Here is a 56,400-nt window from a genome sequence, read left to right as displayed (position 1 = left end):
ACTTTGCCCGCATCAGAAGCTACCTATCCACAGCTCGTAAAAACGGCTGGAACCTCTTGCAATCCATTTCCCAGTCCCTGACAGGTCAACCGTACTTGCCTGAAATGCTTTTTCCTCCCTGACACTCCTGAGTAGTTACAACAATTCTATATTTCTCTTAACAAATATTTACAAAAGATTTTCCTAGAACAGCGATAGAAAGTTGTCATTGCGAGCGAAGCGAAGCAATCTCAAGACTTTACGATAAGATTGCCACGCACCCTTCGGTGCTCGCAATGACATGATTAATAAGTGGGTGCGAAGTCTATCGCTGATCTTGGGATATAAGTGAAGCAACTGGCTCGGTCAGTGCGGAACGCGGGGTTCGGGGACATCTGGAGGCTCCGAGCTAGCTTTGGGAGCGATTCCCCAGCGTACATAAGGTTTTAATCATTTCTCCGGACGGGTCCCCGAATATAATAACCTCGTCAGGAACGGATTTCTCCCGAAAACTCCCAGTCCTCCAAATGTTTATGGCAATTTCCACAGGGATGGCCTTCCATTTTTTCTTTGAAACGGGCATGCGCGGCTCGGACTCTTGGTTTTTCCATTGAATGACATTTCGTACAAAATTCAGAAGGGACCTTGGATTTGAAGGGACCTTTTAATTCTTCTTCCGAAGCGATAAAATGAACCATAATCTGCTCCAATCCCCGAAATTCCGCTTCAATAATGCCGGTAATTCCGGATCCTGAATGGCATTGAATACAGTCACGATGATTTTGCGAGGCTCCCGCCGCAACCCATCCGGCATGAGGACGGTTCATTTCGTGGCAGGAGTTGCAAAATCCGGGTTGATGTTCCAGGTATCTTCCCCCGGGAACGATCATAAAGGCGAACAATCCAATTCCAACAGCTCCTGAAAAAAATAATTTTTTAATCAGTCTTTCTCCTTCATGATCAGGGTAAATAAAAATTCATTAAGGTCATCGCCGCGGTATCAATCGATTGAGGGCCTGGTTGAGAATAGTCAAGCGTCCAGGAGGCATTGTCAAAATCAAACGATCCCGCCAACGTATAGGAGTAATGAATAAGATCATACGATTTGCCTTGATCCAGACTGAATGTTCCGGTTGGAACATTCAAGGGGAGATTGGGAACCGTTAAGGTCGTCGCTGATCCCCGCAGAAAAAACTCCCATTGCTCAAAACCGGCAGTCGTGGATGCTGGAGATATAGAAGGATGGAAGATTAAATGATAAAAACTGGGCGTTCCATTAGACCCAGAGGTTGTAGAGGGAGCGGTCCAGGCAATGGTTTTTTGTAATGGATCAGGGGTAATATTCCCGGCAACGTCCGAAAACGCGAAATGATAGGGTCCCGGTCCTGGATAGTCCGTTAATAGGTAATCCGTTCGATTCAAAACAATATTCGGACCGCCTGGAGGCGATGGCAGCCCAGGAGGACTTTGGGTATTTCCATAACTTGTCGTTCTGACCGAATAGGAAATTCCATAGGTAATGGTTCCGTTAACCGCCACGGTAGTGCTAAACGCATTTAAAGAATAAGGGAAGCTTGTTAAACCAGACTTGTTATCGATATAGCATTTTCCGGTGTCATAAATTCCCCCTTCGTTACCCAACCTTGAAAAACTTCTCGCGTCAAACGCATAACCCTGACTCGCAACGCTTGCGGGAACAGTTATATTTCCTGCCACTGTTATAGAAAAAGCAGGGGTTGTTGAAAACTGGATATCCTGTTGAACAGTTTGATTGATCCCGATTGAAGGTAAAATTCTGGTCATATAAAGGTTCGTGTAAGGGTTGCAATAATTCCCGTTATTTTCAAAAGAATAGAGCGTATAGGGCGATAATCCGTCCGATTCGATTGGGAGAGTATATTGCGTTTGACCGGTTAAAGAATAAAGGACCTGTCCGTCACTCGTAGAAGTCGCCCCGATGATGGAATTAATATTGCCGGGTGTCATGCCGGAAATGTTTCCCGCGATGGTCGAGGTAAAGAGTGGCGAAACAGCTTCAGGATCGTTATAAGAACAATAAACAGGAATGGTCACCCGGGCGCTATTGTAGTTAATGATCGAGACGTTGGCACAATCCTTTCCTGAAAAAACATGAATATCCTGGGGACCGGGAGGAGAGGCGAAACTAAACGCAGCCTGACCGTTGGAGTCTGTCAATTGGCTAACTGTTCCTGAAGAACCAAGGCTAACGGCAAAACCTGCTGCCGGCTGATAAATATCTTTCGCGATCACGGTCACCGTTAGCGTTGAACCCATAGCCAGGCTCCCTCCGTTGAAAGGGGTCGCGGAAACTTCAGGCGAATGGGCGCTTTCCCCAATCATGTTGTGCGCGGTCACATCATAATAATAGGGGGTTCCGTTTTGAACGCCGAGATCGGCAAATTGGGTAAAAACGATGTTGGTCGCGATCCGGACTTTGTTTGCCGGGGAAGTCCCTCTGTACACATTATAATGGTCGGCTGATCCTGACGGGATCCAGGTCAGAAACACCAGACTGTTTCCTCCACTGGCGGTCAAACCAGTCGGCGTGCCGGGAGGAGTGACTGAAGGGGTCGCCGTAATTTCATTGGACCCCGAACTTTCACCCGTGTTGATGGTCGTGGCCGTCACCTGATAATAGTAAGTGGTTCCATTGACCACCTGGGTATCCCTATAAGAAGTTGTGGTTAAAAAACTGACTAAAACCATTTTGGTATTGAGCGGGCCGCTTAAATTCGACTTATAAAGGGCATAGTTTTCTCCGGTTCCAGACCAAAATAAGGAAACCTGGCCATTTCCGGAAAAAGCCTTTAAAACCGGCGGTGAGGTCACGTTTGGAACAGTCGGGGAAAAGTTTTGCAAATGAGGCGCAGGAGAACCGGAAGAACCGGAGGAACCGCAGCCTGCGGACGATCCAAGCAAGATCAGAATGAAGAGCAACCCCAGGGTTTTTCCGGGAAAAAGTTCCACTACTCTCCTCCTGTAAAGGTTGAAAGGATTGTCCCGTTTTGCCCAAGGGCCACGCCCATCTCCGGATTAACAAAAAACAGGTCGTTTAAATTAGAAAGAGTATGCGTCTTTTGAGGGACCCAGGTCGCTCCCCCATCCTGGGTGGCTAAAATGAGGCCTCCGGTTCCTGAAATAAATCCCTTCTTCAAATTAAACATCTGGATGGCAAAAAGGTCCGGCGGAGGATTCAGGCTTGATGGAATATTCTGATTGGTCCAGGTCGTTCCGCCGCTAGTCGTGTGAAGAATCGTCCCCCCGGAACCGACCAGCCAGCCGTTTTGCCGGTCTACAAAAGAGATTCCAGATAAAAAACCGGCGCTTCCACCGGAAGGATAGGAAATAGACCATCCGGGGGTGGATAGCGTGGTCACGGGATCGACGACGGGCTCTCCGCCATTGACGGTATGAAGGGCCATCATATTCTGCCCGACCGCCCAACCTTCGTTGGGATCGACAAAATAAACATTGTAAAGATGATTTAAGGTTCCGCTGTCGAGGCGGGTTAAGGTTGGCCCGGTAAAGGGGGCCTGGGAATAATCAATATTTTGATCCCCATTGGTTGTCTTTAAAATGATCCCGGAATCTCCGACTATCCATCCAAGGTTTTCATTTAAAAAATAGACCTGGTTGAAAGTGAGGATATACCCTCTTTGAACGGTTTCCCAGTTTGCGCCGCCTGTCTTCGTTCTAAGAACGGTTCCTTCAGCCCCCACCGCCCAGCCATTGGATAGACTTGAAAAATGGACCCCCAGCAAAGCCTGAGAGGTTCCGCTGGCTAACGGCGTCCAGGACAAACCCCCGTTGGAAGTTGCCGAAATGTTTCCCCCTTCTCCGACGGCAAACCCAGATCTCGGCCGGTTGACAAAAACGGTTTTTAAGTCCGATAAAGGGGGCGTTCCCGGGACCGCCTGAACGGCCCAGCCTGTTCCGCCGTCCGTCGTATATAAAATCGTCCCTCCCTCTCCAACCACCCAGCCGTAAGAACTTCCTGAAAAATCAATTCCAGATAAATTGTTCCCGGTGCCGGAATTCTGAATCGCCCAGGTAAGACCGCGATCAGTGGTTTTGAGGATTGTCCCGCCGTCTCCCGCGATCCATCCCGTTTCCGGATTCCAGAAATAAATGGTCTTTAGATTGGCTGTACCGCCGCTGTTTTGAACCGTCCAGTGTTCCCCTCCATCTTCGGTTGTTAAAATCGTGCCATTTTCTCCGGCAGCTATTCCATGATTCGAATCGGAAAAGTAAACAGCTGAGAGTAAAGCAGCGGTTCCGCTTGTTTGGGACAACCAGGTCGCCCCCTCATCCAGGGTATGGAGGATCGTGCCATTTTTTCCAACCACCCATCCTTCACGATAAGAGACAAACGATACTCCGTATAAGGGTAATTGAGTCGGCCTGGGTTGAAATTCCCAATGAGCCTGACTTCCAAACCCGAACCCTCCGGAACGCCGGTAATGGAGAATCGTCCCGTTATCTCCCACCGCCCAACCATGATCGATATCCGTAAAGGTGAGCTTATGCAATGAGTCAAAAAGATTGAGGTTAACCTGGCTCCAGTTCTGTCCCCCGTTATTGGTCTGAATGATCGTTCCGTTTAAGCCGACGCCCCAACCCAGATTCTGATCAATAAAAAAGAGGTCTTCAATACTTTGATTCACCGGACTGGATTCTTGACCCCACACCGTTCCATCGCCGGTTCTTAAAATGACACCGTTTGTTCCCGCGGCGTGAACCATCCGGGTTCCGGGGAAAAAGAGACGGTTAAACAGGGGCGTATTAATATTCAAAATACCTTGCCAGGAAATCCCGCCGTTTATTGAGACTAAAGTACGGCCAAATTGCCCCGCGATCCAGCCCTTTGATCCATCCACAAAAAAGAGATCATAAAAATCCGGGTAACCGGTTAATGAAGCCGCCCCATCCCAATTCTTCCCGCCGTTAACGGTGTTTAAAATGGTTCCCGTCTCTCCGACGGCAACCCCGGTATTGATGTCCGTCATTTGAATCGCGAATAAATTTTTTGCGATTTTGTTATTTTGTACTCCCCAGGTTATCCCCCCGTCAAGGGTATGGCGGATAACGCCTCCGTTTCCGGCCACCCAGCCATTTAAAGAATCGAGGAAAAAAAGATTGTTCAGAGTCGATGTCGTTCCGCTCATTTGAGTGGACCATGTCATCCCCCCATCAGCGGTATGAAGAATAATGCCCTGGTCTCCAACAATCCAGCCGTTAGATTGAATAAAAAACACTTTATGTAAATTAACCGTTGGTGAAAGAGGGGGGAGAATCGGCCGAATCCATGTTTTTCCCCCGTCTTTCGTTAAAATAACCGTATTTTGTCCTACTGCCCAGCCGTTGTTGACATCGGTAAAATAGATTCCTTCAAGAGATTCTGTGACCCCCGTCGATTGAATGGCCCAGTTTGCCCCGCCACTGGAACTAAATAAAATCAGCCCTTTTTCTCCAGCGACCCAAAGATGAAGAGGATCGATTAACGAGATCGCGTTTAAATTTAAGGAAAGATCTGAAGATAAGTTAATCCAGTTATCGCCCCCTGTATAGGTTAATAAAATTGTTCCCCTGTCTCCTACGCTCCAGCCTACGTTTTGATCTAAAAATCGAATCGCTCTTAAGGGTTCCCCCGTCGGTTTAGGGTTTTGTACGACCCAGGCTCTCGGTGCGGCAAAAGCTTCATTGGACAATTCCCCTTCTCCTAAACTATTCACACCGCTGACCGCATAGTAGTAGCGGGTCTCGTTTTTTAAGCTGGTATGGAAATAACTCGAATAACGAATTAAAGAAATTTTATGACTGTTTTCCTTTGTGATTCCCGGCTGTAACGACCAATAGAGAGTATACGAGGCCGCATTAGGGTCGCCGGCCCAAAGAATGATATTTTGACCATTGCCATAAAGGGCGACAATAGAGTCGGGCTTAACCGGCTTAAAGAGCGCCTGAACGGCCTGTTGATTTGCCGGAGTTCCTCCTCTTTCGGCACAACCCAAAAGGAAGCCCAGCAAGAGAATCCATATGATCTGTTTTTTAATTCCCATTGAATTATCGCTGGGCTTTCATCCCAACCCCTGTGGTTTTCAATCCTGATACATCAATCGTAATTTTAGAGTTTTTTCCCATTTCTTTGTGTTCTTCATTGGCCTCGCGGGTCGCGCCGCGCAACTCGATCACATGCCGACCCGGAGGGAGATCCCAGAGTGTTCCCGACTCTTTTTTACTGGTCTTGGTAAATTTCCCGTCGACATAAAAATGGACATGATCCCCTCTCGACCCTTTTCCAAAGGTGTAGTGGATTTCCACAGGCCCCGGTTTAACGACCTCTCCTTCTTTTGGAGAGAGAATGCTCACCGAGATCTCATCCTCTGCGCTGACCCAAGTCGATTGAGAGATCAATGTGGCAAACAGGATCGCTAAACTTAGGGTTGTTCTTCTTATGATTTGCATTTTTACCTCCTCCTCTATTCTATTCAGGGGCCTTCGCAACGGAGCTAATGTTTTTAAAAATCCAGTCTCATGTCCGCTGTGAAAACGCTCCCAAAGCCAGCTCGGAGGCTCAATGCCCCCGAACCCCGCGTTCCGCACCAGCTAAGCCGGCTACTTCTCTTTATTCACCATTTAAAAAGCGATCTCGACCCCGCCGAATAAGACGGTCTCTTTGACATCCTCTCCGCCGGGCCCCATTTTCACCTGCTTTAAATCGGAAAATTCCACGATCGGCACAAAAGAAACCCGATTGGTTGAAACGGTATTCCACCGGACTGCCAGCGTATACCGGCTCATGTCATTTGTATCTTCCATCATCATCGAATCCCCCTGATCCAGGTTTTTCACCCGATCGGCACGTCCGATCAGACGCATTTGAAGAGGATTGATTTGATACTGAAGCTCGATAAACCCGCCCTGATACGATGCGTCCTGGGCGGTACCCGCCATGAACGCGTCTTTAAAAAGCTCCTTGTCCTCTTTTCCTCTCAGGTAAACCGCCATAAGCCGAAAATCTCCCAATTCCAAGCTCAGGTCGGCGCCGATTTTAGAAAAAGGTTTATCTTCAAAGCCGGTTCCGGGAATATTCGCCGCACCTGTCGCGGGAGGAACGGGAGGGCTTTGTAAATAGAGCGTCGGCTCTTTTCCGAAGTAGCCGAAAACGCCGATTCGTTGATTTGAAACCGTCTGCGTCAGATGGGCATAGAGGTCTTTGGCTTTGTTATTGTCCGGTTCATTGTTGGTCCCATTGACAACCGAGAGCGCGTATCGAAACCCAAAATCGGTAAATCCCGCGACCTCGACCCCCAGCTGGGGTTCTCCCAGTTTGAAATCGGTTTCATGTCCCATCGGCGTGTAATGATAAATGTCATACGGCGCCAGGGTCAGACTTCGATGCGAGGAAAAAGGGAGATCAAGTTCATCTGCCCCCGCTTTAACGTTTAAGAGGGAGCTTCCAAAGAGATAGTCCGCCCGGACCCACCAAAAGGTTAACTCTCCCAATTGACCCGCTCCCCCGCCGCCGTGACCGCCGCCTCCCCCGGAGAATCCGATATTTCCAAGATTAGGCGTAACCATAAAGTAGTAAGAGAGGTCTTTGACAAAAATTCCTCCGCCGATCAATTCAAACCCGTTCAAGCCGAAAGAGGTCGAGTCGACGGTTTGGGCCCCTGTCGTCGTATTCTGGTTCGATTGAGCCTTATAGCGCAAGCCGAGAGAACCCCGGATTGAAACCGGCCAGAAAGCCGGGTGGATGTCTTCAGGGTCTTCCTTTTTTCCTCTCTCGTCTTCTTTTAAGTCCTGTTCAAGGTAAGAGATCTGAAAACCGGAGTCTCTAAACCTTGCGCCAAAATGATTAAGCTGTGGCATCACCGTGTGGCAGTGATTGCAATCCATGTCATATTTGCGGGCAAAAGCAGGGATCGCCATGACATTTTTTGGCGCCCCCCATTCCCATGCTACCATCAAAACAAAAATTGCCAGGATAAAATTTTTAAGCTTCATGATGCGTCCTCCTCTCTTTTATAGTTTATGTTCATTCATATGGATAACCCTTTAAGGTCTCGTTAGTTTAACGATGTAGGGCGAGTGCGCCGGCAAGGTCACCTCGTAATCCCCCCCCGTATCCGACGCCCCGGTCTGGGTGATTTTCACCGGCCCCGTCACCGCTTCTACCGATGCTCCTAAAAAAGAAACTTTTGAATCGCCGATAGGCGTTTGTACCGAATCAAAAACAAAACCGGAAACCGCCACCTCCAGCGGAGAATAAGGATGCGTTGAAAGATCCAAAATGGAAGCCGCATTCGGATACACATTGATGATTTCCCCCCCTGCGCCACCGCCTTGAGCCCTTAACCAGGCAAGGCCAGAAGGAACGTTTAAAATGATAAATTTTCCGCCGGATGAAGTTGAAAAACGTTTATTCATCGTATTAATCGACCCGTCAGGCTCTAAATACCAGACCGTTCCAAGATCAAGACTTTCCATCGACCGGGCTGAAACAGAAACACCGTCCAGAGGAAGGTTCTCCCCTTTTAAAACAATGACCGAGGAAGAAAAGGTTGAAAGTCCGATCAGGTCGACCATTCCATTTCCATCTACATCACCCAGCGTAAAAGTGTCGATCAAGCCGCCTGAAGGATAATAAAAGGGCGGATTAAAAGTCCCATCCCCTTTCCCTGGAAAAAGAGCGATCTGGCTATTGGCATAGGAAACCACCAGATCGACAAATCCATCTTGATTAAAATCAATGAGCTTGGAAAAAGTCGCTGTGGTGGAATTGGCCGTGTCACAGGCGACGGGATAACAGGAGGGAGAACCAAATCGAATATCGATGAGATTTCCTTTAATATCTTTAATTTTATTATTTCTCAAATAGACTCGCAGGTTTCCCCGCTGCCGGTCGAGAATCGCCGCGTCGATCTTTCCATCCCCGTCAAAGTCACTCATTAAAAGAAGCGGGGGCTGAGTAAGATGTGGAAAAGCATAGGTTTCTATTCCGGGTTGGGGAAGTCCTATTCCCCGGAGAACTAAAATAGAATCTGAGGTGCCCACCAGTACATCCAGGAGTTGATCCTGATCGATGTCGACGACTCCAAGCGAAAGCGGCGGAGCAGACAAGTTTAAAGTCGATTTCAAAGTAAAATTCGTGTTCTTGTCATTATAAATAAAGGAAAGCGCGGGCGGAATCTTTCCTCCAACCCCGATTACCAGATCGACAAACCCATCCCGATCAAAGTCTCCTGAGGCGATGCTTGTCGGTCCCGATCCAACCGGAACCGATTGATGAAAACGAAAAACACCTTTTCGTGAGCCGAGTAAAATGGCAACGCTTCCGGAATTTTGATTCACCACCGCAAGATCAAGCTGTTTATCCTGATTGAGATCAATCTGGAGAATGGCAACAGGCCCGGTTCCCGCAAAACAGGAGACACTTTCCGGCAGGCAGGCAGGATCACTCTTTAACGTTTGACCCAGTCTAAAAGTTCCATCTCCGTTTCCGTAATAAATCAAAATCGAATTCGAAGAAAAATCAATGACGGCGAAATCGAGTAAATCATCTTCATTGAAGAAACCCTGGGCAATTCCATTTCCGCTCCCCGGTGTCAGAGAAAATTGATTAGAAAGTTTAAACTCCGGGGTCACGGTTTTTCCCATGATGATCCCTTGCGACGGGTTGAGGAAAACTCCCAGAGTCCCCGCCAGACTGTTGACGTCGCTCGAAAGGACGCCATGGAGAGTGACATCTTTAGTTTCTTTTAATAAACTCTTGACAAAAAAGTGATAAGAATCGATTAAACCGGCCCCGTGGGACTCAACGGTAAACGTTCCATTTGAAGAAAAGATTCCGGAAAAAGTTCCGGTCGAAATCAAACTGTTCTTTTCTCCCAAAACATTTAACTGAGTCGTGCTCAGGGGTTTATCCGTCATAAAATTAACAGGGGTTCCAGTCACATAAACCGTTGAATTCGCCGCATTATTAACCTCCAGATTTTGAAAGGTGACTCCGCCGGCAAAGGTGATCGCGGGGATATCTCCGGAATCATCCTCTGAGGAAATTGAAATTTGATAAATATCAGGAGGGAGGTTGTAAATCATGTACCGCCCGTCTTTGGTGGATTGATTCAATTGAGACGGAGTTCCGTCTAAAGAAAAATAACGGATGGAGCCTTTCTCAACCCCTGAAAGGTCTTTCAATTTTAAAGAAACCCCTTCAGCGGTTTTTCCGGTTCTTTTGTCTAAAATCACGCCGCTGATCAATCCGTGGGCGGGATTCTGCTGAACACTGGAATCATTCGCGTAAGAGGTCAGCTGACCGGCGGTCAGGCTAAGGAGATTTTTATCTTTCTGATCCCCCTGCGTTAAGCTGATCTGCTGATAAGTATCAATCCTTCCGGCGCCTGAGACTTTGACCCAATAGTTTCCATTGGCGGAAAACGGGACGGTGAATTTGCATTCCGGAGAAGAAGGAACGAGATAAGGAACTTTAACGGTATAGCTTCCGTCGCTCCCTGTGGTGGCCAGTTCTCCGCCGGTTGTTGCGAAGAAAACGCCTAATGCGGAGAGAGAAGCATTCACAACCGGAGTGACTTCATTGGTTTCGGTCACTTTTCCGCTTACATTCACCGGATAGCAGGTGGGGTCTGCCGGTTTTAAGGGATCCGGCGGAGCGATAAATTTTAGAGTCAAATCTTGATACGTGGCGCTATCGGGAAAAATGTAAATTGTTTCTGCCGCGGAGTAATGATTGATCGGGCCGCCGGTCTGTTCTTCGGCGGTGACCCTCACAAAGAGAGGTCCCGGCGGAAGATTAAAAATAATAAAACGCCCATCATTTGACGTGCCCGTCAGGCTGAAATCGGGCTCTCCGGCTTTAAAATAAACAACCTGTCCAACCTTCATTCCGTCAGCCCTGTACCCTTCGATGACCGATCCGGGACGGGCGCTTTGATCCTCCTGCCGTATCCGTCCTGCCAGAATGCCGCTCCCTTGAATCAGGGGGGAGGAAATTCCGCCGGACCATTTCATTTTGTCTGACACGGATAAGATCTTGAAAAAATGGGTCAGGACAGTCGCCCCGTTGGCCAACCCCGCTCTACCGGTCACCATGGATTGATACGTATCCACATATCCCTGTGAGACCAGTCTGACCAGATAGATCCCTTCGGACCGGGAAACAAATTTGGCGCTCCCTGACAGAGGGTCAGTCACAGCCAGCGGAATAAGGGGAGAACTATCCCCCGCCCCTCCTTCGAGAAAAATTTGAACCGCCGAAGCGGGCGGCGCTTCACTGATCTCTCTGATTTCGGCAACCGATTGAATGGGAACGACCAGGACCGGGTCTACCTCCATCGTCATGGCTGAAACGCTGTTTGGAAATGCGATTAACTGGCTGTTTCCTCTCCCCCCCCCCGCGGCTTTTAAGTAAATCTCCCCCGGGGGAACGTTAAAAATGGTAAATCCGCCATTCTCAGTCGTCCCGCTAAATTGAACAAAGTCAGGGATGGCGGCAAAACTGTTATAAAAAAGGTCTCCCACAGGATTTCCCTGCCGGTCTGTCGCTAAAATCAAGACATCTTTAACCGGACTTCCCTCCTTCGTCCGGACAACCCCGCTGATGACGGCGGTCCCTTTGCGAACGGGAATATTTGCCGCAAAGAGAAGATTTCTCGCATCCGTAGCCGAGACGATAAGAAGATTCCCCTCGGGATTCTGAATGGGTGTCCCGCCGGTTTTAAACCCAAAATTATAGGTATCGACAAAGGGAACGTTTCTCAACCCGTTGGATCTCGGACTATGGGGAAAATCGGTCGGGCCGCACGCCGCTAAAAAAACAAGACCTATCATCGCGGCAAGCCCCTTCTTTTTTCCAAATTGTTTAAAACGTATAGGTAAATTCAAGGTAAATCCTGCTGTTATTTTTAAAAAATCCAACAAAATGAAAATCACCGGGCGAAGCTTCTCCTTCGGCATTAAAATCAGAAATATCCCCATATAAAATGTCGCCGCCAAGGCTCGTTGAAAACGAATCGGTAACCCGGTAGGTGATTTTAGGCCGGTGAAGCCACTCCAGTTTATTGATAAAAAAGAGGCCAAGATACTGGGTAATCAGCGTATTATGAATCCACTCCCTTCTTAAAAAAAGTCCCCAGACCGTGTCATATTGGTCCTGAATGAGCGCCGGATCATATTTCATGATAACCTGCTGTAAAAATTGCAGGGAGACTGTCACGCTATGGACGCTCGTTTCAGCTGAAAAGGCGTATTTCAGATAATTCTTCTGTTTTTCACCGTTCCCTTCGAAAATGGGCCCCGATGGCGTATTGCCGAACCGGGTCCCGAAATATTTTCCCCGTACCAGCGCCCCCTCCGCGTTGATCACATAATCTCCGATATTCCGGGTCGCGGAACCCCCGAAGATACGGAGCCGGGTATACCGCGGCGTGAATAAAACCACCGGTGAAACGCCGAAAATACCAACATCCCGAATCTCTCTAAAAACCACCGGAAAATCGTCCCAGGTGTAAAAATAGCTCACCGTTGAATCCCACCCTAAAAAAGGGAAATGAAGCTGAACCGCCCATTCACTGTTCCCAATGGAAACCGGAGGTTTTTCGATCTCCCCCACAAATTGAGACTGTTCCCACTCGCTTCCCGATGGAGCCGGCCTGTGAAACTCCAGGTCCGGAATCAAAAGGGCTTCCAGCCTCGATTCCTTGTAATAAAGATCTGTTTTGACCATCCAGAGCGGGATATAACGGTCTTCCACCTCTCTTAAAATGTATTCCTCAAAATCAAGGGGATTGATTTCATCCAATACCCGGGCCCCTTCATTGACCCCCCACCGGACAATCTGTTTCCCTGCCCGGACGTCGAGATTTGAAAAATGAAGGTCCAGGTAAAACTCCTTCAGGGAAACGCCCTGTTTCCTGATCTCAACGTCCCGAACGTTATCGGCTTGAATCACGGGAGGAACATCCCCCGGGTTCTGGCTCTGGGTCAAAATAACATCGGGCCCTTTTCGCGGAGAGATGGTGTCGACATCTTCCAGGTCATAAACGGCGTCGTAAAACGCGCGAATTCTTCCCGACAGGGAGAGATGCGATCCATAAGCGTAGGTGGGATAAAGGCTGACGATGTTGAGGAGTTTCGTATACGCTGAGGGACGGAAAAGGCGATAGGCTGTTTCATTCCGAACGTAGCCGGGCATTTGAAACCGGGATAAAGGCCTTTTCGCCTCTTCCGGGTGAGAAGAGTCCTGTTTGACCTGGTCCGGAATTTCGTTACCGTAGGATAATGACGTCAACAGGCAAATCATACCAACCATTCCATAAAAAAAAACGACTCTTTTGAAGATCATTTTCAAAAATCCCGGCTGATTTTAAAACTGATCGAATATTTTTCAAAAGCTCCCAGCGCCGAAGTTTGAGCGGTTAATAAGGAGGTGGATGAGGAGGTCGTCGGAATATCAAAATTGGTCATATTTTTAAAAATTTGAAGATGGGTCGACAATGACCACATCGGTTCAAACCGGTAAGCGACTTCCGTTTCCACCATGATCAAAGAATGGGTTTGAAAGTCGTCGACAATCTCCCCCCCGAAAGCCTGATGGGTAAATTGCTGGTAACGGCGGATCGCGTAAGAACCTCCAAGAGAGCAGCTCAGAAGATTTGTAACCGATTTGACGTAATTCATTCCGATCGAATGAGACTTAAAGGCAAACTGATCATCCACAATCCGGTTAATAAAATAGGTATAAGAAACACTGATCACATCCCGCTCTCCGATGATCTGCGAGCTGGCGAGGGTGAGGTTTTGCCTTTCCGCTTCGAGTCTCTGACTGATATACGAGTGACTTCGTTCATAAGAATAAGCGGCCGAAACCGACGACGGGAAAAAACCTGATTTGGAAGAAGATAAACTGACAGAATGACTTAAAAAAGAGGGGCCTGTTCCCGTATGGGAATAGGTCAACCGGAGCCCGGTGTTGACGCTGTATTTCTCAAGAAAACGGGTGTTGACCGATATCCCCTGATTCAAGGTTAGAAAAATCTCCTGAGACCTGGAGTAGGCCGCCAGACTTCCAGAGGTAGAAAGAGGAATGGTCCATTTTGAATTCCTCAACAAAATGTAAGAAAGGTTTCCGTTAAGCTGGTTGGAGATATCGCTTTGAGGATGAGTTGAAGAAGAATTGACATTACTGTCGTAGTTAAAAAATTCATGGGACAGGGAAGTCGATAAAGGCTTGAGACTCTCCAGGATTTGCGGAATCCGGATTTGTGTCGCCTCATAAATCTCCTTTTGCCCGTTTTTATCTCTGGCATAGGTTGCCGCTGCCCGGTACGCCTCAATCGCTTTCAGCAAATCTCCCTTATGATCCAGCGCGAGCGCCAGCCGGAAGTGATAATCGGCTTCCAGCGGATTGATTTGCGAAGCTTTTTCATACGCCTGTTCAGCTTTTCCAAATTCCTGTTTTTTTTCATAAAGAAGACCCAGGCGATAATGAGAGTCCCCGATTTCAGAACTGAGCTCCAGCGATTTTTTATAGGCGGATTCCGCTTTTTCATCATCCCCTAATTTTTCATAAATAAACCCAATGTTATGATGGGGAAGCGGGTTATAGGGGAAAAGCTCCGAGGCTTTCTTCAGGAGTTTGAGGGACGGTTCAAACCGGCCGGTTGAAAAAAGCTCGTTTCCTACGATAAAGTATCCGGCCCCTTCTTCCATCTGTTCAATCAAAGGAGCCATATTTTGCATCTTTCGAAAAGATTCTTCGACTTCCCATTCTTCTCCCCCATAATGGATCGTCTCTTTAAAGCGGGCCATGGCTTCCCGGTATTCTTCCAGGGCCTCTTTAACACCGCCCGCCCGCTGGGCCGTATTGCCGGAGATTTCAAACATCAAAGCCAGCCAAAAATGAGTAAGCGCATGATCGGCTTTTAATAAAAGCGCTTTTTTAAATGAATCGGCGGCTAAGTCAAACTTGTTTAACTTGACCTGGGCCAGGCCGAGATTATAAAAGGCATAAGAATTTTTGTCGTCTAATTCGGCGGCTTTCTGAAAAGAGTCGTTAGCCTCTTCATATTTCTCCGCTTGAAAATCGTTTATCCCTTTTGATAACAGCATTTTAGCTTCTTTGTATCCTGGAGAATCAAACCGGTCAGACTCAAGCGCCAGAGCCGCCTTGACTTTGACGAGCCTTTTTTGAGCCTCCAACCCCTCCGGTGTATTTTGACCCGAGGAGGCGGCCGCGATATATTCTCCAAAGGCCTCCTGAAGCTCTCCTCTCCCTTCATAAATGGTTCCGAGAAAGAGATGGGCGGGATAAAACCCGGAATCTTCATCGATCACCTTTTTAAAATATTTAAAGGCTTCAAAGGTCTTTCCCTGCCGGTTGGCAATTAACCCCAGAAATAAAAGCGCGCCCCTGCTATGCGGGAGAAGCGAATTTAAGGACAAATAAGCTTTATACGCCTCATCCAGTTTTCCAAGATTGTAGGCTTTTTGCCCTGTGTCAAAGTATTCCTTCGATTGCAAGGCTTTTTCGGGCGTTTCTCCAATGTCCAGAAGCCTTCTGTTTATATTTTGGAGAATCGGCCGGGCATCGGGATAGAGATTCCCGACCAATAGACCGGTGTTGTAAATATTCACCGCTTTCTCGATTTCCCCCTGCTCTTCATAAATCTGACCGGCCTGATAATAGGCCAGGAAAAACAAGGGCTCCACCTCAATAATTTCTTTAAACGTTTCCAAAGCCTGGCGACGCTCTTTCTTTTGCATTAAAATCAACCCATATAAATACAATCCGGAGGGCTGTTTGGGGTTGATCTTTAAAAGAGACAAAATATTTTTCTCGCTCTCTTCGAGATTCCCTTTCCGAAAGGCTTCAGCCGCTGTCTGGTATAAACTTTTCATGATTTGAAGATCAGACTGATTCAAGCTTTCTCCTAAAACCCTGTGCGCATTGATCACGCTTAACCCAATGAATAAAATGAGAAATCCTTCAATTAGAGTTCTGCTCACGCTCACAATTTTTGTCTACCTTTATCCTTTTTTTTAAAAAAATGGAGAAGGCCTCAGACCCTCTGGGCCTTCTCCAAATGACATCACGACCTGCCATCCTGAGATTCCAGAACCCGGCGGAGAAAGAATGTATCCCCCTCATCCTGGTGGTCTCACAGACTTCCCGCTAAATTATTGAAGGGGTGTTGTTAACCCACCCGAATAATAAAGCGGAGGAAGCGGATGCGGTGTCGCTGGAGGAACACCACAACCCAGGCACGAATAGAGATAACCTCCTTCATTCTGCTGAACAAGCTGGTTGATCACCTTCGCGTTTCCGAAACTATGAAGAATCGGAATGCGCAAAAATGTCTCGTTCTGCGGATTGTTGGTCTCTCTGAGGGTCTTGAATTGACCTCCGTTACAGGGCGCCGCGTCGGTGCAGGTGATAATGCCGACGTCGTCCGCCCCGGGAACGATATCCCCCGGCTTACAGGTTCCAGCCGCTACGCAAGGATCACTTCCTCTGACGATATGCCCGAGGACTCCATCTGCTCCAGCCCGGGTTGCCGGGTTTAGAGCGGGGGAATCCGAGGCACCTGCAATTCCGGAAGGACCGGCGAGGTTCCGATTCAGAGCATAGGTCGGAACCCTTCTGGGCAGGCCTGTCGCTGGATCAATGACGACATTCCCATAGGTATCAAGCGCATTGCTCGATCCGCAAGGAGACGTAGCCGTACACTGAATAAACTCGCCTGGATCCGCGTAGGTCTCTTCCTCAACATTCGGTCCGCTTCCACCCGTAAAGTTTATTTTCAAACTTTGGTTGCTGGAAAGCTCTTGTTGAGAAAGCCGATCGTCGACGAGAAACGGCGCATTGGCCAATGTGGCGGGACCAATGACGTGTGTTCCGGCACTGTCTGTCATCGTCAGGTTTCCACCTGGCGTCCAGGTCCAGCTACAGAGTCCGCCAGCGCAGTCGGCAGCGTTTTGGTCCGTGAAGGACGTCCACGATGTTGTGGCCCGACCGAAGGTGGCCTGTGAGGTGAAGTCCTGGGTCAACGTTCCGGAGGCTATATTTCTCGCCACTAGGACATCGGGTGTCCGTTGTCTTTCGTGAGGAATATACCGTGGAAATTTACCCGCCGTAATGGGGGCCGTGGGATGATCGAGAAAAACCGCCATGGAAATCGCGTTTTCCGACGCACCCGGCGTCCCCAGATCGGGAGTAAACTGCCCCTCTTGAAGCAGGGGAGCAAACCCGGTTAGCCAGAGTCCCGCGCCAAACGACAGGGTCGACATCATCCTGTATCCCGTGCGATGATGGTCGCCCGTTGGCGGCATGAATTCGGTCCCATTTCTGGGCTCGAAATATCCTCCCGTTCTCCACCCATTCAACGCGAGATTTGCCTGACCGGCGCAATCAGTCCCATTGCAACGACCATTTGCAGGATTCAGAAGCCCGGGAACAAAAGTATCTCCCTGAAGCCCCGCGCTTGCCGTGTTGTTGACATTATTAACGTCAACAGCAAAGGCTAGCCCTGAAGTGAGACAAACCACGCAGATGAGCGTGAAAAGGCTCATTTTTGTGATTTTCATAGTTTTTTTTCCTTTCTTTATTGTTGTTACTGCTGCTGTTATTAATGATTGTTTCGTTTTATTCATTTTTATTTTTTCACCCCCTTCCTCTTTTTATTTTTCAAAAAAAGGTGTCTCCCTTTTTTTGAAACCTTTAATAACGGATCATGCTAATTAAGGCTGTTCAAAAAGCTTTAGTTGCCCCCTTCGGGGACTTCCTCCATTTTAATTTTTGGAGGTAGGTCGCGAGGCCGCATGGAGACACAAAGCTTGCTCGCGAGCGGTCCCGCAGCGAAGCTATGCTTTTATCCTCTTTAGTGAGGATTGCCGAGCGACGAGAACAAAGCAAATGAGGCTTTTTCAACAGCCTGTTAGGGACAGCCGGCTGATGGCCCCGCCGTCAACGCATATCCGTTAACAGAATCATACGTAAAGGCTCCCTGGCAGGATCTTGTTAATCCGCCAGTGGCTTGCGGATCATTAATCGTTTGTTCAAAAGTTCCCTTTGCGCTCCCCGTTAAATTTCCATTAGGATCGGTTAATGAGATCACGCTAAACTTTAACGAAAAAGACTGGCTGTTTTCCGGAACGGTCTGGGTCAACTGAGTTTCGATTTGATTGCACCGGAACCCCGTTCCCAAGCCGTTACAACCGGGCGCATCCAGCTGCAGCCGCGATAACAGTCCATGCGCAGTCGATTGAAGAACCACACCGTCCTGAGAAACTTGACTGGAGACCGACGGAACACACCGGTTGGTGGCCTCAAACAGGAGTTGATCACAATTTTGGTTAATGACTCTTGAACTGCTTCCACCGGGAGCGCCAAAACCGAATTGGGTGCTATTTTGGAGACAGCAGGGAATGGAAGTGTTTGGAAAGGGAATTGGCCCGGGGGTTTCGGGAAGTGAAAATCCCCTGAAACCGGCATCGTTGGTTGTTTTAAAATTGGTGTTATGAAAGGTTAAAGTTTCACCCGCTTTCACCCAATGGGGAGAAAAAAGAGCCAACACGATAGAAAAAGTTAATACTATTAAATATTTAAATGAATTCATCTTTGTTTACATCCCTTTTATAGGACTTTCATATTAAACCTCCGGAAGATGATATTTATTCCCTAATTTTAATGGGGACCCGTGCGGAGAAATGATTAAAACCTTATGTACGCTGGGGAATCGCTCCCAAAGCTAGCTCGGAGCCTCCAGATGCCCCCATACCCCAAGCTCGGACAGGCAAAACCTGATCCTCATTTCCTAAAAGTAGATTTTAAAAAACAGATCCAGACTAAAACCATCGACCTCAATGGCCAGTTTTTCAATATTTGATGTCACATCATTATTCGTGGAGGTGGTGGTGACCTGTCCGAAAATAATATCGTCACCGATTTTGGGAGGCGGAGGAGGAAATTGGGCCGTGTTGGCATTAGGAACTCCGGCCTGTGGAGAAAGAAACTCCTGAAATCCAGCTGGAAAATAGCGGGTAACGGCTAAATTTTTAATATCTCCCACAATATAACGGATTCCACCCCCGAAAGAAAAATTTTTGGATAAAAAATATTCTCCCTTAACCCCCACCCGGCTGCTATATCCCCAGCCCATCGCCTCCGTCGAGCTCACTGACGCGAAATTGAGGTTGTCACTGACGAGCCTAACACTGCTGTCCATGGTTAAAAAAGCCAGGGAGATTCCAAAAAGTCCGAGGTCGGCATAAATCCGGCTTTGCCTTGAATCCTCATAGAGAAGATAGCGCCAGCCTGCCCAGAACTGTTCTAAAACCAGGTTATACCGGGCGCTCCGGGAGGCACACCGGTAATCAAATTCCACCGGAACGGAAACACAGGAAACAAAATGCGCAGGGGTGGGTCTGGCAAAAATAGGGATCGGAATAATATCTCCATTAATGGTCTGGCCATGCCATAAACTGGTGGAAAGAAATAATGCCGATTTTTGAGAAAGATCATAGTTGAGTTCAACCCCAAACTCGACATTGCCGGATAAATCATCCATCACTATATTTTTTTTATTCGATTGAAACTGCTCATTGCCGGGGAGGAGAAAATTAGGGTCTTGAAGAATACCCAGCCGGGGATTAGAAATGACCGTGTTCAAAGTCTTCAAGCGAGGCCGGTAAAAGCCGGAGAAGACCTCCACTCCCCAGCGAGAGTGTTTGAGCTTAGGCGCCGGATCTTGAGGGGGCTGAGTTGGGATGGTTTGGGCAAAAGAGGGGGAAGGGGAGGCAGAGGGATACAACCACCCAAACAAGATGAAGAAAAAACCGATCAAAAATAACTGTTTCATTCATATCATGAAAAAATAGAGAACCTCCTAATCTAAACCATGAAATGAGTGAAATTATTCCAAAAAAAAACGCGGTTTTAACAAAAACCGCGTTTTTTTACTCTAAATTCTTTATCGTTGGAATATCAATGCGTTAAATACGATCAATAAATGATTGTATCTTAGGTTCCATCTCCTTATTTCCGCCATGACAAATATGGCATCCGTTTCCGACATCTTTTCTTGATTCTGAAATCAAGACATAACTCCGGGGTTTATTCTGCCAGGTGGTAATATGATTTCCCTGAAAGTTTAAATTGTAAAATTTAAGACTCTGAATTTCCTCCGGGTTCCCTTTGAATGGAACAAAAGAGTCGTAGTCAGACACCATCAGGGTTATCATTTTTCCCTCAGAATCCTTATAAAAAATCAATACGGTAGGAATCCCCTCAATCATCTGAAGATTGGCTCCAATCAAATTTAACTTTGAAACTTCCGGATCAGAGAGATGAATGTCAAATCCCCCTCTGCTTTTAATCAGTTGCCTCAATTTTTCTGGATTTGAGTTCTCAAATTGAAGCTTAAAGGGTTTATTTTGATACGAAACATGATATTCCAGCGCTTCTTCAACCAGGTGAGACAATTTGACCTCAGAAGGCTTGAGATTAAACAAAATTAAACCCAGCAAAACGACCGTAACGCCTATCGTTGCCGGATAAAAAATCTTAAACCACTTTTTTTGAACTGTTGAGACAGGGCTTTTATCTTTTATCAATTCATTTAGACGTACTTTCAGATCATGAGGCGCCTGTTCCCTGGGTAAATTGCTTTTATAGAACGTTAACAGCTCTTTTTCTTTTTGAAATTTAATCCGGCAGCTGGAACAGGTGTCGAGATGCTCCTGAATCAATATCGCTTCTTTTGTAGGTAGTTCACCATCCAGATAAGGATGCATAATATTAAGGATCGTACTGCAATCATACATTTTTTAAAAATGCTCCAGGAGAGTTAGCGTTTCACAAACCTTTAAAGTTTTTGTAAAAGAAGCGCCCGTTGGTTTTTCATACTTTTTTTAAAGTATACCATGGTTTTCCCTTTTCAGAAAACGAATAAACACACATATTTTAATATAGCTTATTAAAAAATTTGATGATCCTCAACCTTAATTCACTGCCAATCATATGATTAAACCGTTTAGAAGAATGAGTCATTCCATTTTTTTATTGTAAAAAGTCATTATTTTTAATCGTTGTCACCTTTAATGCAGTCGTAAGCAGTCTGAAAAAATACATTTCTGTCATTCACATGTAAACTTTATGTAAACGGGATAAATGATTCGTCTCGCTACGGACCCGCTCGCGAGCAAGCTTTGTGATTCCCTTTGGATTCCCGCTCCCCGCTAAAAGCATACGGGGACAAGTTTAGCGGGAATGACGCCTTTTTAACGAGACCATCAAATATAATATTCAACTGCCGTTTTTAGGTTTAAAGGAAAAGTATGGAATAAATACACTCTATTGAAGGTTTAAACGTGACACCCGGAACGATTACTCAGGGAAACACTCACCAGGGGGGTAGATGAAAATGAAAAAAGAAAAAAGATGTTTAACCGGATTAATTTCCCAATCTAATAACTCCGTGACGAAATGGACGGTCTGTTTGGGAATTTTGCTCATCGTTTTTGGAATTCTTCCTCCCCCTGTGAAGGGAGCAAACTGGAACGTAAATATCGGTCCAGGTGCCCAATATTTTACCCAGAGCAGTCTAAATGCCTCTGATATCGGAACAAATAACCTCACGATTAATCAAGGAGACACGATTGCCTGGACATGGAATGACGGGGGAACTACTCACACAGTCACCACAACGGATGGGATTTCTTCTGCCAGCCCATGTTCAAGTGGAGCAAACTTTGATTCCGGTTTTGTATCTTCAGGTACTTTTACCAGCCCCGCTTTCACTGCCGCCACTCCGGCAGGGAATCCCTGTAAATTTTACTGCCAGCTTCATGCTAATCCAGGTTCAACAAGTGGCATGATCGGGCATATTACCATCAACGCTACCAGCGGAGGGGGAGTTGGCACAACCCCTGCAGGCGGTGGAACGGGCGGAGGTGATTTTGAAACCACCGGTCTTTTTGATGCCGACGCTGTGCCCGATCTTGTCATCGCTTCAGCTGCTATAAAGAAAATTCAACTTTACCCCATGACTGCCGGAGGAAGTTTCGTCGGAGGCGCCCCACCCGTTCCCGCATTTTCAATGAGTGATCCTGACGCCCCGCAAGGAGTGGCGGCAGGAAACTTTAACAACAATACAGATGCCTTTGATGATATCGTTGTGCTTGATAAAGCGGCGAATGGGTCAACTTATTTGTCCGTTTACTACGGAAACAGGGCAGGAAGTTTCGCCACAACAACCGGGGGTAACGGATTAGCGGCGAAACAGTTCATCGTACCCAAAACAGGCGGAGGCTCCGAAACGCTGACCTCCGTAACCGCAAGGGATGTGAATGGTGACGGAAGAACGGATTTGATTGTCACGATTGCGCCTTCGACACCGGGAGGTAATCCGACTCCCAAGATCCTTTTGGGAAATGGCGATGGCACCTTTACAAACACCACACTCTATATCGCGAGTCCTGTGTTGACCTCGATAACGGTGAGTCCGGCCAGCGCCACCATTACGGGGCCGCCCCGGCAGTACACGGCAACCGGAATCGACCAATTGGGGTCCTTGATGACCGGAGTAACCTTTACCTGGACGTCGAGTGATCCGGCCATTTGCGCCGTCGATTCGACTGGACTTGCAACGGGCATATCTGTAGGCGGACCGATCGCCATTACGGCCTCCTCAGGGACAATTAGTGGAACAGCGAATTGCACGGTCGGCCCGATCAACGCCGATGTCAAGGCTTATTTCCTGTCTGCCACTTTAAGCGGAAGCAGCATGTTTGTCAGTGATACGATATTTAATTCGGGCCAGGTGAACCTCCCATCAGTGGATGTGGGCTTGTACCTTTCTCCCGATGCGATTATTACAGGATCAGGCAATGATATTCTCATTGGAAAAAGGATTGCTTCTAATCTGGCGGTCAATGGATCAAGTTCTGCGACAACGGTGATCACTTTAAGCAACATTCCAACAGGAAATTATTACGTTGGAACGTTGGCTGATTATCAACACAAAATTATCGAAACCGACGAAACTAACAATACGGGTGTAACAACAGGAACCTATTTGGTTGGTCCCGATCTGATTAATTACCAGATCTCAGGAACTATTTCAGGAACGAACATTTATCTCAGCGATACCCAGCAAAACATTGGAAACGAATCGGCGGGCCCCTTCACCGTCTCTTTTTACTTTACGGCGGGAACAACGCCCAACCCGTCAACTGATACCTTGATAGGCAGCCGCAGTCTGTCCGGTCTTGCAGGCGGAAGCGCGACCAATTCCGCAACAACGATCTTCGCCATCCCCATCACCGCGCCGGCCGGAACCTACCATGTCTGCGCAATGACCGATTCAGGCGGTGCCTTAACGGAGACCCATGAAACTAATAATAATCTTTGCACGTCAACCACTTACACAATCGGACCGGATCTGATTACCTATCAGATTTCTGGCTCACTTTCAGGAACCAGCATCTACATCAGCGACACTCAACAGAATTTGGGAAATAAAGGGTCCGGGACGTTTGTAGTGACTTATTACTTTACTCAAACGATCTCTTCCCCTGCATCCGGATATTCAACAGGCACACGTAATGTAACCAATCTGGCTGGCGGAAGTGCGACAAACTCGGCGACAACCGTATTCCCAATTCCCTCCAATACACCCGTCGGGGTTTATTATGTCTGCGCAGTTAGTGATTCAGCAAACACCGTGATCGAAACAAACGAAGCGAACAATATCCTTTGCACAACGACAACTTACACCATTGGGCCAGATTTAACCGGATTTCAAATATCTGCGATTCGTTCTGGAAATTCATTCTATATAAGCGACACAGAACAGAATATCGGAAACATCGCGGCAGGAGCATTCACAGCTTCGTTTTATTTATCCACAACCCCGGCGCCCGGTCCAAGTAAAATTCTCCTGGGAAGCAGAACCATCCCGGTTCTGGCCGGAGCTTCGGCGACGAACAGTGCCACAACGATCTTTACCATCCCTGCGGGAGTTCCCGCAGGAAATTATTATATCGTTGGAGTTGCTGACTCAGGAAATGTAATTGCGGAGACCAATGAAAGCAATAATACATTAGCCACCGCGGGTATTTTTGCTTTGCCATAAGGTTTTTATTTACCTCCAGAAAAATACAGACAGCGATATTCCGGGAATTGAATGACTCAATTCCCGGTTTTTTTTGCGCTTCAAATGCAGAAAACCTGCATTGACAAAGGGTGTTTTGTGTGGTAGCTTTTTTGTATTGTATTGGAGAATTTTCGTTATGCCAGCTCAAATTTTGGTCGTCGATCAAAACCCTATCATCCAAACAACGATTGAAAATACACTCATCGCCCAAAATTTTGAAGTGACCTGTGTCAGAGACGCGCTTTCCGGGCTGGATCTCGCCTATAAAATAAAACCTGATTTGATTATCGCGGATATGCGAATGGAAGGGTTGATGATATACAGCTTTTGCGCCAGAATCAGGCAGAAGACTTTCCTGTCTCATATTCCAATATTCTTGTTAGTCCAGCAAAACGACGGTTACGACGAAGCAAAACTTCGGCAATCCGGCGTTGTCGGCTTCCTTAAAAAGCCTTTCGATGAAAAAGAACTCAAAGAATCCTTAAAACCCTATCTCGCGAGATTTTCAGATAATTTTTCTGACACCGTTTTATCTCCCCCCCTGGAGAGTCCCGTCAGATCCGAAATGATCGAAAAACCTGAGGAAGCCTTTAATCTCGATCAAACCGTATTTGAAAAGACGGTTATGGACTCTGGTAAAGCAAAAACCGAACGGGCTTCTGTAGAAGAAACAGTCAATATCGAGGATCTTTTGGGATGGTCGGCTGATGAGGTTTCTCCGTTTTCCGAGGTCATTTCCTCTCCTGCTCCCGAAGAAACCGAAGGGACAGGTTTGACCAAACTTATGGAAGAATCCGCTCCTTCCGATACCACCGTGAATCCATTTTCTGCCGATACCCAATTGGACACTTTGCAGGAAACCTCGGGGATAACAACCGACTTCGAAGCAACGACAACAAATTTTGAGACGTCTGCCTTTATCGAGGAACCCGTTAAAAATTTTGAAGAAGTCTCCCCGATTTCCATCCCTTCCGGGGGAAAAGAGGCGGACATGACGAAAATAACCCAGGAGATTATCGAAAAAGTCGCCTGGGAAGTGGTCCCGCATCTAACGGAACAGGCCTTAAAAAAGGAAGCCATTGCCGCGATGGTCGAAAAAGTGATCTGGGAGGTCGTCCCTTTCATTGCGGAAAAGTCGGTTAAAGAAGCCATCAAAAAAATCACGGAAGAACTTGAGTAAATTCCCGCCTTAACGATCTCCATTTAAAGCCCAAGAACAGCGATAGACTTCGCACCCACTTATTAATCATGTCATTGCGAGCACCGAAGGGTGCGTGGCAATCTTATCGTAAAATCTTGAGATTGCTTCGCTTCGCTCGCAATGACAACTTTCTATCGCTGTTCTTGGGTAAAGTTATTCGTTTGCCAAGGACAGAGATAGAGTTTATAATTTTTTTCCTGTCATCGCGAGCACCCGTAGGGTGCGTGGCGATCTCGGGTTTAAAAGACGAGATTGCTTCGCCTTCGGCTCGCAAAGACACATTCTATCTCTTGGGCGTTTTAAGTGAGTTGATTTTTATGGCTTAAAACTCTAAACTTTAAATTCTATAGATTCAAACCCATCACCGAAAAATACCAGACAGGGGTATTCTTGGAAACAGATCAAAAACCAGACTATTCTCTCAGAGTCCGCCTCGTGCGAAACAAAATGACTGAAAAAAACCTGTCAGGTTTGATTGTTCGGGGCACCGACAGGTTCCTGAATGAATATGTTCCTGAGAGCGAAAGCACAAGAGTCTGGGTTTCCGGATTTTCCGGAAGCGCGGGAGACCTTTTCATCACCTTGCGGGACGCTTTCTTATTCGTGGATGGGCGTTATCATCTCCAGGCAGAACACCAGGTGGACCCAAAAATTTTTAAAATCGAAAAAGTTCCGTTAGGAACCTCCCTTGAAAAGGCTCTTATCCAGAAAATTAAAGATCTTTTTCCGGCTACACCCGCCCGCATTGGATTCGAACCGGATCGCTTCAGCATTGAAACTTTTGATCGACTCAAAAAGAGCGCTGAGAAATTAAAAATTGAAACCGTTCCGTTGACCCCGTCTCTGGTGGAAGAGGTACGGGGTCCCATCAAAGAAAAAACCGGCAAGATTTGGAAAATTTCCCCTTCTTTAACCGGATTCCCGGCGGCCCAAAAACTTGCCCGGCTCCGGGAGTTTATGTCATTCAACGGCATCGATCTCTGGTTTGTTCAAACACTCGATGAAATTGCCTATATGACAAACCTTCGGGGAAATGAAATACCTTACCAGGCAACTTTTAAAAGCCTGGTTCTGGTGACTTCCGATCGTTGTTACGTCGCCCTTCCTGAACCTGAACGGGCTGAAAATCCGGAACTAAAAGAATTAACCCTTATTGACATCGACGATTGGAAAAATATTCTTAAAAACAGTGAAAAAAACCGCACCGTCGGGTACGATCCCTCTACCACCACTGAAGCCATCCGGATGATCCTGGTTTCCCACTCCTTTAAAACGATTCCCCTTCCGTCACCCATTGCCACGATGAAGGCCAACAAAACTCCTGAAGAATTGACCCATATGATCAAGGCCTTCGCCAAGGCCGATCAGGTGGTCAATAAAGCAAAACATTGGCTTTGCAGGAAAACTTCTTCAGGTGAGAAAATAAGCGAAACCCGGTTTGCTGAAAAAGTCGCCAAACTTTTTAAACAATCCGGCGCCTTCTCTCTTTCTTTTCATATTATCAGCGCGGCCGGAAAAAACGGGGCCGTGATTCACTACTCCAATCCGGATCCGGATCGTATGATCTCCAACGGAGAGCTCATGCTTCTTGATACCGGAGCCTATTATGAAGGGGGATACGCGACCGATTTGACCAGAACTTTTTTGGTCGGAGATTCCAAAACAAAGGGAACGGAAGAACAGAAAAAAATATTCACCACGGTCTTAAAAGGAGCCATTGCCGGAATGGACGCGGGTTTTCCTAAAGGAACCTCGGGTGCCGCTTTAGATGCCATTGTCAGGGCTCCTTTATGGAAAGCGGGTTACAATTACAATCACGGAACGGGACATGGCGTAGGAATCAATGTCCATGAATCTCCGCCGAGAATCAGCTCCCAGGGCGACTCTATCCTCGAAAAAGGTCATGTTTTTTCAATTGAACCGGGAATTTATTTATCCGAGTTTGGAGGCGTCAGAATAGAAAACCTTTGTACCGTCATTGATCACCCAAAATACCCCGACTGGCTTACGGTGACTCCGCTCACCTTTTCTCCCCTCGACGAAAGGTTAATCGATCACTCCCTTTTATCCCGGGAAGAAAAAAAATGGCTCAGGTGGTACAAAAACCAGTCTAAAATCAGCCATATTTCCCCTCCTTTACCTTTTTTGGCTTAACCCGTGAACAGCAACTCCTTGTTTTGCCCGTCATCGCGAGCACCCGTAGGGTGCGTGGCGATCTCGGTTCAAGATGGCAAGATTGCTTCGCGGAGCCTGTCCTGAACAAACCTGAGATTCTTCGGCTTCGCCTCAGAATGACAGGTGAAGGGCTCGCAATGACACCTTTCCATATATGTTTTAGGGCTTAATTCCGTTCTTTACAGGCAGACTGAGTTTTTGTTACTATTTTTCTCTTATGTTTAAAGAACTTTCAAAAACTTACGAATTCAAAGAGATCGAACCTCTGCAATACCAGAAATGGCTCGACGAAGATTTATTTCATGCCGATGTCCGCTCTTCGGCTCCCCCGTTTTCCATGGTGATCCCTCCCCCCAACATTACCGGCGTTCTCCATATGGGGCATGCGTTAAACAACACCCTGCAGGATATCCTGGCCCGGTGGAAGCGGATGCGGGGTTTTAATGTTTTATGGGTCCCAGGGACCGACCATGCGGGGATCGCCACCCAAAATATCGTCGAAAAACAATTGGCTAAAGAAAAAAAGAAAAAAGAGGATATCGGACGGGAAGCGTTTATTCGAAAAGTCTGGGAATGGAAAGAACACTCCGGCAGAACGATCATTCAACAACTCCAGAGACTGGGCAGTTCCTGTGATTGGACGCGGGAGCGGTTTACGATGGATGAAGGGCTTTCCCGGTCGGTCGAAGAGGTATTTATCCGGCTGTTTCAGGAAGGGTTAATCTACAGAAGTGAGCGGCTTATTAATTGGTGCATCCGGTGCCAGACGGCGCTTTCAGATATCGAAGTGATTCATGAAGAGGCTGAGGGGGCCCTTTATTACATTCATTACCCGTTAGCAGATGATCCGGCACAGGGCCTTCCCGTCGCAACCACCCGGCCAGAAACCTTGCTGGGAGACACCGCCGTGGCCGTTCATCCGGAGGACCCGCGTTATCAAACCTTTATCGGGAAAAAAGTTCTCCTCCCCCTGGCCAACATCCCTATTCCTGTCATCTCGGACTCCGCCGTTGACCGGGAATTTGGATCCGGGGCCGTAAAGGTCACGCCTGGCCATGATTTTAACGACTATGAAATGGGTGTTAAGCATCACCTCCCTCTTGAAAACATCCTTACCCCCGCCGGAAAAATTATTTCGAACGCGCGAACCGGTGAATTTGCCGGAATGGATTTCCCAACGGCACGACAAAAAGTGGTTGAGAAATTAAAAGAGGATGGATATTTAATCGACATCAAAAAACATCTTCACGCGGTGGGAAAGTGCCAGCGTTGCCACACCGTTGTAGAACCTTATCTTTCCAGCCAATGGTTTGTCCGGATCTCGCCTCTCGCCCTCCCAGCCATTGAGGCCGTTCGAAAGGGAGACATTAAATTTATTCCCGAATTTTGGGAGAACACCTATTTTGCCTGGATGGAGAACATTAAAGATTGGTGTATTTCCCGACAGCTCTGGTGGGGACATCAAATTCCGGCCTGGTACTGCCTGGCGTGCCATCCTGAATTAAAGAAGGGGAACCCGTTTCTTTTTAAAACCCTTGATCCTGTGGTCAGCGCGGCAAAACCGGAATCCTGTAAAAAATGCCGGGGCAAGGCGTTTATCCAGGACCCTGATGTGCTGGATACCTGGTTTTCATCCGCGCTCTGGCCCTTTTCAACTTTAGGATGGCCAGACCAGACGGAGGATTTGAAAAAATTTTATCCGACCTCTGTCTTATCAACGGGGTTCGATATCATTTTTTTCTGGGTTTCCCGAATGATCATGATGGGACTTAAATTCAGGGGAGAAGTCCCGTTTAAAACGGTCTATTTTCACGCCCTGGTCCGGGACGCGGAAGGGCAAAAAATGAGCAAATCCAAAGGCAACGTGATCGATCCGATCGCTTTAATGGACCGGTATGGGACCGATGCCCTGAGGTTCACCCTCGCCTCAATGGCCGCCCCTGGAAGGGACATCCTGCTCGATGAAGAGCGTTTTGCCGGTTACCGAAACTTTTGTAACAAGATCTGGAACGCCGCCCGCTTTATTTTACTCAATTTAAAAAATGAAGAAGATCTTCCGGGTTCAAAACCGGCCCCTGAAACCCTCCCGGATCAATGGATTTTAATCAAATTAAACGAGTGTGTTCGCCAAGTCAATCAGTCCCTTGAGACATTTCGTTTCGATGAAGCCGCAAACGCCCTTTATCATTTCATCTGGCATGAATACTGCGACTGGTACCTCGAATTTATCAAACCGATTTTATTTGATTCAGAAGCGGAATCAACCCGGCACATCATGGCCAGCGCCTTTCGAGAAATTCTCCTTTTACTTCACCCTTTTATGCCCTTTATTTCTGAAGCCATCTGGCCCTCTCTTTCTCCCGGGAAAAGAAGTATTTTAACCCTTTCCTATCCTCAAACCGAGCCCCTTTCTGATGACAAAGGGATCGACAAACTGATGGAAAATCTCAAGGAAATTATCAAAGGGCTAAGGAGCATCCGGGGAGAGAATAATATCCCTCCGGGTAAGGAATTAAACGCTTACCTCGTTCTAAAAGAGGAGGCGGTTTCCCTATTGACTGAGCAGGAAGCCTACATCAAGAGACTGGCCAGGCTTTCCCATCTTTTCATCAGTTCTCAACTTGAAAAGCCGGCTTACTGCGCGACGTACGTATGCAATCTGGGAACCCTTTATGTCGATTTGACCGGAATTTCTGACCCGAAAGATGAAATCAAACGGTTGGAAAAACAAATTGAAAAAATTCAACTGGATCTTTCGCTAATAGCGAAAAAATTCGACAACCCGAATTTCGCTAAAAACGCGCCTGAAAAAGTGGTTAAGGAAGAAGAAATCAGAAAAAAAGCGCTCGAAGAGAAAAAAACTTTTCTTGCAGAAGAAATTCATAAACTGAAATCCTTTTTCTAAATCCGAACCGCCTGGGTCTCATTCAATGATTTTATCCCCTCTTCAAATTCAAGACCTCCTTAAAGAAGCCCTCAAAGAAGACCTGGGATGGGGAGATGTGACGACCCAGACTTTGTTCCCGGAATTTCTCCCGGCGAAAGGGACGATTTTTCCAAGAGAAGAAGTTGTCCTGGCCGGGACCCTGGTTGCAAGGGAACTCTTTACTCTTTTAGACCCCGGCATTCAAATCACGATACACCACCAGGATGGAAACAGCGTTAAAAAAGGAGAGATCTTTATCACCCTTCTGGGAGACGGAAGAACTTTGTTGAAGGGCGAACGGGTCGCGCTTAATTTTCTGCAAAGATTATCCGGAATCGCAACTTTAACCGCAAAATTTGTAAAACAGGTCAAAGGGACCAAAGCAAAAATTCTCGATACGCGAAAAACCACCCCCGGCCTCCGATTGCTGGAGCGATACGCGGTGTCTCAAGGGGGAGGCATGAATCACCGTTTTCACCTCGGTGACGCCATCTTGATTAAAGATAACCATATTACGTTAAAAGGGGGATTAAAAAAGACGCTGAGGGCCCTCAAATCAGGGGCTAATCCTTATTCTCCGGTTGAGGTGGAGGTTAAAAATAAAGAAGAAGCGAGAATCGCAATAGAAGAGGGCGCCGACATCATTCTTCTGGATAATATGACCCCGTCCAAAATTAAAGAGGCCGTATCGTTAATCGGAAACCGGGCTCTGGTTGAGGCTTCCGGGGGGGTCAATCTCAATAATGTTAAAGACATCGCCGAAGCAGGCGTCGACTACATTTCAATCGGCGCTTTAACCCATTCGGCTCCGGCGGTGGATCTGAGCATGGATATCGTTCCCAATGGATGACGTAAAATTAAAAAAACATCTTCAGATCGATCAGATTATTAAGTCCCTGAGGACGAAGGAAATCGGGAAAACCCTGATTTACCTGGAATCGACCGACTCGACCAATTTGCAGGCCGCACAACTCGGTAAAAAGGGGAATCCTAACGGCACCCTGGTCATTGCAGACAAACAGACCGCTGGAAAAGGACGGCTTGGCCGAACCTGGATCTCTCCCGCATTTGCCAACCTTTATTTTTCACTTCTCCTGAGACCTCCCATTTCGCCGCAAACGGCAAGCTGGATGAGTCTCCTGGGAGGCGTCGCAACCGCAAAAAGCATTCAGGGTTACACAGGGCTTTTGCCTAAAATAAAATGGCCCAATGACATTCTGATCAACGACAAAAAGGTTGCCGGAATCTTAACCGAACTTCATGCCGAAGGGAATCAGGTTCAATATCTCATTTTGGGGATTGGCGTCAATGTCAATATGAGCCGATTTCCCTCCCCCATTTCTCAGACCGCCACGTCTTTGAAAAAAGAGACAGGCCACCCTGTTTGCCGGGAGCTGTTTTTGACTGACCTTCTTCAGGAAATCGAAAAGGAACTTGAACAATTTTATCAAAAAGGCCATCAAATGATTTCATCAGAATGGAAAAAGCTTTCCGATACGCTGGGAAAAAAGGTCAGGATCAGCCAGGGAGGTCAGATTTTAGAAGGTACGGCTATTGATCTGGACCCTCACGGCGGCTTAATTTTAGAAAAAAAAGATTTCACCAGAATGACCATTATGGCGGGCGATATTGCCCCATGACCGGATCTAAAGGAATTAGCATGCTCCTCACCATCGACATCGGCAACTCCAACATTGTTTTAGGCCTGTTTCAAAAAAAACATTTAATCGGGGAGTGGCGAATTTCCACCCATCCCCATAAAACCGTTGACGAATACGCCATCTTGATGGAAGACCTCTTTTCATTAAAAAAAATTCTTCCAGAAGAAATTCGAGGGGCGATCATTTCCTCGGTCGTCCCGCCCCTCACCCCGATCTTTAAAGAAATTTCCGTCAAATATTTCAATACAGATCCAAAGGTTGTCACCACGCAGATCAAACTGGGGTTGACCTTCCAATATGAGAATCCGGCTGAGATCGGCGCTGATCGGATTGTCAACGCTGTTGCCGGATTCCATTTTTACGGGGGGCCTTTGATTATTGTCGACTTTGGTACGGCCACCACCTTTTGCAGTCTTTCAAAAAAAGGGGTCTACCGGGGAGGGGCCATTGCTCCCGGGTTAAATATCTCGGCGGAAGCGCTGTTTCAGCGAGCGGCCAAACTTCCCAGGATCGAACTGGTCAAACCTGATCGGGTGATTGGAACGGACACCATCACCAGCATGCAGTCTGGAATTATTTTTGGATATGTCGGATTGGTCGAAAAATTAATCCAGCAAATAAAAAAGGAAACGAAAGAAAACGGAACGGTCATTGCCACGGGAGGACTTTCCGGATTGATTGCTTCGGAAACCAGGGCCATTGACAAGGTCCACCCTCACCTGACTCTTGGAGGCCTGAGCATTATTTTTGACTTAAACCGAAATTAATACAAACGTATTAAATGTTGTTACGTTTCATCGTAGGGGCAGGCCCCTGTGCCTGCCCTGGGCAACCACGGGGGATTGCCCCTACAAGAAACATGTCACAATTATTTTTACGTTTGTATTCATTTGCAGGGAAATCACATCATTTAAGGAGAACTAATCAATGAAGAATTTAGGAAAACTCGAGGTTTTCCCCAATCCTCAGCCGAAAAGGGATTATGAAATCCAATTTGAATGCCCGGAATTTACCTGCCTTTGTCCCAGAACCGGCCAGCCGGACTTTGCCGTCATTCGGATCAATTATATTCCAGACCAGTTTTGTGTCGAGTTAAAATCGCTGAAACTTTATTTATGGTCTTACCGAAATGAAGGGGCTTTTCACGAAGCCGTGACCAACAAAATACTGGATGATCTCGTTCAGGCGATCCAGCCCCGTTTTATGAAAGTGGCAGGAGACTTTTTCGTCAGAGGGGGCATCCACACTGTCGTTACCGCGTCTCACACGAAGAACTAGAAAGATTACCGATAGAGGGCTGAACCGGCAGCCCTAAACTCCTCTGCCTTTTCTTTCATCCCTGTTTGAAGCGCTTCTTTTTCTTCAAGTTCCTTCTGTGCCGCATACTGGCGCACATCTTCGGTGATTTTCATGGAACAAAAATGGGGCCCGCACATCGAACAGAAATGGGCCACTTTTGCATTCTCTGCCGGAAGGGTTTCATCGTGAAACGATTTCGCCGTTTCAGGGTCAAGCGACAGATTAAACTGATCTTCCCACCTAAACTCAAAACGGGCGTCTGACAGGGCATTATCCCGGTGCTGGGCGCCAGGATGTCCTTTCGCGAGGTCGGCGGCATGTGCGGCGATTTTATAGGTAATTACGCCTGTTTTTACATCTTCTTTAGTCGGGAGACCCAAATGCTCCTTGGGGGTTACATAACATAGCATCGCGCACCCGAACCACCCAATCATCGCCGCCCCGATCCCAGAGGTGATATGATCATATCCCGGCGCAATGTCGGTTGTTAACGGTCCTAAAGTATAAAAAGGAGCTTCATGACATTCTTTCAGCTGTTTTTCCATATTCACCTTGATCAGGTGCATCGGAACATGGCCGGGTCCTTCGATCATGGTTTGCACGTCATGCTTCCACGCGATTTTCGTCAACTCCCCAAGCGTTTCGAGTTCGCCGAACTGAGCTTCATCATTGGCATCCGCGATTGAACCGGGACGCAGGCCATCCCCCAGGCTGAATGAAACGTCATAAGCCTTCATCATTTCACAAATTTCCTCAAAATGGGTATAAAGGAAACTCTCCTGATGATGGGCAAGGCACCACTTGGCCATAATCGATCCCCCGCGCGAAACAATGCCGGTCTTCCGTTTGGCTGTCATGGGGACATATCGTAATAAAACGCCGGCATGGATCGTGAAATAATCGACTCCTTGCTCCGCCTGCTCGATTAACGTGTCTTTGAAAAGGTCCCAGGTGAGTTCTTCGGCCTTCCCGTTTACTTTCTCAAGGGCCTGGTAAATGGGAACCGTTCCAATAGGAACCGGAGAGTTTCGTAAAATCCACTCTCTTGTCTCATGAATATTTTTTCCGGTGGAAAGGTCCATCACGTTATCGGCGCCCCACCGTGTGGCCCAAATCATTTTTTCAACTTCTTCTTCAATGGTGGAGGCCACCGCGGAATTCCCGATATTCGCGTTGATTTTCACGAGAAAATTCCGGCCGATAATCATCGGTTCAATTTCGGGATGATTGATATTTGAAGGAATAATCGCTCTTCCTCTTGCCACCTCGTTCCGGACAAACTCGGATGTCATCCTGGAAGGAATCGAGGCTCCGAAAGACTCTCCCTGATGTTGCGACATCCCTTTGCCTCCACCGTTGGCCGGCTGTTTCAAAGCTTCTTCCAGCATCTGGTTTTCCCGAATGGCGATAAATTCCATTTCAGGGGTAATGATCCCCTTTCGGGCATAATGCATCTGAGACACGTTCATGCCGCTTTTTGCCCGTAAAGGTTTCCGAATATGCCGAAAACGGAGGTGATCGAGTTTTGGGTCATTCGCTCTTTTACGGCCATACTCCGAAGAAGAGACTTGCAGTTCTTCAACATCGTTCCTGCCCAAAATCCAGTTTAACCGGATGGGTGCAAGCCCTTTTTGTATATCGATTTTAATTTTTGGGTCGGTATAAGGACCCGAGGTATCATAAACCGCCACGGGCGGATTTTCTTTAGGTATCCCGGTCATCGGAATCGTCGGCGTGAGAAGAATTTCCCGCATTGGAACCTCGACCCCTGCCACCGAACCTTTGACGTGAATTTTCCGGGAAGCGGGAAATGGTTTTGTCGTCAGGCCGCTGTCGACCGTTTCGCCCTTTAATTTTCCGTTGGCTTGATCATTCATCTTCAATATCCTTTCCTAATTCTACTCGGGGGCCTGTGCCACAAAGCTTGCTCGCGAGCGATTCCGCAGCGAAGCTATCTTTTTTCTGCCCCCGAACCCCGCGCTCAGATCGGCAAAGCCGAATCTTCGCATCCTAACCTAATCATTAAAGCGACCTGATAAACAAAAGGACAAAAAAAAACCGCGTCAGCCATCGGAGACACGGTTTTCGTTATTCTTTTAACCGCTTCCCTTCGCTGGCATTATCCAGATCAGGTTCAAAGGGTTGTCCTCTCTTTTGAAAGACTCTCAGCCGCCGGCACCCCTTGCGAAATGTTTAGGTTTTTATCTTAATATGCTGTTTGAATGGAAGTCAAATAAAAACAGTCGTCTTTATTTTGGACTGGATTGATGGGGGGAAGTGAATTAAAAAAACTTAAAGATATTTGTGTAAAGTTACAACCAAGCAAAATGACAAAACAATCAATAATTCTCCCAAAATGACCTCTCCCTAAAAATAAAAATGATATTACCACAAGACTATCATGAGAGTATATAGCAATTTCTTTGCCAAACCTATAACCCATTGAAATTTAATAATTTTATTTAAAAATATTGCAGTAGGAGCAGAATTTTAGTCAATCAATTGATTTTTTTAATGAAATTGATAAGAAAGTGGCAAATTGTTTCCCATAAATCCAAAAAACAGGGAAAGAATAAATCTCCGCTCTTGCCACCCCCAGTTTTTTAAAATATTCGTTTTTTCAGGCCAGGGGAGGGAGTTTCCGTCACGGGTCAAAACGTCTCCCGTTAGTGTCTCCTCTGTCGTGATTGCAATGGCCTGAAATGCTCATGAGACGCACTTCAGGCAGGCACGTTTGTCTCTTAAAGGGTTGTTTGGCGTACGCCCCATTCCTCCAACCCCCTCCCCCGGCCTTGGTCTCGGTTCTTTGGGATAAAACTGGGGGTGGGCAAGAATCTTGACTTGGCGGGTGACTCTAAGCTAGGATTAAACCATGCTTGATCCCTACAAAATTGCACCCACCTATGAAAAAGAGATTACCCGGGCTATTGCCAGAGAGTTTTATCAGCAATTTGACTCTCTGGTGGAATCGGATGTCATCATTATCGGTGCGGGACCTTCAGGTCTGGTTTGCGGAAAGGAACTGGCTTCTTCCGGAGTAAAAGTCCTGATCATCGAGCAGACCAATCATCTTGGCGGAGGGTTCTGGTCGGGTGGCTATCTGATGAACAAAACAACCATTGCCGCCCCCGCCCAGGAAATCCTTGAAAAAATCGGCGTTCCCTGCAAAAAAATGACGAAAGAGATGTATATCGTCGATGCGCCTCATGCCTGCTCCAAACTCATTGGAAGCGCCTTTGATGCCGGAATTAAAGTCCTTAATTTAACGGTTCTTCGCGATTTAATCATCCGGGGAGAAAATAATAACGTGGAAGGGGTCGTCGTCAACTACGCCCCGATCTATGAAATGCCAAAAGGGACGGCTCATGTCGACCCGATAGGCCTTGAAGGCAAGATTGTGGTTGATGCCACCGGCCACGATGCCATCGCCGTTCAGTTATTGGCTAAACGTGGCCTGTATAAAAATGTACCCGGCAATGGTCCGATGTGGGTCGCAAAATCAGAAGAATGTATCATGGAAAAGACAGGGGAAGTTTATCCCAACCTCTTTTTGGTTGGGCTTTCTGTCGCCGCTGTTTTCGGAACTCCCAGAATGGGCCCCGCGTTTGGGTCAATGCTTCTGTCGGGTAAAAAGGGAGCCGATCTTATTCAGAAAAAACTTCAATCTAATCGGTAAACAAACCCAATCAAAAATCAGCAGATAACATGAAAAAACCTTAGAGCTGTCATTACGAGAAGCGTTTTCTGCGACGAAGTAATCCACTACTGAGATTGCTTCACTTCGTTCGCAATGACAAGCGAGGACTCAGAATGACGTTTTAAGGACTTTTTCAACAGCCTAAGACGGGCGGAGGAAGGTGATTCTCATGCCATTCGCAATCACCAGCAAAGACACGCCCATATCCGCGGCGACCGCCATCCAGAGCGTTGAAAGTCCCGCTATCGCCAGAATAAGAAAAACCGCTTTAATGCCAATGGCCAGCGCAACATTCTGTTTGATCAGACGAAGCGTTTGTTTTCCCAATCGAACGGCAAACGGAAGTTTTAACAGATTATCAGACATTAAAACCACATCAGCCGTTTCCATGGAAACCTCCGTTCCCTTCTCCCCCATGGCAATCCCAACCGTCGCGGCGGCCAGGGCCGGGGCATCATTAATCCCATCCCCTACCATGGCTACTTTTTCGAATTTTTTTCTTAACTGTCCGATCGTATTTGCTTTTTCATCCGGCATCATTTCGGCGTAAACTTCATCCAGTCCGATCCGAGAAGCGACCAGAGAAGCATTAACGGCATTATCTCCTGTCATCATGGAAATATTTTCTACACCTTCCGTTCTTAGTTCCCTCAAACTTTGCGCGGTCTCGGGCCTAAGGGAGTCTGAAACCGCAATGATTCCCAGGACCTCTCTTTCATTTCCAATTAAAACAGTGGTTTTCCCCTGAGCCTCTAAAGGAAAAAGAGAAGATTCTATTTTTTCGGAACAAAACCCCTGTTCTTCAAAAAACCGATGATTGCCAATAAAATACGTCTCGCCGGCCAATACCCCCTTCGCGCCCAATCCGGGAAAAGATTGAAAATCCTTAAGCGGCAATTCCGGCGTCCCCATCCGATTGGCATATTCAACGATGGCCCCGGCGACGGGGTGCTTTGCGTGTTTTTCAAGTGAAGCCGCTATCCGGATCAGAGATTCGGCAGTTCCGGAAAATGGAATCACCTCTTTGACCCCGGCAATACCGGTCGTCAGGGTTCCGGTCTTATCAAAAACAAAAGTTTTAATCCTTCCCAACTCTTCGAGAAACAAACCTCCCTTAATGAGGATCCCTTTCCTTGCGGCTGCGGACAAACCCGAAATAATTGTCACCGGCGTTGAAATGACGAGCGCGCACGGACAGGCGATGACGACAAGCACCAGCGCCCTGTAAAACCAGGTATTTAAGTTTTCATGAAAAAAAAGAGGGGGCGCCACAGCAATAAAAACCGCAAAAGAAATGACCCATGGCGTGTAATATTTTGAAAAGAGGTCGACGAACCGCTGAGAGGAGGCTTTCCTCCCCGACGATTCCTCTACGAGGTGGATAATCCGGGCCATCCGGCTTTCTTTCCAGAGATGAGTCACCTCGATTTCAAGGACACCGGTGAGGTTCAGAGTCCCGGCATAAACTTCGTCTCTTTCTTTTTTATCGACCGGCAGAGATTCTCCCGTCATAGAAGCCTGATTGACGCTTGAAATCCCTTTTACAATTTTTCCATCAAACGGAAGGATTTCCCCGGGACGAACAATGACCCGTTCCCCCGCTTTAACCTGTTCGCCATCGACCCGTTGGTCCGCGCCTTCCCGGGAAACCGTTACCCGGACGGGCGTATAGTCAATCAAACGGCCAATCGCTTTTCGACTCCGGTCAACACTGCGGGTTTCAAGCCACTGGGCAAGGGAAAATAGAAAAACCACCGATGCCCCTTCCAAATAATCGCGAAGAAGGACCGCCCCAAAAACAGCCAGAGTCATGAGAACGTTCATGTCGGTGATCCGCTGTTTCAGCGAAAGCAGGCCCTTTCGCGCGATAGGATAGCCGCCTAAAAAAACCGCCATTAAATAAAAAACCGTAGAAATTTGGGAGGAAAATAAAAAAGATGAGATGACTCCTCCGACGGTCAACCCCCCTGAAAGGAAGGTAGAAAAGACAGGCTTTTGGAAAAAAGACCCTGGCCCCGGTTTTTCGGGGGATTCCGGGTCTTTAACGGTATAGCCCAATTTTTCGACCTCGCGCGAGATGGCACGGGGATTGATCTGTATGGGCTGGTATTTAACGGTGAGCCGCGCGGTTAAAAAATTAACCTCGGCGGATTCGACGCCTTTGACCCGGTGCAGCCGTTTTTCAATTTTCAAGCCGCAATCCGGACAATCCATCTTGCCAATGGCAACCTGAAGAGTCCTGGTATTTGAATCATTGATCATGGTTTATTATAGAAATAAAAAATGGGGAAAAACAACGGATAAACACACTGGCCGTTCAGAAGAGGTCAGCTGTAAGGCCGCAGCCTTGAGGACGACGCAGGCGTACGTGGTTGGGTGCGTCGAAGAGGCCGAAAGGCGAGAACGCAACAGATGGCCTCTTACCCAAGAACAGAAATAGAAAGTTGTCATTGCGAGCGAAGCGAAGCAATCTCGCCATCGTGAACCGAGATCGCCACGCACCCTGCGGGCGCTCGCGATGACAGGCAAAACAAGGAGTTGCAAATCCTATCTCTGTTCCTGGGCTCTTATCAACGGCCAGGAACTACTCAACGAGGATCTTAATCAGTGTCCCCCCCACCCGAATGATATCAGCCGGTTTGAGGAGCTGGGTTTTAATCGATTGGCCATTGACAAAACTCCCGTTACTGCTTCCCAAATCGGTTAAACGATATCCCTGATCGGTTAATTCAATGATGGCATGCTGTCTTGAAATCTTCACGTCTCCCAACATCAGATCGGCTTTCATTCTTCCAATGGTGAGCCGGGGTTTGTTCAACACGACCCGCCTGCCCATCTGTTCGCCGCCCACCAGCTCCAAATACCATTTTCCTTTCCCTTTCGGGGAGAAAGACTCCCCGGCGCTATTTTGCCCTGACACGGGAGGTGAAGAGTCAAATAAAAAAAGCGCAGAATCCGGTTCGAAATCCATCTTGTCGGCCGAGGTCGGTTTTGGCTTTTGGTTCAGGAAATGTTCAATAATTCCTCCCGCGACATCATCCTTTGTGAGAGGATGTTCCAACAAGGGGATCACCCGGGCGTTATGGTAAATTTCCATCGTCAGGAGGGAAAGATCATGACTTAACACATAGACTAAAAACTGATCTCCGATCTCTTTTTCGGCAGGTCTTTTATCGGGGTGATGAAAATAAGATTCGACGCCTTTCCCGTATTTAAAATAAAAAAAACTGACTTCGTTTTGATTTCTTAAAAGAATCATATTTTCATTTTGATCGTTCTTGAGAATATCAATCTTTTTTTTAAGCTCCTGTCCATTGATCCCTCCACGGTAGGCTGGCTTATTTTGCGACGGAATCAGAAGACATTTCGCAAAAACAGGATCGACCGCGTAATAAGACAGGCTCACTTCCGGAAGGGACCCCAGTAAATTGAAGTAATCTTTGCCACTGATGGCATGGAAAGCGTTTTTTTCAAGATAAAAAGCTCCCAGAGGCTCTCCCTCCATCGCAACCAGATAAAGTTTTTTCCTGGGAGACTCTCCGAACATCACATCAATACGCTCTTCTTTTTTTTCTTTTAATTTCCGAAAGAGCGTGTTCACGAACGACGCCGAATAGGTTTTTTTTTCAAAAAATGTTTTAAGGGAGGGGATGCTTATTTCCGGCATCAAACGGCCTTTACCGGTTCATTTTCATTGATAAGGGCCAGGGCATTCAACAATTCCCCGGGATGACGATAACGGGCTGTTTTATCTTTTTCCAAACTTTTTAAAATGATATTTGCCAGGGCGTCCGGGATTTTTTCATTATATCTTTTGGGAGACTCGGGGATCGAATGGAGATGGTGATAATAAATATCCCCTTCGGTAAAGGGAGGCCGGCCGGCTAATAAATGATAAAGCGTGCATCCCAGGGCATACAAATCGGTTTGGGCATCCACGTTTTTTCCCAAAATCTGTTCAGGCGACATGTAGTAGGGAGTCCCCTTTACGGTGGTTTTCTCGCTCAACCCTTCATGAACGAGCTTCGCCAAACCGAAATCCATAATTTTAACCATTTTATCCTTCGTGAGCATTAAATTAGCCGGTTTAATGTCCCGATGAATCACATTTTTATCGTGAGCGTATTCTAACCCAAGGCAAAGCTGTCTGGCAATTGCCATCACGATGCGGATCGGAACTCCCCCCCTGGTTTTGACCAAAAGGTCTTTCAAGGTCATTCCGTCGACACATTCCATGGTAATGTAATAATCGCTTCCCACTTTGCCGGTATCATAAATTGTCACAATATTCGGGTGATTCAAAGCGGCCGCGGTTCGCGCCTCAAGCATAAAGCTTTCCAAAAACTGGGGGTTATTCTTAAAGGAATCGGGTAAAATCTTGTAGGCCACAATTCTCTTTAAGACGGTATCCTCCGCGCGGTAAACAATTCCCATTCCACCCCTCCCCAGCTCATTGAGGATTTTATACCGGCTGGTAACCGTGTGGGCCTCAGTCTCCTCCGGGGTTAGAGCGGAGGCCTGTTTGACTTTCTCCCCTAGTTGTTCAAGCCTCGCGGGAACATCTTTATAGCTTAGATCTTCAGCTAAAATTTTTTCATACAGAGAAACCGCTTCATGCAAATCTCCGATTTTTTCGGTTAACAGCGCCAAATTATAAAAGGTTTCAAGGTTTTCCCGGGCAACCGATTTCCTTTCGATTAATCTTTGATATTTTTCTCTCGCCGGGCCCAGCATCCCTTTTTTCTGGAATAAGCCGCCCAGGAGAAGAGACGCCTGTTCATAATTCTTTGAATTTGAGGTTATTTTTTGATAAAGACTGATTGCCCGATCCGTATTTCCCATTTGATTAAAAATATCCCCGGCTTCAAAAAATGCCCCCCCTTTTTCAAAACAAAGCGCGGCGTTTTCCCGCTCCCCTTCCGCCAGGTAGAGTTTTGCCGCCTCTTTAAATTTACCGCCGGACTCAAGCGACCTTGCCGTTAAAAGAGGCTTCTTTGCTTTTGAAAAGGCCAAAGCCGACTGCTCAAAAAGGCCGGCCTTTTCCAGAAAAAATCCGGCCTTCCGGTATTCCTTTGCTTTAAAGAAAAGGTCTCCCGCGCTTGCTGAAATTTCCTGAATTTTCCTTGTATTTTCCTCCGAAGGCGTTTCGTTCTCCAGAGCCGAAACGACCTTTTCAAAATTTTCAGCCGCCTGCAGAAATTCCTTTAAATGGCGATACATTTCTCCGGCCTTCAGATAAAGCCCTTCCTTTTCGTAATACCTGGCGGCTTCGCGATATTCCTTCCCCTCCTCACAAACCCGGGCCGCCTCACGGTATTTCCCTAATTTAACATAGATTAACGCCGGCCGGTGGTAATTTTCCCCTTTTACAAACATGGCAACCGCGCGGGAATATTCTTCAACCGTTTCATAAAGTTTGCCGGCCTGGAGATATTTCTGATTTTTTGCGAAACGCTCCGCTCTCTTAATGATTGTTTTTCGGTAAAACGCCCGGGGCAAAATTTTCAAAACCCACCCGACCAAAGAAGAATCAATAAATATCCTCACGAAAATCAGAACTGTTTCACCGGCAATCAAGACCGCCAAAGAAAGTTTTAACCAATTCGGCGTGTTTTGAATAATTTCATTCCAGTAAAATTGGGCCTGACGGGTAAAATCCTCCATGAAATCATGAAAATCCGGATGATCGTTAAGATAGGTGTGATAAATAGCCGCCGCCTTAAGAAGGAGGCCGTGAAAATAATTCATGATGCCCTGATTTGAAATTCCAAAACCGTGTTTCCAATCCGAAGTTTATCGCCATTTTTTAAAAAATCTTCGGCCAGAACAAACTGATTGAGCAAACTCCCGTTGGTGCTGTTCATATCTTTGATGACAACGATTTCGTCGTAGAATTCCACCACGCAATGGGTTTTTGAGACCCGCGGGTCTTTCAGAATAATATCGGCCCCGCTTCGTCCCAGACTAAACCTGTTTTTCTCCTCCAGGGGATAAACCTTTCCCCTGTCCGCGCCTTCCACGATCTTAAAGGAATAGACCTTTTCGGGCGGGATGATTTTTATTTTTCCTGAAAGGGCCCGGACAACATCGGCTTTTGACCAAATGACCTGATTTTCGTCAGGTTGTTTTGCCCCGGTTAAAAGAATCGTTTTGTCCCCCTGAAATTCCATTTTAAACTCCTATAACTTAAAAAATATCGGGATTTAGGTACTTTGATAAAGTGTACCATAAGATGATAGTTTATCAACTGTAGGGGCAGGCCCCCGTGCCTGTCCTGGGCAACCACAGGGGGTTGCCCCTACACGTTGATCTGATGTTGCTCAATCCGCCAAAATCCCTTATAATACGACATGATGAAAGCGCCAGATAAAAATTCTTTTTTGATGGATACACGGCTTCAAAAGGATATTGATTACCTTGAAAATCTGCTGTCTCAGGTCATCGAACAGCAAGAGGGAAAAGACCTTCTGCGCCAAATCGAACAATTTAGAAAGCTGTGCAAGGAACTCCGGTTAAAGTATGAGGCCCCGAAGGAAAAAAAACTGATCCAGATGATCGAGGAACTCGATTTGACAGAGGCCGCGAAGGTCATTCGCGCCTTTGACATTTCGTTCCACCTGTTGAACGTTGCGGAAGAAAATTTCGCCATGCAGGCAAGACGAGACCAGCATCGAAATGACGCCCAATACAAACCCCATCCCCTGGAGGAAAGTTTCGCCCTTTTAGGCCGTGAAAGTCATCTCTATTCCGCCTTTTTAAAGCTTTTTAACCAAATGTGGATCGAACCGGTCATGACCGCTCATCCAACCGAAGCCAAGCGTCAGACGATTCTCGAAAAATACAGGAAAATATACCTTTTAATCTTAAAAAAACTGAACCCGATCTGGACGCCGAGAGAGCTTGAAATTTTAGAAAAAGAAATCGTGACCGAAATCACCCTCCTCTGGCAGACCGGCGATATTTTTCTTGAGCGTCCGACGGTTTATGAAGAGGTCAAAGGAATTCTTTTTTATTTTAAAGAATCCTTTTTTACGATCATTCCTCAATTTTATCAGGAAGTCGAATATTATCTTAAAAAAGGATTTTCCCCTGCCCCTTCCACCCCGTTTCCTGAAATCCCTCCTTTTCTGAAATTCGGATCCTGGGTCGGCGGAGACCGGGACGGAAACCCTAAAGTGACGTCGAAGATTACGGAATGGACGTTAAGAACCCACAAAGATTTCATCCTTTCCCTTTATCTCCAGTCGATCCAAGCCTTAATTGAAAGCGTCAGCCAATCAAAACATCTGGTGCCGATCTCCCCGGAACTCGCGAAAAGTTTCGAAGAGGATAAAATTCTTTTCGGAATCTCTTCGGAAGCGCTGCATTACCGGAATGTCCATGAGCCCTACCGTCAAAAATTAACTTTTATTAAATTAAAACTGGAGGAAACCCAAAAATATAACCGCTGGTTTTTGGAGGGAAAGCCTCTCGACGAAGAAAAACTTTCGAACTTCAAGGGGTATTTTAACCCTCAAACTCTTTTAGGCGATCTGGAGATCCTTCGAAAATCATTGCGGGAAAATAAGGGGGAAATTATTTCAACCCGCCTGGTCGAACCCTTTATGCGCCAGGTGCAGGTCTTTGGATTTCATTTGGCCAATCTCGATATTCGCCAGGAAGCAGACCAGCATCGAAAGGCGCTTCACGAAGTTTTGTTAAAAACCCGGCTTCATCCCTCCTTTGAAACCCTGCCTGAAACGGAAAAGGTCTCGCTTCTTTCCCAGGAGTTGTTAACCGTCCGCCCCTTGATTCCCGCGGGGATGACCTTTTCAAGAGAGACGGAAGAAGTCTTGAATATGTTTCATCTCATTAATAAAGCGCAGGCGACGCTGGGGCCGGAAGCCATTGGAAGTTATATTACCAGCATGACCTCTTCTCTGAGCGATCTTCTGATTGTTCAGGTCTTTTGCAAAGAGGCGGGATTATACGGCAACTGGGATCAGGATTTTCCGATGGCGCGAATAGACATTGTTCCGCTCTTTGAAACCATTGACGACTTGAAAAAATCGGTTTCGATTATGGAAGAGGCTTATCAGCACCCTTCGTACAAAATTTACTTAAAAGGGAGACATCATATTCAGGAAATCATGCTGGGGTATTCGGACAGCAGTAAAGACGGCGGAATTTTAACCTCCGCGTGGGAGCTTTACCTCACCCAGAAAAAATTAACCGCCCTGTCCGGGAAATATAAAATCAAATTAAGGCTCTTTCACGGGAGGGGGGGAACCGTCGCAAGAGGGGGGGGGCCTACCCATAAGGCCATTTTAGCTCAGCCGGAAGGAACCGTGAACGGTCAGGCAAAAATAACCGAACAGGGCGAGGTCATCTCCTCCAAATATGCCAATCGGGGCACCGCGCTTCATCACCTTGGACTCCTGGCCGCGGGGGTCATAACGGCCAGCTTAAAGTCCAGGCGAAAGCAAACCCGGGAAAGGGTTTATGAAAAGGCCTTTAATCTCATCTCGGAGATCGCCTATCACCGGTACCGGGAACTGGTGGAAAGTCCGGCCCTGGTTCAATATTTCACCGAGGGGACTCCGATTAACGAAATCGGCCTCTTAAATATCGGGTCAAGACCCTCCTATCGGCGAAAGGGCCATCGGATAGAAGACCTCCGGGCGATCCCCTGGGTGTTCAGCTGGACGCAGAGCCGGCACCTGATTCAGGCCTGGTACCCGATTGGATCGGCGCTGGCGGCGTTTATTCAGAAAAATAAAAAAGAAAACACCGAATTATTGATAGAGATGTACCAGAGTTGGCCTTTTTTTTCCAACCTCATCGATAATGTCCAGATGACGCTGGCCAAAACGGACATGCATATTGCCAGGCTTTATTCCAGCCTGGTCACTGACGATTCCATCCGGGACGCCATTTTTAAAAAACTCACCGAAGAGTATGAGAGCCTGATCAGGGTCATTCTGGCCATTACCCAAAGTCAGTCCATTCTTGACAACGACCCGGCGCTTCAGCACTCCATTCAATTGAGAAATCCTTTCATCGACCCCATCCACTATCTTCAGGTGAGGCTGATCAGACTCCTTCGGTCCGGGAGTCCCCATGTCGAAAAAGAAAAATTAACCCACGCGATTTTATTGTCGATTAATTGCATTGCGACGGGCATGCGGAATACCGGATAAAATCAGGTGTTATGAGACTGTTTCGCCTTCGGCTCGCAATGACACTTTTTATCTCTCTTGAGAGATACCCAAGAACAGAGTTAGAAAGCTGTCATTGCGAACAAAGTGAAGCAATCTCAAGACTTTACGATAAGATTGCCACGCACCGTTCGGTGCTCGCAATGACATGATTAATAAGTGAGTGCGAAGTCTATCGCTGGTCTTGGGAGATACCTGGCTATTGAAAGGTAAATTTCAGTTTTTTTCTTTTTTATTTGAGGAGAGACTTCTTTAAGGATCGGATAAAGTTTGTCAGTGAGGAGCAGACCGATGGGTGGGTATCCTCTTCAATCCTTTTAACAATCGCCGAGCCGACGATAATTCCATCGGCGTTTCGGGAAATTTCGCGGGCCTCCCTGGGGTTTGAAATGCCAAATCCAACGGCGACAGGAAGGGAGGAATGCTTTCGGATTTTTTTTATCCTTTTTTCGATCTCTTTGCCGATCGTGAGCTTCGCTCCGGTAATTCCTGTCAGGGCGACATAATAAATAAACCCGGAAGAAGCCCCGGCGACTTTTTTAATCCGGCTTTCAGAACTTGTCGGGGCTAAAAGAAAAATAGTTTTGATGTTTTCCTTTTTCGCGAAACTCTCCCATGAATGCGATTCTCCCGCGGGGAGGTCCGGGATAATCACCCCATCAACCCCGCTCTGTCTCGCGTGCGCCAAAAATCTTTCTTCACCGTACCGGAAAATCGGATTATAATAACTCATTAAAATAATTGGAATTTCGGTTTGCTCCCTTAACCGCTTTACCGTTTGAAAGATACCGCTGAGGGTTGTTTTATTTTTTAAACCACGGCCCGCGGCCTTTTGAATGACAGGCCCATCCGCCAGGGGATCGGTAAAAGGAACCCCGATTTCGACCAGGTCGGCCCCCCCCGTTTCAAGCGCCAAAACGAACTTTTCGGTCATTTCCAGCGAAGGATCTCCTGCCATGATATAGGGTATCAACGCTTTTTCTTTCTTATTTCTTAACCGTTGAAAAGTACGATCAATCCGGTTTTCAGTTAAAAGTGTCATAGATCCAGGGAAATTCCTCTCATTTTTGCCACGTGCATGACATCCTTATCCCCCCGCCCTGAAAGGTTGACCATCATCACCTTTTTTCTGGAAAGTTTCGGAGCCAGCCTGACCGCGCAGGCAATGGCGTGGGCGCTCTCGAGCGCCGGGATAATCCCTTCCGTACGGCTTAATAAATCAAATGCCTCAAGGGCTTCATGATCTTTTACATAGGTATATTCGATCCGTTTTAAATCACGGTAAAAACTATGTTCGGGTCCAACCGCCGCGTAATCGAGACCGGCTGAGACCGAATGGGTCAATTGGATCTGCCCGTTTTGATCCTGAAGGAGGTAGGTCTTCGTTCCCTGAAGCACGCCGATTTCCCCTCCAGAAAACCGGGCCGCGTGATGTCCCTCAGAAATCCCTGTTCCGCCGGCTTCAACGCCAACCATCTTAACCGTTTTTTCTTTGATAAAAGGGTAAAAAAGGCCAATGGAATTGCTCCCTCCCCCGACACAGGCGATTAAATAGTCTGGAAACCTCCCTTCCATTTTTAAAATCTGCTTTCTGGCCTCTTTTCCAATGACCGATTGAAAATCTCTGATCATCATGGGATAGGGATGAGCCCCCAACACAGAACCCAGGACATAATGGGTTGTCCGGACATTCGTCGTCCAGTCCCGCATCGCCTCGCTAATGGCGTCTTTTAAAGTTTTACTCCCCATCCGGACCGGCACGACTTTGGCTCCTGTTAAGTTCATCCGGAAGACATTGAGAGACTGCCGTTCCATATCTTCCACACCCATGTAAATTTCGCATTCCAACCCCATCAGGGCTGAAACCGTGGCGGTCGCGACGCCATGCTGGCCGGCGCCCGTTTCGGCTATAATTCTTTTTTTCCCCATTTTTCTGGCCAGGAGAATCTGCCCGATGGTGTTGTTGATCTTGTGCGCTCCGGTATGACAGAGGTCTTCCCGTTTTAAATAGATTTTCGCCCCACCCAGAACCTCGCTCAGCCGTTGTGCATAATAAAGAGGGGTCGGACGCCCCACATAGTGGCGCAGATAATGGTTCACTTCCTTTTGAAAGAGCCGATCTTTTTTGGCAATCCGGTAGGCCTTGTCCAGCTCTTCAAGGGCCGGCATTAACGTTTCAGGCACAAACCTGCCGCCATAATTTCCAAAATAGCCCTTTGAATCCGGGAGCGTCATTCCTTTTCCTTTGCCTTTTTGATAAACAGGCGAATTTTTTCCGGGTCTTTTTTGCCCGGCTTTTCTTCAACTCCGGTGCAGACATCCAGGCCGTAAGGAGAAACGGTCTGAATCGCCTGCCGGACATTTTCAGGGGTCAGTCCGCCGGATAAAATGATCGGTTTTTCTTTCCCGATACCCTGCAAAACTTTCCAATCCATCGTCCTCCCGGTCCCCCCGTAAAAATCGGGATGATAGGCATCCAAAAGGATGCCCTGTACGTCATATTCCTCTATCCGTTTTAAATCTTCAAGCCGGGAAACCCGGATGGCTTTAATGATCCTGAGATCCAGCTTGCCGCAAAACTCAGGTGATTCATCCCCGTGAAGCTGAACCAGGGACAACCCGCATTGCCGCACCGTTTCACGGATCGTCTCTGCGGTTTCATTTACAAAAACCCCAACGGTCAGCACAAAGGGAGGAAGGGCCTGAATGATTTCCTTTACTTTCTGAACCGACACACCCCTCGGGCTCTTTTGATAAAAAATGAAGCCGAGCGCATCGGCTCCATATAAAACCGCCGTTTGGGCGTCCGCCAGGCTGGTCATACCGCATATTTTAACTCTAACCATATTTCGATCCAATCTTGTCATTGCGAGCATAGCGAAGCAATCTCTTCCGTAGATTGCTTCGTCGGAAATGCCTCCTCGCAATGACAACAGAACTTAGGATACGTCTATTTCCCCTCAGTCGTAGAAAGTTTCGAAAAGAGCTTTTGAACAGAAGCCTGAATATCTTTCTCCTTCATAAACGCCTCCCCGATTAAAACCGCGTTTATCCCCTCTTCAATGAGAGGGGATAAATCTTCTTTCCGGCTGAACCCGCTTTCACTCACGATCACTCGATTGGAAGGAATATACCTTCTCAACCGGCGCGTCGTCTTGAGATCGACCTCAAAGGTCCCCAAATCCCGATTATTAATTCCAATGATCGGGGCCCATTCAATCACCTTTTCAAGCTCTTTTTCGGAATGAACTTCCGTCAAAACATCAAGCCCGATCTCCTGAGCCTGATGAAAATATTCAATCATCTGATTGGGATCGAGAATCGCCGCAATAAAAAGAACAGCATCCGCTCCGTAAGCCCTTGATTCCATAAGCTGAATTTCGTCAATGATAAAGTCTTTTCTTAATAAGGGGAGGCTCACTTTTTTCCGAACCTCTTCTAAAATGGAGAGGCTCCCCATGAAAAAACATTCCTCGGTTAAAACAGAAATGGCGGAAGCTCCGGAGGCTTCGTAAATTTGGCCGATTTCCACCGGGTTAAAATCTTCCCGGATAACCCCTTTTGAAGGAGAGGCTTTCTTAATTTCAGCAATTAAATGAAGTCGCGTCTGAGTAGGGAAAAAATCGGTTCGGGATAACGTCTCCTGAAACGAACTAGCCGGCGAGAGTTTTAACGCCCCTGCCGATCTATTTTTCATTTGCGAAGTTTTTGAAATCATCTCGGACAGATACTTTTTGTTTTTTTTAGCTCTGACCTCATCTTTTTTGCGGTCAACAATTTCTTTTAAAAACATCGTTTCCTAATCAATGTAAACAATTGTAGGGGCACGTCCCCGTGCCTGCCCAGAAAATCCTGACAAAACACCAGGTTGAGAACCAAAAAATGTTTTTTAAATCAGGGCAGGCACGGGGGCCTGCCCCTACAAAAAGGGACGGCATATTTGTATTATTGATTTGAACACTCTATTAGCTTTTGTAATTTCTGTAACGCTTTCCCCGAGTCGATCGATTCTGCCGCCACAGAGATCGCCTCTTGAAAGGTCCCGGCTTTTCCGGCGGCCACCAGAGCCGGGGCGGCATTTAACAACACGATATCCCTTTTTGGCCCTTTGACCCCTTTTAAAACCTCCAGCAAAAATTTTGCGTTGAGTTCAGCCGAACCTCCTTCTAAATCTGACAATTTGCACCTTTTAAAACCAAAATCTTCCGGAGCAATCGTGTACGTTTTTACCTTACCCTGATATCCCTCCGCAATTAAAGTTTTATCGGTTAAGGTGATCTCGTCGAGCCCATCCATTCCGTGAACGACAAAACAATGCTCCGTTCCGAGGCTGATTAACACTTTCGCCGCCAGCTCCGTTAACTCCGCCTGATAGACCCCCAGCACCTGAATCGTGGCCGAGGCCGGGTTGGTTAAGGGTCCCAGAATGTTGAAGATCGTTCGGATCCCGACCTCCTGTCTCGGTTTTTTCGCATGCTTCATCGATTCATGATAGAGAGGGGCAAACAGAAAACCGATTCCAATAGTATTGACCAGTGTCTCCACCTTTTCGGGGGACAAATCGATATTAACCCCGAGCGATTTTAAGACATCCGCGCTCCCGCAGGAAGATGACACAGAACGATTCCCATGCTTCGCCACCGTCAGACCGGCTCCGGCAATCACAAAAGCCGACGTGGTTGAAATATTAAAGGTTCCTTTTTGATCTCCGCCGGTACCGCAGGTGTCGACAATCAGCCGGTCTTTTGAGGTAATCCGTATGGCTTTTTCCCGCATCGCCTTTGCCGAACCGACGATTTCAGCAACCGTTTCCCCTTTCATCCGCAGGGCGGTCATATAAGCGGCAATCTGAGATTCGGTTGCCCCCCCTTCCATGATCAGCTTCATAACGGAATAAGCCTCTTCCTCTGAAAGATGGGTTTTCTCGACCAGCTTGGCCAGAGATCGCTTGATCATGTTAAATTCACTTCGTTTTTTCCAGATGGAGATGAATAAAATGATCTAAAATCTTTTTTCCATGAGGGGTTAGAATCGATTCCGGATGAAACTGAACCCCCTCAACCAGGTATTCTTTGTGCCTGACCCCCATAATTTCGTCTTCAGCGGTATAGGCTGATATTTCAAGACAGTCCGGAAGGGTCTCCCGCTTAATAATCAGAGAATGATAGCGGGTCGCTTCGAAAGGGTTCGGAAGTCCTTTAAAAATGGTTTTGTTGTCATGGAGAATTGGCGATGTTTTTCCATGCATCATCCGGCTCGCACGAACAACCTCCCCCCCAAAAGCCTCTCCAATCGCCTGATGTCCCAGGCAAACCCCTAAAATTGGAATTTTTCCCGCAAAACGCCGGATCAGGCCGATCGAGATACCGGCATCTTTGGGCGCGCCCGGTCCCGGAGAGATGACAATCCGCCCAGGGTTCAGCTTTTCAATCCCGGCAAGGGTAATTTCGTCGTTTCGGCGGACTTCCATAACCTGTCCCAGTTCGCCAAGATATTGAACGAGATTATAGGTAAAGGAATCGTAATTATCAATGACTAGAATCATGTTTATAGACCGTGTATTGATCTGTCGGGGGATTGCCCGAACGGAGACTTCGGCGAAGTTTGATACCCTACCACAATGTAAAAATATAGAGATCGAGGGTAAACTTTGTCGGCGTCGAAGAGAGGGTTGTCCCCCGGCAGATCAGTCCGAAACTCTGAACTCATTTTATAATCCTTCTTCAGCCAGCTCTAAGGCTCTCATTAAGGCTTTCATCTTATTGATCGTTTCTTCGTATTCACTTTCAGGCACCGAATCGGCCACAATGCCGGCCGCCGCCTGAAAATAGACTTTATTTTGATGAACCACCATCGTTCGAATGGCAATGGCGGTATCTAAATTCCCGGAGAATGAAAAATATCCGACCGCCCCGCCGTAAATCCCCCGCCGGCTTTTCTCCAACTCCTCAATTATTTCCATGGCCCTGATTTTTGGAGCCCCCGTAAGCGTTCCGGCCGGAAAGCAGGCCTTTAAGACATCAAACGCGTTTTGGTCTTTTTTCAAAGTTCCCATAACGTTGGAGACCAGATGCATCACATGGGAATACCGTTCAATGATCATAAACTCATTGACATGAACCGAGTTAAAATCACAAACCCGGCCCAGGTCGTTTCTCCCCAAATCGACCAGCATGACATGCTCGGCCCTCTCTTTGGGATCTGCCAAAAGCTTCTTTTCCAACTGCTGATCTTCCTCTTCGTTTTTACCCCGTCTATAGGTGCCGGCAATGGGACGAGTCTGGACCTTTCCATCGACAGAGCGAACCAAAAGTTCAGGGGAAGAACCCACAATTTTTAATTCTTTCAATTTCAAATAAAACATATAAGGGGATGGGTTAACCTGCCTTAGCGCGCGATAGAGATCAAAAGGATCAACGGCAAGCGTTTTCGAGAGCCTCTGGCCGATTTGAATTTGAAAAATATCCCCCGCTTTAATATGTTCTTTAGCAGTATGAACCGACTTTAAAAACTCCGCTTTTGAGGTTTCGTAAACCAGCTTCGAAGAGCTTTTCTTCTTAAGCTTTTCTGGCGCCTTCAAAGGGGAGCTGATCATTTTAATAATCTGATCAATCTTTTTTACCGCCGCGTCATAGGCCTTTTTGACGTTGGTTTCAACCCGTGCGTTGGAAATAATTTTGATCCGGTGATTGATATGATCAAAGACCAGAATCGTGTCGGTCATTAAAAAATAAAGATCGGGAAGGTTTAAGGGGTCCGGGAGCCGGTTCGGAATTTTTTCCATGAAACGGACGGCGTCGTAACTGAGATATCCGACGGCTCCGCCATGAAAGGGAGGAACCCCTTCAATCCCAACCGGCTTAAACGCGGACATGACCTCCTGAAGTTTTTTTAAAGGGTCAAGCACATTCTGAAGGACCTCTTTTTTCCCCTCCCGGAGGATCGTCACCGTTTGACCTTTACTCTGAAAAACCAAAAATGGACGGCTCCCCATAAAGGTATACCGGCCGATTTTCTCCCCCTGCTCGACACTTTCCAGCAGAAAAGAATAATCCCCCCGGTCAATTTTCAGGAATGCGGTTACCGGCGTTTCAAAATCGGCCAGAATTTCCTTGTAAACCGGAATTAAATTCCCCTCTTTCGCCTTTTGCTTAAATTCTTTAAAGTTTGGGAAATACCAAGAACAGCGATAGAAAGTTGTCATTGCGAGCGAAGCGAAGCAATCTCGCCATCGTGAACCGAGATCGCCACGCACCCTGCGGGCGCTCGCGATGACAGGCAAAACAAGGAGTTACAAATCCTATCGCTGTTCTTGGGGGTGGGGAAAAATCAACGGGAACTCAGCAGATCGTTTGACCTGGAGGGCATTGCTTCAATTCAAAATAGTTGTGGGTGAGGTTGATATTACCTGCTGTATTGGGAGTCGTATTATTCAAAAGAGTGACGCCGGTTAAGTAATTTGTTCCATTCCGTTGAATGAGTTTTACATTAATTAAACTTCCCAATCTACTTGGGACAGAACCGAGGAAAGAGATAATTCCATCATCAGGGATATCTAAAGACATAGCGTAGAGGATATTATTGATAGTTGCATTTGAGACTGTAGCGTTTGAAAATTGAATGGAAAAGGGAATGCTTCCTGTTCCTGTTTCAGTTAAATCCCGAATAGATCCATACCAGACGACATTGGTGTCTAAGAGTTTTTTTAGATCAGCAGGTTTTACATAATTAGGGAGTTTGGTATTAATTTCATTCAGGACGTCTTGAACGTTTGTTGAGGCGAGATGGGTTCCCCGGTTATCGAAAACAACATCAATCGCTTTAATCACCGCTTGGGCAAAACTCTGAGCCACATCGGTTTTGCCGCAACCGGCTAAAAAAACGATCCCAGAAATAAACCCGCATAAAAATAGCGTTACTTTTCGCATATAGGTTCCTAAAGGTTAAGGGAGACAGTTTGTGAAGTATGTTCCGTTGTTTTGAATTGAAGAAAAATCAGGGTTCCCCGGCCAGTATAGATATTGATTAAATATAAAACTGTAGAGCGTTTTATTGTTACCCATGACATTATTTAAAAGCGCCGGCATGGAAGAGATACTTAAAAAAGCCCCATGTGAGAAATTAAGAGAGGTGTCGGTCCTGTAACAGGTATTGAGCGGCGGATAATTATAAGGTGGAATATCGTTATAAACAGGGGGTCCCGAATAACTCGATTGAACCCAATAATAAACCGTTTCCCCGGGGTTGATCTGGTAAAATCCGTTGGGTTGAAGAGGAAGAGGATTATTCGTCTGGCTGTTGAATAAGAACTGATTATTGACAGTTAAAGCATGAGGATAGACGTAAGATTTGTTAACCGGAATGTTGTAACATCCAAGGTAACAACTAAAAGACCCGGTTCCGATAGCGCTGACCCCAACAGTCAAGGCACTGGTATTTTGTGTAAAAGAGGTGGAGAGATAAAGCTTGACCGGACTGAAGTTAGAAATGTTGATTTTTCCGACATTGACATTCCCCGCGATATAAAGAGAAGATCGAACACCAAAGTGATAAAAATAAAGCGATGTCCTATCCTGCGCAGAGGCGGATGGAAAAGCAGGGTCTTCTGCCAGATAGAGCGGGGGTGGAAAGAGATTAATTGAGAAGATTAAATCCTGATAGGTGACGTTCCCTCCCCCATCAATGGCTTTAATCTGAATCCTGTTTAAGGTCGAAGGGTCTGTCTGAGTCAGGATCGGATCAAGGGTTTCTTCCGCAATCGGGATTAAATAGCCGTTTCCGGCAGTGTTTGAAGAATCAATAACAGCCGGTGAAAAATCTTTAATGACGACATAAGCCGAATCGTTTGTTTTCTTTTGTGAGAAAGAATAAAAGACCTGGAGTTGGCTAAAAGGGGTCGAGGGATATCCGGAATCGTTGACGGAGATACTGTAGTAAGGAAGATTCATACTATTTAAGTTAAGTGTATTTATCCCTCCGGTTCCAATGGAGAGCCGTGCCTGATTTTTGTTGATGACGGCATTCGCGGCGTCAACCGTTGTTCGGATAGCGCCGGCTGTAGAATAATTAATTTGCGGAGGTTGAAAAGAAAAGGTCATCTGAGTTTCATCGAAATATAGAGTTGGATTGACTGATACTGTCGGCGGAGTGTTGTCCAAGATCAGGGTATAACCTTTAATGGTCGTGGTGTTTCCTAACTTATCGGTTGCGACAATATCCACCGGATTATTCCCGGGGATAAGGGGAACAGAAGCGGTAAACGTTGCCGGCGCCGTACCGGAGAGGGTCGAGGTGGTCACTGTCGCGGTAACGGGGCCCACCACGACTGATGCCATTCCCAGATTGGAGTTATCCTTCACGGTTCCGGTGATATTGAACATCGGTTGATTCACCCAGCTCCCTGTCAGGAGGGTCATATTTAAAACTGGAGGAGTGTTAAAAACCCGAAGCGTCATTGAAGCCTGTGCCTGATTCCCTGCCCGGTCTGCCGCTGTGGCGGTGAAAGTGACGTCTCCGTCAGGAATCTTGGTTGAGTCAAAGATATAGACATAGGTTGAAATGTCTCCCTTTTGGCCTTCAGATTGCGGGGTGATCAAAATTCCCGGAGTAAGCGTTAAACTCGCAATTCCTGACAGGTCGGCGGCATGGGCGGTCACTGTAACCGTTTTATTGACCGCTGTGTTGTTCTGCGGGATAAGAGTAATCGTTGGAGGTGTTTCATCGACCGGTTTCGGCAGATCACCCGCCGGGAATATGTTCGTGACCGACGCGGTCGTATTTAACGCGGTAATCACGTCATTCCATCCTAATCCGGAACGGTTATTGGGGTTTGATAAAAAGAGAATAGCGGCCTGTCCCAATTTCGACCGGTAGCTGTAAGAGTCCAACGGATAGCTCCCCAGAAAAATCTGCTGGCCATTTTCTTTTCCATCCAGGATACCGTCCGAAGCGTCAATCGCCATCGCGTCGGCAACTTTAATCGACGGGTAGATATTCCCTGGCTGAACGCCATTGAACTCGGAAATTTGCGCGGCCATTTGAGATAACCCTGCCAGAATTAAGCCATAATGG

General features: G+C 47.0%; 36 protein-coding genes and 1 riboswitch (1 of these 37 cut by a window edge). Of the genes, 10 read left to right on the top strand and 26 right to left on the bottom strand.

Features of this window, described 5'->3' with window-relative positions; translation table 11 throughout:
- Positions 1-467 precede the first annotated feature (467 nt).
- The 12 genes from HYR79_03530 to HYR79_03475 form a co-directional block, all read right to left on the bottom strand.
- Positions 468-881, bottom strand: coding sequence for a hypothetical protein (locus HYR79_03530; protein ID MBI1820761.1), 414 nt, complete (start codon positions 879-881; stop codon positions 468-470).
- 58 nt (positions 882-939) lie between these two features.
- On the bottom strand, positions 940-2,967 hold the full coding sequence (locus HYR79_03525) for a hypothetical protein (GenBank protein MBI1820760.1): 2,028 nt from the start codon (positions 2,965-2,967) through the stop codon (positions 940-942).
- Positions 2,967-6,059 carry a hypothetical protein gene (locus HYR79_03520; protein ID MBI1820759.1) on the bottom strand — a complete coding sequence of 1,031 codons (3,093 nt, stop codon included), beginning with the start codon at positions 6,057-6,059 and terminating at the stop codon, positions 2,967-2,969. Before HYR79_03520 ends, HYR79_03525 begins: the two co-directional genes overlap by 1 nt.
- A gap of 4 nt (positions 6,060-6,063) precedes the next feature.
- Positions 6,064-6,465, bottom strand: a complete 402-nt coding sequence (locus HYR79_03515) for a hypothetical protein (protein MBI1820758.1) — start codon at positions 6,463-6,465, stop codon at positions 6,064-6,066.
- Positions 6,466-6,636: 171 nt separating this feature from the next.
- On the bottom strand, positions 6,637-8,007 hold the full coding sequence (locus tag HYR79_03510; GenBank protein ID MBI1820757.1) for a hypothetical protein: 1,371 nt from the start codon (positions 8,005-8,007) through the stop codon (positions 6,637-6,639).
- Positions 8,008-8,058: 51 nt separating this feature from the next.
- Positions 8,059-11,904 (bottom strand): VCBS repeat-containing protein, encoded by a 3,846-nt coding sequence (locus HYR79_03505; GenBank protein MBI1820756.1) that lies wholly within the window; start codon positions 11,902-11,904, stop codon positions 8,059-8,061.
- Positions 11,882-13,363, bottom strand: a complete 1,482-nt coding sequence (locus HYR79_03500) for a hypothetical protein (protein ID MBI1820755.1) — start codon at positions 13,361-13,363, stop codon at positions 11,882-11,884. Before HYR79_03500 ends, HYR79_03505 begins: the two co-directional genes overlap by 23 nt.
- Positions 13,364-13,365: 2 nt before the next feature.
- Positions 13,366-15,942, bottom strand: a complete 2,577-nt coding sequence (locus tag HYR79_03495) for a tetratricopeptide repeat protein (protein ID MBI1820754.1) — start codon at positions 15,940-15,942, stop codon at positions 13,366-13,368.
- Positions 15,943-16,197: 255 nt separating this feature from the next.
- Positions 16,198-17,604: a hypothetical protein gene (locus tag HYR79_03490; GenBank protein ID MBI1820753.1), complete on the bottom strand. Its 1,407-nt coding sequence runs from the start codon at positions 17,602-17,604 to the stop codon at positions 16,198-16,200.
- A gap of 350 nt (positions 17,605-17,954) precedes the next feature.
- A complete protein-coding gene (locus HYR79_03485) occupies positions 17,955-18,635 on the bottom strand; it encodes a hypothetical protein (protein MBI1820752.1) in 681 nt (226 codons plus the stop codon).
- 198 nt (positions 18,636-18,833) lie between these two features.
- Entirely contained in the window at positions 18,834-19,877 is a 1,044-nt protein-coding gene (locus HYR79_03480) for a hypothetical protein (GenBank protein MBI1820751.1), read from the bottom strand.
- A gap of 133 nt (positions 19,878-20,010) precedes the next feature.
- Positions 20,011-20,841 (bottom strand): zf-HC2 domain-containing protein, encoded by an 831-nt coding sequence (locus HYR79_03475; GenBank protein MBI1820750.1) that lies wholly within the window; start codon positions 20,839-20,841, stop codon positions 20,011-20,013.
- A 593-nt stretch (positions 20,842-21,434) separates the two neighbouring features.
- Here HYR79_03475 and HYR79_03470 point away from each other — a divergent pair.
- The 8 genes from HYR79_03470 (at position 21,435) to queF (ending at position 33,414) form a co-directional block, all read left to right on the top strand.
- Entirely contained in the window at positions 21,435-24,152 is a 2,718-nt protein-coding gene (locus HYR79_03470) for a VCBS repeat-containing protein (protein MBI1820749.1), read from the top strand.
- 157 nt (positions 24,153-24,309) lie between these two features.
- Positions 24,310-25,353 carry a response regulator gene (locus HYR79_03465; protein ID MBI1820748.1) on the top strand — a complete coding sequence of 348 codons (1,044 nt, stop codon included), beginning with the start codon at positions 24,310-24,312 and terminating at the stop codon, positions 25,351-25,353.
- A 411-nt stretch (positions 25,354-25,764) separates the two neighbouring features.
- The gene (locus HYR79_03460) at positions 25,765-27,528 is read left to right on the top strand and encodes a M24 family metallopeptidase (GenBank protein MBI1820747.1); all 1,764 of its coding nucleotides are present in this window, start codon (positions 25,765-25,767) and stop codon (positions 27,526-27,528) included.
- Positions 27,529-27,766: 238 nt separating this feature from the next.
- Positions 27,767-30,454: a valine--tRNA ligase gene (locus tag HYR79_03455; GenBank protein ID MBI1820746.1), complete on the top strand. Its 2,688-nt coding sequence runs from the start codon at positions 27,767-27,769 to the stop codon at positions 30,452-30,454.
- 25 nt (positions 30,455-30,479) lie between these two features.
- Positions 30,480-31,325: a carboxylating nicotinate-nucleotide diphosphorylase gene (gene nadC, locus HYR79_03450; protein MBI1820745.1), complete on the top strand. Its 846-nt coding sequence runs from the start codon at positions 30,480-30,482 to the stop codon at positions 31,323-31,325.
- A complete protein-coding gene (locus tag HYR79_03445; protein ID MBI1820744.1) occupies positions 31,318-32,115 on the top strand; it encodes a biotin--[acetyl-CoA-carboxylase] ligase in 798 nt (265 codons plus the stop codon). The genes nadC and HYR79_03445 overlap by 8 nt, the downstream gene beginning before the upstream one ends.
- 20 nt (positions 32,116-32,135) lie before the next feature.
- Positions 32,136-32,903 (top strand): type III pantothenate kinase, encoded by a 768-nt coding sequence (locus HYR79_03440; GenBank protein MBI1820743.1) that lies wholly within the window; start codon positions 32,136-32,138, stop codon positions 32,901-32,903.
- A gap of 160 nt (positions 32,904-33,063) precedes the next feature.
- Entirely contained in the window at positions 33,064-33,414 is a 351-nt protein-coding gene (gene queF, locus HYR79_03435; protein ID MBI1820742.1) for an NADPH-dependent 7-cyano-7-deazaguanine reductase QueF, read from the top strand.
- Between the two features lie 5 nt (positions 33,415-33,419).
- Here queF and thiC read toward each other — a convergent pair whose 3' ends face one another.
- Positions 33,420-35,312: a phosphomethylpyrimidine synthase ThiC gene (gene thiC / locus HYR79_03430; protein ID MBI1820741.1), complete on the bottom strand. Its 1,893-nt coding sequence runs from the start codon at positions 35,310-35,312 to the stop codon at positions 33,420-33,422.
- Between the two features lie 211 nt (positions 35,313-35,523).
- A riboswitch (TPP riboswitch) is annotated at positions 35,524-35,628 on the bottom strand.
- Between the two features lie 679 nt (positions 35,629-36,307).
- Between thiC and HYR79_03425 the strand changes: the two genes are divergently transcribed.
- On the top strand, positions 36,308-37,111 hold the full coding sequence (locus HYR79_03425) for a thiazole biosynthesis protein (GenBank protein ID MBI1820740.1): 804 nt from the start codon (positions 36,308-36,310) through the stop codon (positions 37,109-37,111).
- Positions 37,112-37,273: 162 nt separating this feature from the next.
- On the opposite strand, the gene HYR79_03420 is transcribed toward HYR79_03425, so the two are convergent.
- The 4 genes from HYR79_03420 to HYR79_03405 all read right to left on the bottom strand — a co-directional run bounded on the left by HYR79_03420 (position 37,274) and on the right by HYR79_03405 (position 43,302).
- Entirely contained in the window at positions 37,274-39,394 is a 2,121-nt protein-coding gene (locus HYR79_03420) for a cation-translocating P-type ATPase (GenBank protein ID MBI1820739.1), read from the bottom strand.
- A 322-nt stretch (positions 39,395-39,716) separates the two neighbouring features.
- Complete coding sequence (locus HYR79_03415; GenBank protein MBI1820738.1) at positions 39,717-40,733, bottom strand: FHA domain-containing protein; 1,017 nt, start codon at positions 40,731-40,733, stop codon at positions 39,717-39,719.
- Positions 40,734-40,798: 65 nt separating this feature from the next.
- Complete coding sequence (locus HYR79_03410) at positions 40,799-42,880, bottom strand: protein kinase (GenBank protein MBI1820737.1); 2,082 nt, start codon at positions 42,878-42,880, stop codon at positions 40,799-40,801.
- On the bottom strand, positions 42,877-43,302 hold the full coding sequence (locus tag HYR79_03405) for an FHA domain-containing protein (GenBank protein MBI1820736.1): 426 nt from the start codon (positions 43,300-43,302) through the stop codon (positions 42,877-42,879). The genes HYR79_03410 and HYR79_03405 overlap by 4 nt, the downstream gene beginning before the upstream one ends.
- A gap of 180 nt (positions 43,303-43,482) precedes the next feature.
- Between HYR79_03405 and ppc the strand changes: the two genes are divergently transcribed.
- A complete protein-coding gene (gene ppc / locus HYR79_03400; protein ID MBI1820735.1) occupies positions 43,483-46,311 on the top strand; it encodes a phosphoenolpyruvate carboxylase in 2,829 nt (942 codons plus the stop codon).
- A gap of 250 nt (positions 46,312-46,561) precedes the next feature.
- Here the strand turns inward: ppc and HYR79_03395 are convergent, their stop codons facing one another.
- The 9 genes from HYR79_03395 to HYR79_03355 form a co-directional block, all read right to left on the bottom strand.
- Entirely contained in the window at positions 46,562-47,371 is an 810-nt protein-coding gene (locus HYR79_03395) for a tryptophan synthase subunit alpha (protein ID MBI1820734.1), read from the bottom strand.
- Positions 47,368-48,564 (bottom strand): tryptophan synthase subunit beta, encoded by a 1,197-nt coding sequence (trpB, locus tag HYR79_03390; GenBank protein MBI1820733.1) that lies wholly within the window; start codon positions 48,562-48,564, stop codon positions 47,368-47,370. The genes HYR79_03395 and trpB overlap by 4 nt, the downstream gene beginning before the upstream one ends.
- Positions 48,561-49,175 (bottom strand): phosphoribosylanthranilate isomerase, encoded by a 615-nt coding sequence (locus HYR79_03385; protein MBI1820732.1) that lies wholly within the window; start codon positions 49,173-49,175, stop codon positions 48,561-48,563. The genes trpB and HYR79_03385 overlap by 4 nt, the downstream gene beginning before the upstream one ends.
- Positions 49,176-49,279: 104 nt before the next feature.
- Positions 49,280-50,122, bottom strand: coding sequence for an indole-3-glycerol phosphate synthase TrpC (gene trpC, locus HYR79_03380; GenBank protein ID MBI1820731.1), 843 nt, complete (start codon positions 50,120-50,122; stop codon positions 49,280-49,282).
- A gap of 152 nt (positions 50,123-50,274) precedes the next feature.
- Positions 50,275-51,285: an anthranilate phosphoribosyltransferase gene (gene trpD, locus HYR79_03375; protein MBI1820730.1), complete on the bottom strand. Its 1,011-nt coding sequence runs from the start codon at positions 51,283-51,285 to the stop codon at positions 50,275-50,277.
- A 7-nt stretch (positions 51,286-51,292) separates the two neighbouring features.
- Positions 51,293-51,874, bottom strand: coding sequence for an aminodeoxychorismate/anthranilate synthase component II (locus HYR79_03370; protein MBI1820729.1), 582 nt, complete (start codon positions 51,872-51,874; stop codon positions 51,293-51,295).
- 165 nt (positions 51,875-52,039) lie between these two features.
- A complete protein-coding gene (gene trpE, locus HYR79_03365) occupies positions 52,040-53,533 on the bottom strand; it encodes an anthranilate synthase component I (GenBank protein ID MBI1820728.1) in 1,494 nt (497 codons plus the stop codon).
- Between the two features lie 136 nt (positions 53,534-53,669).
- Positions 53,670-54,257 carry a hypothetical protein gene (locus tag HYR79_03360; GenBank protein ID MBI1820727.1) on the bottom strand — a complete coding sequence of 196 codons (588 nt, stop codon included), beginning with the start codon at positions 54,255-54,257 and terminating at the stop codon, positions 53,670-53,672.
- Between the two features lie 15 nt (positions 54,258-54,272).
- Positions 54,273-56,400: the 3' portion of a hypothetical protein gene (locus tag HYR79_03355; protein MBI1820726.1), read on the bottom strand. The gene runs 446 nt beyond the window's last position; 2,128 of the gene's 2,574 nt are visible here — the last part of the coding sequence; the start codon falls outside the window, past its right edge; it ends in the stop codon at positions 54,273-54,275.

This window comes from Nitrospirota bacterium, from assembly GCA_016178585.1.
GTDB lineage: Bacteria > Nitrospirota > Nitrospiria > JACQBW01 > JACQBW01 > JACOTA01.
The sequence above is the reverse complement of the archived record's forward strand: the minus strand, read 5'-3'. Positions and strand labels throughout refer to the sequence as shown.

What these genes read in the sequence shown, in the direction of transcription:
- HYR79_03490 (MBI1820753.1), bottom strand. Translation starts at nt 17,604, where the DNA reads ATGAAAATCACAAAAATGAGCCTTTTCACGCTCATCTGCGTGGTTTGT.
- trpB (MBI1820733.1), bottom strand. Translation starts at nt 48,564, where the DNA reads ATGACGCTCCCGGATTCAAAGGGCTATTTTGGAAATTATGGCGGCAGG.
- HYR79_03480 (MBI1820751.1), bottom strand. Translation starts at nt 19,877, where the DNA reads ATGAAACAGTTATTTTTGATCGGTTTTTTCTTCATCTTGTTTGGGTGG.
- HYR79_03485 (MBI1820752.1), bottom strand. Translation starts at nt 18,635, where the DNA reads ATGAATTCATTTAAATATTTAATAGTATTAACTTTTTCTATCGTGTTG.
- HYR79_03510 (MBI1820757.1), bottom strand. Translation starts at nt 8,007, where the DNA reads ATGAAGCTTAAAAATTTTATCCTGGCAATTTTTGTTTTGATGGTAGCA.
- HYR79_03445 (MBI1820744.1), top strand. Translation starts at nt 31,318, where the DNA reads ATGGATGACGTAAAATTAAAAAAACATCTTCAGATCGATCAGATTATT.
- HYR79_03520 (MBI1820759.1), bottom strand. Translation starts at nt 6,059, where the DNA reads ATGGGAATTAAAAAACAGATCATATGGATTCTCTTGCTGGGCTTCCTT.
- HYR79_03395 (MBI1820734.1), bottom strand. Translation starts at nt 47,371, where the DNA reads ATGACACTTTTAACTGAAAACCGGATTGATCGTACTTTTCAACGGTTA.
- queF (MBI1820742.1), top strand. Translation starts at nt 33,064, where the DNA reads ATGAAGAATTTAGGAAAACTCGAGGTTTTCCCCAATCCTCAGCCGAAA.
- HYR79_03440 (MBI1820743.1), top strand. Translation starts at nt 32,136, where the DNA reads ATGCTCCTCACCATCGACATCGGCAACTCCAACATTGTTTTAGGCCTG.
- HYR79_03455 (MBI1820746.1), top strand. Translation starts at nt 27,767, where the DNA reads ATGTTTAAAGAACTTTCAAAAACTTACGAATTCAAAGAGATCGAACCT.
- HYR79_03420 (MBI1820739.1), bottom strand. Translation starts at nt 39,394, where the DNA reads ATGATCAATGATTCAAATACCAGGACTCTTCAGGTTGCCATTGGCAAG.
- HYR79_03500 (MBI1820755.1), bottom strand. Translation starts at nt 13,363, where the DNA reads ATGATCTTCAAAAGAGTCGTTTTTTTTTATGGAATGGTTGGTATGATT.
- trpD (MBI1820730.1), bottom strand. Translation starts at nt 51,285, where the DNA reads ATGATCAAGCGATCTCTGGCCAAGCTGGTCGAGAAAACCCATCTTTCA.
- HYR79_03385 (MBI1820732.1), bottom strand. Translation starts at nt 49,175, where the DNA reads ATGGTTAGAGTTAAAATATGCGGTATGACCAGCCTGGCGGACGCCCAA.
- HYR79_03370 (MBI1820729.1), bottom strand. Translation starts at nt 51,874, where the DNA reads ATGATTCTAGTCATTGATAATTACGATTCCTTTACCTATAATCTCGTT.
- HYR79_03425 (MBI1820740.1), top strand. Translation starts at nt 36,308, where the DNA reads ATGCTTGATCCCTACAAAATTGCACCCACCTATGAAAAAGAGATTACC.
- HYR79_03515 (MBI1820758.1), bottom strand. Translation starts at nt 6,465, where the DNA reads ATGCAAATCATAAGAAGAACAACCCTAAGTTTAGCGATCCTGTTTGCC.
- HYR79_03475 (MBI1820750.1), bottom strand. Translation starts at nt 20,841, where the DNA reads ATGTATGATTGCAGTACGATCCTTAATATTATGCATCCTTATCTGGAT.
- HYR79_03360 (MBI1820727.1), bottom strand. Translation starts at nt 54,257, where the DNA reads ATGCGAAAAGTAACGCTATTTTTATGCGGGTTTATTTCTGGGATCGTT.
- trpE (MBI1820728.1), bottom strand. Translation starts at nt 53,533, where the DNA reads ATGACAACTTTCTATCGCTGTTCTTGGTATTTCCCAAACTTTAAAGAA.
- ppc (MBI1820735.1), top strand. Translation starts at nt 43,483, where the DNA reads ATGATGAAAGCGCCAGATAAAAATTCTTTTTTGATGGATACACGGCTT.
- HYR79_03405 (MBI1820736.1), bottom strand. Translation starts at nt 43,302, where the DNA reads ATGGAATTTCAGGGGGACAAAACGATTCTTTTAACCGGGGCAAAACAA.
- trpC (MBI1820731.1), bottom strand. Translation starts at nt 50,122, where the DNA reads ATGTTTTTAAAAGAAATTGTTGACCGCAAAAAAGATGAGGTCAGAGCT.
- nadC (MBI1820745.1), top strand. Translation starts at nt 30,480, where the DNA reads ATGATTTTATCCCCTCTTCAAATTCAAGACCTCCTTAAAGAAGCCCTC.
- HYR79_03470 (MBI1820749.1), top strand. Translation starts at nt 21,435, where the DNA reads ATGAAAATGAAAAAAGAAAAAAGATGTTTAACCGGATTAATTTCCCAA.
- HYR79_03410 (MBI1820737.1), bottom strand. Translation starts at nt 42,880, where the DNA reads ATGAATTATTTTCACGGCCTCCTTCTTAAGGCGGCGGCTATTTATCAC.
- thiC (MBI1820741.1), bottom strand. Translation starts at nt 35,312, where the DNA reads ATGAATGATCAAGCCAACGGAAAATTAAAGGGCGAAACGGTCGACAGC.
- HYR79_03465 (MBI1820748.1), top strand. Translation starts at nt 24,310, where the DNA reads ATGCCAGCTCAAATTTTGGTCGTCGATCAAAACCCTATCATCCAAACA.